The organism is Corynebacterium wankanglinii, from assembly GCF_013601005.1.
GTDB lineage: Bacteria > Actinomycetota > Actinomycetes > Mycobacteriales > Mycobacteriaceae > Corynebacterium > Corynebacterium wankanglinii.
The window spans coordinates 453939-500453 of the sequence record NZ_JABFED010000002.1; the positions used below are offsets into that span (position 1 = coordinate 453939).

At 66.7% G+C, this 46515-nt stretch carries 45 protein-coding genes, 1 tRNA gene, 1 other RNA gene and 1 pseudogene (1 of these 48 cut by a window edge); 23 read left to right on the forward strand and 25 right to left on the reverse strand.

All coding sequences use genetic code 11. The annotated features are described in order from the left end of the window. The 8 genes from HMA55_RS05155 to HMA55_RS05190 all read left to right on the forward strand — a co-directional run. Positions 1–1635, forward strand: the 3' portion of a protein-coding gene (locus HMA55_RS05155; RefSeq protein ID WP_181191984.1) for a dihydroxyacetone kinase family protein. The gene continues 48 nt to the left of window position 1, outside the view; 1635 of the gene's 1683 nt are visible here — the last part of the coding sequence; its start codon lies beyond the left edge, outside the window; it ends in the stop codon at positions 1633–1635. Between the two features lie 87 nt (positions 1636–1722). Beyond that, positions 1723–4587: an aminomethyl-transferring glycine dehydrogenase gene (gene gcvP, locus HMA55_RS05160; protein WP_181191985.1), complete on the forward strand. Its 2865-nt coding sequence runs from the start codon at positions 1723–1725 to the stop codon at positions 4585–4587. A 13-nt stretch (positions 4588–4600) separates the two neighbouring features. Beyond that, the gene (gcvT, locus tag HMA55_RS05165) at positions 4601–5686 is read left to right on the forward strand and encodes a glycine cleavage system aminomethyltransferase GcvT (RefSeq protein WP_181191986.1); all 1086 of its coding nucleotides are present in this window, start codon (positions 4601–4603) and stop codon (positions 5684–5686) included. A 2-nt stretch (positions 5687–5688) separates the two neighbouring features. Further along, positions 5689–6075, forward strand: coding sequence for a glycine cleavage system protein GcvH (gene gcvH / locus HMA55_RS05170; RefSeq protein WP_181191987.1), 387 nt, complete (start codon positions 5689–5691; stop codon positions 6073–6075). A 35-nt stretch (positions 6076–6110) separates the two neighbouring features. After that, positions 6111–6896: a lipoyl(octanoyl) transferase LipB gene (lipB, locus tag HMA55_RS05175; protein WP_181191988.1), complete on the forward strand. Its 786-nt coding sequence runs from the start codon at positions 6111–6113 to the stop codon at positions 6894–6896. Between the two features lie 4 nt (positions 6897–6900). Next, entirely contained in the window at positions 6901–7944 is a 1044-nt protein-coding gene (gene lipA, locus HMA55_RS05180; protein ID WP_181191989.1) for a lipoyl synthase, read from the forward strand. Between the two features lie 42 nt (positions 7945–7986). Next, positions 7987–8778 carry a DUF4191 domain-containing protein gene (locus HMA55_RS05185; protein ID WP_181191990.1) on the forward strand — a complete coding sequence of 264 codons (792 nt, stop codon included), beginning with the start codon at positions 7987–7989 and terminating at the stop codon, positions 8776–8778. Next, positions 8775–10064 carry a threonine/serine exporter family protein gene (locus HMA55_RS05190; protein WP_181191991.1) on the forward strand — a complete coding sequence of 430 codons (1290 nt, stop codon included), beginning with the start codon at positions 8775–8777 and terminating at the stop codon, positions 10062–10064. The genes HMA55_RS05185 and HMA55_RS05190 overlap by 4 nt, the downstream gene beginning before the upstream one ends. Here the strand turns inward: HMA55_RS05190 and HMA55_RS05195 are convergent. Further along, positions 10061–10537, reverse strand: a complete 477-nt coding sequence (locus HMA55_RS05195; protein ID WP_181191992.1) for an RDD family protein — start codon at positions 10535–10537, stop codon at positions 10061–10063. The two genes, HMA55_RS05190 and HMA55_RS05195, sit on opposite strands and share 4 nt — an antisense overlap. 45 nt (positions 10538–10582) lie before the next feature. Between HMA55_RS05195 and glnA the strand changes: the two genes are divergently transcribed. The 3 genes from glnA to HMA55_RS05210 all read left to right on the forward strand — a co-directional run bounded on the left by glnA (position 10583) and on the right by HMA55_RS05210 (position 13856). After that, positions 10583–12049, forward strand: coding sequence for a type I glutamate--ammonia ligase (gene glnA, locus HMA55_RS05200; RefSeq protein ID WP_219910375.1), 1467 nt, complete (start codon positions 10583–10585; stop codon positions 12047–12049). A 115-nt stretch (positions 12050–12164) separates the two neighbouring features. Continuing rightward, a complete protein-coding gene (locus HMA55_RS05205) occupies positions 12165–12764 on the forward strand; it encodes a VIT1/CCC1 transporter family protein (protein WP_181191993.1) in 600 nt (199 codons plus the stop codon). Positions 12765–12893: 129 nt separating this feature from the next. Continuing rightward, positions 12894–13856, forward strand: a complete 963-nt coding sequence (locus tag HMA55_RS05210; RefSeq protein WP_181191994.1) for a TDT family transporter — start codon at positions 12894–12896, stop codon at positions 13854–13856. Between the two features lie 53 nt (positions 13857–13909). Here the strand turns inward: HMA55_RS05210 and HMA55_RS05215 are convergent, their stop codons facing one another. The 3 genes from HMA55_RS05215 to HMA55_RS05225 all read right to left on the reverse strand — a co-directional run bounded on the left by HMA55_RS05215 (position 13910) and on the right by HMA55_RS05225 (position 16105). Beyond that, a complete protein-coding gene (locus HMA55_RS05215) occupies positions 13910–14947 on the reverse strand; it encodes an HNH endonuclease signature motif containing protein (RefSeq protein ID WP_181191995.1) in 1038 nt (345 codons plus the stop codon). An 88-nt stretch (positions 14948–15035) separates the two neighbouring features. Continuing rightward, positions 15036–15584: a glycoside hydrolase family 25 protein gene (locus HMA55_RS05220; RefSeq protein ID WP_181191996.1), complete on the reverse strand. Its 549-nt coding sequence runs from the start codon at positions 15582–15584 to the stop codon at positions 15036–15038. Beyond that, the gene (locus HMA55_RS05225) at positions 15581–16105 is read right to left on the reverse strand and encodes an NUDIX hydrolase (RefSeq protein ID WP_181191997.1); all 525 of its coding nucleotides are present in this window, start codon (positions 16103–16105) and stop codon (positions 15581–15583) included. Before HMA55_RS05225 ends, HMA55_RS05220 begins: the two co-directional genes overlap by 4 nt. 27 nt (positions 16106–16132) lie before the next feature. Here HMA55_RS05225 and HMA55_RS05230 point away from each other — a divergent pair, with 27 nt between their 5' ends. Next, positions 16133–16864 (forward strand): hypothetical protein, encoded by a 732-nt coding sequence (locus HMA55_RS05230; RefSeq protein ID WP_181191998.1) that lies wholly within the window; start codon positions 16133–16135, stop codon positions 16862–16864. On the opposite strand, the gene HMA55_RS05235 is transcribed toward HMA55_RS05230, so the two are convergent. Genes HMA55_RS05235 through HMA55_RS05260 form a run of 6 tightly spaced genes read right to left on the reverse strand, consistent with a single transcriptional unit; the run spans position 16845 to position 24195 of the window. Continuing rightward, positions 16845–17888, reverse strand: coding sequence for a S1 family peptidase (locus tag HMA55_RS05235; RefSeq protein WP_235961740.1), 1044 nt, complete (start codon positions 17886–17888; stop codon positions 16845–16847). The genes HMA55_RS05230 and HMA55_RS05235 overlap by 20 nt on opposite strands. Further along, a complete protein-coding gene (locus HMA55_RS05240; RefSeq protein ID WP_181191999.1) occupies positions 17869–18021 on the reverse strand; it encodes a hypothetical protein in 153 nt (50 codons plus the stop codon). The genes HMA55_RS05235 and HMA55_RS05240 overlap by 20 nt, the downstream gene beginning before the upstream one ends. 24 nt (positions 18022–18045) lie before the next feature. Then, on the reverse strand, positions 18046–19512 hold the full coding sequence (thrC, locus tag HMA55_RS05245) for a threonine synthase (RefSeq protein WP_181192000.1): 1467 nt from the start codon (positions 19510–19512) through the stop codon (positions 18046–18048). 25 nt (positions 19513–19537) lie between these two features. Continuing rightward, a complete protein-coding gene (locus HMA55_RS05250) occupies positions 19538–19807 on the reverse strand; it encodes a hypothetical protein (RefSeq protein WP_235961741.1) in 270 nt (89 codons plus the stop codon). A gap of 42 nt (positions 19808–19849) precedes the next feature. Next, a complete protein-coding gene (locus HMA55_RS05255; protein ID WP_181192001.1) occupies positions 19850–22864 on the reverse strand; it encodes a bifunctional [glutamine synthetase] adenylyltransferase/[glutamine synthetase]-adenylyl-L-tyrosine phosphorylase in 3015 nt (1004 codons plus the stop codon). Further along, the gene (locus tag HMA55_RS05260) at positions 22861–24195 is read right to left on the reverse strand and encodes a glutamine synthetase family protein (protein WP_181192002.1); all 1335 of its coding nucleotides are present in this window, start codon (positions 24193–24195) and stop codon (positions 22861–22863) included. The genes HMA55_RS05255 and HMA55_RS05260 overlap by 4 nt, the downstream gene beginning before the upstream one ends. An 84-nt stretch (positions 24196–24279) precedes the next feature. Between HMA55_RS05260 and HMA55_RS05265 the strand changes: the two genes are divergently transcribed. Beyond that, entirely contained in the window at positions 24280–25857 is a 1578-nt protein-coding gene (locus tag HMA55_RS05265; RefSeq protein ID WP_181192003.1) for a CYTH and CHAD domain-containing protein, read from the forward strand. A 3-nt stretch (positions 25858–25860) separates the two neighbouring features. On the opposite strand, the gene HMA55_RS05270 is transcribed toward HMA55_RS05265, so the two are convergent. Beyond that, positions 25861–26067: a hypothetical protein gene (locus HMA55_RS05270; protein WP_181192004.1), complete on the reverse strand. Its 207-nt coding sequence runs from the start codon at positions 26065–26067 to the stop codon at positions 25861–25863. A gap of 86 nt (positions 26068–26153) precedes the next feature. On the opposite strand from HMA55_RS05270, the gene HMA55_RS05275 reads away from it, so the two are divergent. Further along, positions 26154–27335 (forward strand): galactokinase family protein, encoded by a 1182-nt coding sequence (locus HMA55_RS05275; protein WP_181192005.1) that lies wholly within the window; start codon positions 26154–26156, stop codon positions 27333–27335. Between the two features lie 9 nt (positions 27336–27344). Here the strand turns inward: HMA55_RS05275 and HMA55_RS05280 are convergent, their stop codons facing one another. The 5 genes from HMA55_RS05280 to HMA55_RS05300 all read right to left on the reverse strand — a co-directional run bounded on the left by HMA55_RS05280 (position 27345) and on the right by HMA55_RS05300 (position 32336). Then, on the reverse strand, positions 27345–28736 hold the full coding sequence (locus HMA55_RS05280) for an RNB domain-containing ribonuclease (RefSeq protein WP_181192006.1): 1392 nt from the start codon (positions 28734–28736) through the stop codon (positions 27345–27347). A gap of 26 nt (positions 28737–28762) precedes the next feature. Continuing rightward, positions 28763–29153: RNase P RNA component class A (rnpB, locus tag HMA55_RS05285), an RNA gene on the reverse strand. Positions 29154–29368: 215 nt separating this feature from the next. Then, positions 29369–30508, reverse strand: a complete 1140-nt coding sequence (locus HMA55_RS05290; protein WP_181192007.1) for a bifunctional RNase H/acid phosphatase — start codon at positions 30506–30508, stop codon at positions 29369–29371. A gap of 3 nt (positions 30509–30511) precedes the next feature. Beyond that, positions 30512–31192, reverse strand: a complete 681-nt coding sequence (locus HMA55_RS05295; RefSeq protein ID WP_181192008.1) for a zinc ribbon domain-containing protein — start codon at positions 31190–31192, stop codon at positions 30512–30514. Between the two features lie 10 nt (positions 31193–31202). Beyond that, on the reverse strand, positions 31203–32336 hold the full coding sequence (locus tag HMA55_RS05300) for a Nif3-like dinuclear metal center hexameric protein (RefSeq protein WP_181192009.1): 1134 nt from the start codon (positions 32334–32336) through the stop codon (positions 31203–31205). A gap of 36 nt (positions 32337–32372) precedes the next feature. Here HMA55_RS05300 and HMA55_RS05305 point away from each other — a divergent pair, with 36 nt between their 5' ends. The 5 genes from HMA55_RS05305 (at position 32373) to HMA55_RS05325 (ending at position 35095) form a co-directional block, all read left to right on the forward strand. Then, positions 32373–33005 (forward strand): HAD-IA family hydrolase, encoded by a 633-nt coding sequence (locus HMA55_RS05305; RefSeq protein WP_181192010.1) that lies wholly within the window; start codon positions 32373–32375, stop codon positions 33003–33005. After that, positions 32995–33471 (forward strand): low molecular weight protein-tyrosine-phosphatase, encoded by a 477-nt coding sequence (locus HMA55_RS05310; RefSeq protein WP_181192011.1) that lies wholly within the window; start codon positions 32995–32997, stop codon positions 33469–33471. The genes HMA55_RS05305 and HMA55_RS05310 overlap by 11 nt, the downstream gene beginning before the upstream one ends. A 48-nt stretch (positions 33472–33519) precedes the next feature. Next, entirely contained in the window at positions 33520–34383 is an 864-nt protein-coding gene (locus HMA55_RS05315; RefSeq protein ID WP_181192066.1) for an SURF1 family cytochrome oxidase biogenesis protein, read from the forward strand. A gap of 27 nt (positions 34384–34410) precedes the next feature. Further along, complete coding sequence (locus HMA55_RS05320; protein WP_181192012.1) at positions 34411–34821, forward strand: hypothetical protein; 411 nt, start codon at positions 34411–34413, stop codon at positions 34819–34821. Positions 34822–35019: 198 nt separating this feature from the next. Beyond that, positions 35020–35095, forward strand: a tRNA-Val gene (locus HMA55_RS05325). An 82-nt stretch (positions 35096–35177) separates the two neighbouring features. On the opposite strand, the gene HMA55_RS05330 is transcribed toward HMA55_RS05325, so the two are convergent. After that, positions 35178–35582 (reverse strand): DUF3052 domain-containing protein, encoded by a 405-nt coding sequence (locus HMA55_RS05330; protein ID WP_219910377.1) that lies wholly within the window; start codon positions 35580–35582, stop codon positions 35178–35180. Between the two features lie 196 nt (positions 35583–35778). Between HMA55_RS05330 and aceE the strand changes: the two genes are divergently transcribed. Continuing rightward, complete coding sequence (aceE, locus tag HMA55_RS05335; protein WP_181192068.1) at positions 35779–38574, forward strand: pyruvate dehydrogenase (acetyl-transferring), homodimeric type; 2796 nt, start codon at positions 35779–35781, stop codon at positions 38572–38574. 237 nt (positions 38575–38811) lie between these two features. Here the strand turns inward: aceE and HMA55_RS05340 are convergent, their stop codons facing one another. Then, positions 38812–39693, reverse strand: coding sequence for a YPDG domain-containing protein (locus HMA55_RS05340; RefSeq protein ID WP_181192013.1), 882 nt, complete (start codon positions 39691–39693; stop codon positions 38812–38814). A 17-nt stretch (positions 39694–39710) separates the two neighbouring features. On the opposite strand from HMA55_RS05340, the gene HMA55_RS05345 reads away from it, so the two are divergent. Together HMA55_RS05345 and HMA55_RS05350 are read left to right on the forward strand one after the other, a co-directional pair. Further along, on the forward strand, positions 39711–39998 hold the full coding sequence (locus HMA55_RS05345) for an acyl carrier protein (RefSeq protein WP_181192014.1): 288 nt from the start codon (positions 39711–39713) through the stop codon (positions 39996–39998). Continuing rightward, positions 39950–40801: an HAD-IIA family hydrolase gene (locus HMA55_RS05350; protein WP_181192015.1), complete on the forward strand. Its 852-nt coding sequence runs from the start codon at positions 39950–39952 to the stop codon at positions 40799–40801. Before HMA55_RS05345 ends, HMA55_RS05350 begins: the two co-directional genes overlap by 49 nt. A 7-nt stretch (positions 40802–40808) precedes the next feature. On the opposite strand, the gene HMA55_RS05355 is transcribed toward HMA55_RS05350, so the two are convergent. The 4 genes from HMA55_RS05355 to HMA55_RS05370 all read right to left on the reverse strand — a co-directional run bounded on the left by HMA55_RS05355 (position 40809) and on the right by HMA55_RS05370 (position 43612). Next, on the reverse strand, positions 40809–41210 hold the full coding sequence (locus HMA55_RS05355; RefSeq protein ID WP_181192016.1) for a hypothetical protein: 402 nt from the start codon (positions 41208–41210) through the stop codon (positions 40809–40811). Then, positions 41170–41814, reverse strand: a complete 645-nt coding sequence (locus HMA55_RS05360; protein ID WP_181192017.1) for a nucleotidyltransferase domain-containing protein — start codon at positions 41812–41814, stop codon at positions 41170–41172. Before HMA55_RS05360 ends, HMA55_RS05355 begins: the two co-directional genes overlap by 41 nt. A gap of 90 nt (positions 41815–41904) precedes the next feature. Continuing rightward, positions 41905–43299 carry an NAD-dependent succinate-semialdehyde dehydrogenase gene (locus HMA55_RS05365; RefSeq protein ID WP_181192018.1) on the reverse strand — a complete coding sequence of 465 codons (1395 nt, stop codon included), beginning with the start codon at positions 43297–43299 and terminating at the stop codon, positions 41905–41907. Beyond that, entirely contained in the window at positions 43289–43612 is a 324-nt protein-coding gene (locus tag HMA55_RS05370; RefSeq protein ID WP_181192019.1) for a hypothetical protein, read from the reverse strand. The genes HMA55_RS05365 and HMA55_RS05370 overlap by 11 nt, the downstream gene beginning before the upstream one ends. A gap of 345 nt (positions 43613–43957) precedes the next feature. Between HMA55_RS05370 and HMA55_RS05375 the strand changes: the two genes are divergently transcribed. Beyond that, on the forward strand, positions 43958–44536 hold the full coding sequence (locus tag HMA55_RS05375) for a hypothetical protein (protein ID WP_181192020.1): 579 nt from the start codon (positions 43958–43960) through the stop codon (positions 44534–44536). A gap of 7 nt (positions 44537–44543) precedes the next feature. On the opposite strand, the gene HMA55_RS05380 is transcribed toward HMA55_RS05375, so the two are convergent. From HMA55_RS05380 to HMA55_RS05390, 3 genes and pseudogenes are all read right to left on the reverse strand, one after another. Continuing rightward, positions 44544–45386 carry a trimeric intracellular cation channel family protein gene (locus tag HMA55_RS05380; RefSeq protein WP_181192021.1) on the reverse strand — a complete coding sequence of 281 codons (843 nt, stop codon included), beginning with the start codon at positions 45384–45386 and terminating at the stop codon, positions 44544–44546. 21 nt (positions 45387–45407) lie between these two features. Further along, positions 45408–46223, reverse strand: a complete 816-nt coding sequence (locus tag HMA55_RS05385) for a trimeric intracellular cation channel family protein (protein ID WP_181192022.1) — start codon at positions 46221–46223, stop codon at positions 45408–45410. 122 nt (positions 46224–46345) lie between these two features. Then, positions 46346–46515 (reverse strand): annotated as a pseudogene (locus tag HMA55_RS05390) (IS30 family transposase); the annotation flags it as partial.

Here is a 46515-nt window from a genome sequence, read left to right on the forward strand (position 1 = left end):
CGCGAGGCGCTCGGCGGGCTGGTTGCCGCGCACCCGTGCGCCGAATGGCACGACGAGGGTTTTATCGGGCTGTCGCCTGACGACGCCAAAGGGTCGCACCGCGTTGCCGTCATCTCCGGCGGCGGGTCGGGCCACGAGCCGATGCACGCTGGGTTTGTCGGCGAGGGCATGCTTGACGCCGCGTGCCCGGGTCTGTTGTTCACTTCTCCGAACGCCGTGCAGATCGGTACCGCCACCGAGTGGGCCGACCGGGGTGCCGGCGTGGTCCAGGTGGTGAAGAACTACACCGGCGACGTCATGAACTTCACCGTCGCCGCAAACCACGCTGAAGTGGAGGTGGCACAGGTGCTCGTGGCCGACGACGTGGCCACGGAGATCGACACTGACGATTCACCGGGCCGCCGCGGCACTGGGGCCACCGTGATTGTGGAGAAGGTTGCCGGTGCTGCCGCAGCCCGGGGCGACGATTTGCGGGCTGTGGCGGCGGTCGCTCAGCGGTGCGCGGATCGCTCCCGCAGCATGGCCGTGGCGCTCCAGCCAGGCCACTCCCCCACCAGCGACCGGGCAACCTTCGACCTGGACGCGGGCCAGATCGAGGTGGGCGTGGGCATTCACGGCGAGCCGGGCGTGGAGCGCCGGGAGCTCGCGCAGAACACTCCCACCGCAGCTGCCCTGGTTGAGGAGTTGCTCGACGCCATCCTGGCCGCCCTCGACAACCCTGCGGGCGATGTCATGCTCTTCGTCAACGGGCTTGGCGGCACGAGCCAGCTGGAGCAGGACCTCGTGTTCGGCGAGGCCCTCACGCAGCTCACGGACCGGGGACTCAACGTGCGTCGCGGCATGCGGGGATCGCTAGTCACCTCGTTGAACATGGCCGGCATCTCGATTACGGTGACCGCCCTCGATGACGAGCTGATCGAGCTTATCGACGCCGAAACGTCCGCCCCCGCCTGGCCCGGCACCGTCGTCGACCCCGCATTCGTCGAGGCGCGCATGGTCGACGAAGTGACCCAGCCCGACGAAGGCGAGGACAACGCGTGGCTGACCGCGTTCGTGGAGCGCTTAGCCAGCAGGTTCGACGACCTGACCGCCCTGGACCGCCAGGCCGGGGACGGCGATTTTGGACAGAATATGGAGGCGGCCTTTGGTGACGTCGATAGGCCTGTGCGCGGCACGGATGCGGATGTGCTGAACTTCTTCGCCCACCGGATGCTGGTGCGTGCGGGCGGGACCTCGGGCGCGGTACTGGGCACGTTCTTCCGAGAGATGGCGGACGCGTTCGAGGGTGTCGACTCTCGCGAGGGCGACGGCGAGGCATTTGCGAAGGCGCTCGCGGAGGGCATGCAACGCGGCGTGGATGCGATTACCGAACTCGGCGGCGCGAAAGAGGGCGACAACACACTGATCGACGCGCTCGCGCCCGCAGCACAGGCCGCAAAGGACGCCAGCGGCAGCGTCGACGAGGTGCTGGAGCACGTGTTTGGGCCCGCTGTGGAGGGGGCGAAGTCCACCCGCGGCATGCAGGCGACGAAGGGCCGGGCCTCCTACCTCGGGGAAAGCGCGAAAGACGTGCCGGACCCCGGCGCGATTGCAGTGACGTGGTTGTTCGGCGACGCTGCCGTGGAGGAATTCTAGACAGCTTTGTGCAAAACGGGGTCTCCTCCCGGGCCGACCGGCTATGCTGACGCGTGGTTCTACGACCCGAATATCAAGGAGCTCCAGTTGGATTACATCTCCCGCCATATCGGCCCTGACCAGCAAGAACAGCAGAAAATGCTGGACGCGCTGGGCTACGATTCCATCGACGCGCTGATCGCCGCCGCGGTGCCCTCGGGCATCCTGGCGGACAAGCCGCTCGAGCTGCCGGAGGCACTGACGGAGTATGAGGCGCAATCGCGCCTGCGCGAGCTGGCCGACAAGAACACGGTGCTGCGCGCCTTCTACGGCCAAGGCTTTTCCTCGACGCTGACCCCGCCGGTGATCCGCCGCGGCGTGGTCGAGGACGCCGGCTGGTACACCGCGTACACGCCGTACCAGGCAGAGATCTCGCAAGGCCGCTTAGAGGCGCTGCTGAACTTCCAGACCATGGTGCAAGACCTCACCGGCCTGGACATCGCGAACGCCTCGCTTCTCGACGAAGCGTCCGCCGCCGCCGAGGCCGTCGGCCTGATGTCGCGCGTGGTGAAGAAGGGCCGCCGCGTGCTGCTGGATTCTCGCCTGCACCCGCAGGTGATCAAGGTGGCCTCCGAGCGCGCCCGCGCGATCGACCTCGAGGTCGAGGTGGCCAACCTGGCCGAGGGCGTCGTCGGCGAGGATCTGGTGGGCGCCGTGTTCGCCTACCCGGGCACCGAGGGCGACATTGTGGACCCGCGCCCGGTGATCGAGGCGATCCACGAGCGCGGCGGCCTCGTCGCCGTCGACGCAGACATCTTGGCGCTGACCCTGTTGGAAGCCCCCGGCGAGTTCGGCGCGGACATCGCCATCGGCACCACCCAGCGCTTCGGCGTGCCGCTGTTCTACGGCGGCCCGCACGCGGCCTACGTGGCCGTGCGGGAGAAGCTGCAGCGCCAGATGCCGGGCCGCCTGGTCGGCGTGTCCAAGGACGCGGAGGGCTACCCGGCCTACCGCCTGGCACTGCAGACACGAGAGCAGCACATCCGCCGCGAGCGCGCCACCTCCAACATCTGCACCGCGCAGGCGCTGCTCGCGGTGACCGCGTCGATGTACGCCGTCTACCACGGCCCCAATGGCCTGACCGAGATCGCGCGAGCCGTGCACCAGCGTGCCGCCGACTTTGCCGCGGCGCTTGAGGCAGCTGGAGTGGCGGTCAAGCACGCCGAGTTTTTCGACACGGTGGCGGTGGAGGTTGCGGGGGCACCGGAGGTCGTCGCCAAGCTGGCGCACGCCGGCTACCTGGTGCGCGCGATCGACGACACCACGGTCGGTGTCTCCTTCGGCGAGGACACCACCGACGCCGACGTCGAGGCGCTACTGGCCGGTTTCGGCGCGACCCCGGCGGAAGGTGAGGCGCGCATCCCAGAGGCTCTCACCCGCACCACCGAGTTCCTCACCCACGAGACGTTCAACCGCATTCACTCCGAGACGCAGATGATGCGCTACATCCGCGAACTCGGCGACAAGGACCTCGCGCTGGACCGCACGATGATCCCGCTGGGCTCGTGCACCATGAAGCTCAACCCCACCGCCGGGCTGGAGGCGATCACGTGGCCCGGCTTCGCCAACGTGCACCCCTACACCCCCGACGAGTACACCGCGGGCTGGCGCGAGCTTATCGACGAAATCCGCGCCTGGCTGGTGGAGATCACCGGCTACGCGGAGGTGTCGGTGCAGCCGAACTCCGGCGCGACCGGCGAGCTGGCGGGCCTTCTGGCCATCCGCGCCTACCACGTGGCAAACGGCGACGCGGGGCGCGACATCTGCCTGATCCCGGCATCGGCGCACGGCACGAACGCGGCGTCGGCCACACTTGCCAACCTGCGCGTGGTGGTGGTCAAGACCGCAGACGACGGTTCCATCGACCTGGAGGATTTGGACGCGAAGCTGGGCAAGCACGCCGACGCGGTGGCCGCGATCATGCTCACCTACCCCTCAACGCACGGCGTGTACGAGGAAGACGTGCGCCTGGTCTGCGACAAGGTGCACGCGGCCGGCGGTCAGGTCTACATCGACGGCGCGAACATGAACGCGCTGACTGGCATCGCGCGCCCCGGCGACTTCGGCGGCGACGTCAGCCACCTGAACCTGCACAAGACGTTCACCATCCCGCACGGCGGCGGCGGGCCGGGCGTGGGCCCGATTGGCGTGGGCGAGCACCTGATCCCGTTTTTGCCGGGCGACCCTGTTGACACGTCGGCGCAAGCCGACGGCGGCGTGCCCGTCGCCTCCACCCTCTACGGCTCGGCGGGCGTGCTGCCAATTTCCTGGTCCTACATCGCCATGTCCGGTGCGGCCGGCCTGCGCAGCGCCACCGAGCACGCCGTGCTGGGCGCGAACTACATCGCGCGCGCGCTGAACGATGCTTACCCGGTGCTCTACACCGGCAACGACGGCCTGGTGGGCCACGAGTGCATCCTGGACCTGCGCGAGCTCACCGACGTATCCGGCGTGACCGCCGCGGACGTGGCCAAGCGCTTGATCGACTACGGCTTCCACGCCCCCACCCTCGCCTTCCCGGTTGCCGGCACGCTCATGGTGGAGCCGACCGAGTCCGAGGACTTGGCCGAGCTCGACCGCTTCATCGAGGCGATGCGCTCCATCCGCGCCGAGATCCAGGAAATCATCGACGGCGAGATCGAGTACGAAAAGTCCGTGGTCCACAACGCACCGTTTACCGCCGTCAGCGTGATCCGCAACGAGTGGCCGTACGACTTCCCGCGCGAGAAGGCCGCCTACCCGGTGGACTCGCTGGTGCACTCGAAGTACTTCCCGCCGGTGCGGCGTATCGACGAAGCCTTCGGCGACCGCAACCTCCAGTGCGCCTGCCCGCCACCGGAGGCGTTCGACATCACGCCGGAGGTCGCCGAGGAAATCGACGCCGAAGTGTCCGAGAAGAACGCCAAGTACTAAGGAGAACACACCTATGCCACAGACCCCGCTGCACGCCACCCACGAAAACCTCGGCGCGAGCTTCACCGACTTCGGCGGCTGGGAAATGCCGTTGAAGTACGGCTCCGAGTTGGAGGAGCACCGTGCCGTGCGCACCGACGTGGGCATCTTCGACCTGTCCCACATGGGTGAAATCGATGTCAAGGGCCCGGACGCCGCCGCGTTTTTGGATTACGCGCTCATTTCCAACCTCACCGCGCTGAAGGTGGGCAAGGCGAAGTACTCCATGATCGTCGCCGACAACGGCGGCATCCTGGATGACTTGATCACCTACCGCTTCGCGGAGGACCACTTCATGGTCGTGCCCAACGCCGGTAACGCAGCCACCGTGTGGGCCGCGTTCGAGGCCCGCAAGGGCGACTTCGACGTCGAGCTGCGCAACGACTCCGAGGCGGTCGCGCTGGTTGCGGTCCAGGGCCCGCGCTCGCTTGAGGTGCTCACACCGCTTCTCGACGGCGACGCGTCCGCCCTCACCTACTACTCCGGCGCCTGGTCCTCGCTGCGCTCGAACCAGACGGAAGAACCGGTCGACGTCTTCGTCGCCCGCACCGGCTACACCGGAGAGGACGGCTTCGAGCTGTTCTGCCAGTGGGAGGACGCGCAGCAGGTGTGGGACGCCGTCATCGGCGCCGGCACCCCCTGCGGCCTGGCAGCGCGCGACTCGCTGCGCCTTGAGGCCGCCATGCCGCTCTACGGCCACGAGCTGACCGCGGATACCACCCCGGTGGAGGCCGGTATGGGCCGCGCGTTTGCCAAGAAAGAGGCGGACTTCGTGGGCAAGGCGGCGCTTGTCGGCCGCGAGCCCAGCGTGGTCATCGCGGGGCTGACCTCCGAGCAGCGCCGCGCGGCGCGCGAGGGCGCGGAGGTCTTCCTCGGCGACGACAAAATCGGCGTCGTCACCTCCGGCCAGCCGTCGCCGACGCTGGGCTACCCGGTCGCGCTCGCCCACCTGGATCCCGCCCACGCGGAAGTGGGCACGGAAGTGGAAATCGACATCCGCGGCCGCCGCTACCCGTTTACTATTGCACCGACCCCGTTTTACTCCCGAGAGGACGCATAACCATGGCACTCAAGCCTGACTTCTACTACTCCGAGGACCACGAGTGGATCAACTCCACCCCGGATGATGCCGCCGGCCAGACGGTGCGCGTTGGCATCACCCACGTCGCAGCGGACCGCCTGGGCGAGGTCGTTTTCGCGGAGCTGCCGCAGGTCGGCGACACGGTTACCGCCGGTGAGACCTGCGGCGAGATCGAGTCCACCAAGTCCGTCTCCGACCTCTACTCCCCGGTCACCGGCACCGTCACCGCGGTCAACGAGGACATCGACGGCGCCTACGAGGCCATCAACAACGACCCGTACGGCGAGGGCTGGCTCTTCGAGGTGGAGGTCGAGGAGGTCGGCCCGCTTCTGACCGCCGACGAGTACGCCTCCGCCAACGGCGTCTAGTCCCCTCCTGCCGTCGGGGACTAGGGTCTAACGGTATGACTGCGCCGCGCGACCCGTTTTTCCCCGCCGAGCAATCCATCCGAGCCTCAGCCGCACCCATCGACGTGCGCGAGCTGGGGCTCGTGGATTATCAGGAGGCATGGGACCTCCAGGCAGACATCGCTTCTCGACGAGCCACAGGCGATGCCCCCGACACAGTGCTCGTGCTCGAGCACCCCTCCACCTTCACCGCCGGCAAACGCACACAGCCGGAAGACATGCCTGATCCCTCCTACCCCGTGCCGGTCGTGCCGGTGGACCGGGGCGGGCGCATCACCTGGCACGGCGAGGGCCAGCTGGTGGTCTACCCGATTATCAAACTCGCCGAGCCAGTGGACGTGGTCGACTACGTGCGCCGGCTCGAAGAAGCGCTCATCCAGGTCGTGCGGGCCGCAGGCGTGACCACCGCGGGGCGCGTGGACGGGCGCTCCGGGGTCTGGGTGCCGGCGGAGACGAAGGCGGCGGACCCGAAGGCGTCGACAAGCGAACGCAAAATCGCCGCCCTCGGCATCCGCATCACACGCGGCGTGACCATGCACGGGCTGAGCCTGAACTGCAACAACACCCTCGACCACTACGACCACATCGTTGCCTGCGGCATCGACGACGCCGACGTAACTACCCTCTCGCTCGAGCTCGGCCGCGACGTCACCGCGAACGAGATGGCCGGCCCGGTAGTGCACGAATTGGAGCGTGCGCTTGCCGGCGAGCTGGTCGTTGCGGACCACACGTTTGCCACCCGTCCGGACCCGTCGAAGGGTTTGACACGGAAGGTACGGTAAGGGCGTGACTGTAGCACCAGAAGGCCGCAAGCTTTTGCGCGTTGAGGCGCGCAACTCCGAAACTCCGATTGAGAAAAAGCCGCGGTGGATCCGCAACTCCGTCAAAACCGGTCCCGAATACGAGGACATGAAACAGAAGGTCAAGGGCGCTGACCTCCACACGGTGTGCCAGGAAGCTGGCTGCCCGAACATCCACGAGTGCTGGGAATCGCGCGAGGCGACCTTCCTCATCGGCGGGTCCCGCTGCTCCCGCCGCTGCGACTTCTGCGACATCGCCTCCGGCCGCCCGGATCCCCTCGACCGCGACGAGCCGCGCCGCGTGGCCGAAGAGGTGCGCAACCTCAACCTGAACTACTCCACCATCACGGGCGTCACCCGCGACGACCTGGACGACGAGGGCGCGTGGCTCTACGCCGAGGTAGTGCGCAAGATCCACGAGCTCAACCCGAACACCGGCGTGGAAAACCTCACACCCGACTTCTCCGGCAAGCCCGACCTGCTGCAGGAGGTCTTCGAGGCGCGCCCGGAGGTGTTCGCGCACAATGTGGAGACCGTCCCGCGCATCTTCAAGCGCATCCGCCCCGCGTTCCGCTACGACCGCTCGCTGGACGTGATCCGGCAGGCGCGCGATTTCGGGCTGATCACTAAGTCCAACCTCATCCTGGGCATGGGCGAGACCCGCGAGGAAGTTCTCGAAGCGCTGCAGGATTTGGTGGACGCGGGCTGCGACATCATCACCATCACCCAGTACCTGCGCCCGGGCCCGACCTACCACCCGATCGACCGCTGGGTGAAGCCGGAAGAGTTCATCGAGTACCGCGACGCCGCCTACGAAATGGGCTTCGGCGCCGTCATGTCTGGCCCGCTGGTGCGCTCCTCCTACCGTGCCGGCAAGCTCTACGTCGAGGCGATGGCCCACCGCGGGCTGGAGTTGCCGGAAAATTTGCGGCACTTGGCGGAGACGTCGCAAGGCGATACCGCGCAGGAAGCATCGACGCTGCTGAAGAAGTACGGCGCGTCCGCCGACCACCCCGTAGTCACCCGCTAGGGTCTTTGGCCCGCGTTGTGGCCGTGGCATACAGTTATGGCCATGGCTACGACGCAGGACAAGGCAGCGGCAAAGGCTGCCAAGAAGGAACAGCGCGCAGCGAAGCGCGCCAAAGGCAAAGCGACGCGCTCACAGCTCAAGCAGGCGTTTGATATCCAGCGCAAGCGCGACAAAGCGCTGATCCCCATCATGCTCGCCTGCGTCCTCGGTGGCGGGCTGCTGTTCTTCCTCCTCGGCCTGTGGTGGGGCGCGAAGTGGTTCTGGCTGATCATGGGCCTGATCCTGGGTGCCGTGCTGGCGATGTTCATCTTCTCCCGCCGCCTGGAAAAGTCCATGTACGACGAGGTCGGAGACACCCCCGGCGCCGCAGGCTGGACGCTGGAGAACATGCGCAACACCATGGGCATCGTGTGGCTGACCAAAACCGGCGTGCAGGCCAACACCCACATGGACACCGTCCACCGCGTGGTGGGCAACCCCGGCGTCGTGCTGGTCGGCGAGGGCGACCCGAACCGCCTGAAGCCCCTGATGGCGAAAGAGCACAAGCGCGTCGAGCGCCTCCTGGCCGGCGTGCCGGTCTACGAGGTCTTCGCCGGCGAGGGCGAAGGCCAGGTGCGCAACCGGGACCTGCAGAAGCACCTGCTGAAGATGCCGAAGAACTACCAGAAGGACGAGGTGTACAACCTCTCCGCCAAGCTGGACGCCATGGATTCGCGCGGGCGCGGCGCCCAGGCCGCCGGCCTGCCGGGCGGGCCGCTGCCGAAGCAGGCGCAGAACATGGCCGGCATGAACCGTAAGATGCGCCGCATGCAGGCGCGCAAGGGTGGCAAGTGACCAAGCCGACCCCGCGCATGGACGCCGAAGCGAACACCTGCCTTCGCTTCGGCGTTTTGCTGTTAGCCTCCGGGGCCTCCGGCTACCGGGTGATTCGCGCTGTGAAGCGGTGTGCCCGTTCGCTCGGCTTCGACAACGCGGACGTCATCGTCGGATTCAACACGATCAGTTGCACCTTCCATCGCGGGGAGCAGTTTCGCACTGCTGTGGCCGACGTGCCGCTTCCAGGTGTGAACGCGTCGCGCATCGAGGCCCTGGAGACCGCCGCGCACTCGTTGCTGCAAAGCTACCGCACGCCCGAGGTCATCGGCGCCGCACTGGATGAGATCGAGCGCATCCCTTCCCCGCGCTGGGGCCCTCGCCTATCGACGTTAGCCGCAGGTCTTGCCTGCGCCGGATTCGCAATCTTGAACCAGTTCGGCCTGGCCACCGCGGCGGTTGTGTGCATAGCGGCGATGCTGGGGCAGCTGGTGCGGTCCGCGCTGCACAGGGCGCATTTCAACCTCATCGGGACCACGATGACGTCGGCTTTCGTCGCATCAGCGGCGTTCTTGCTGCTCGCCCGCGTGCTGCCGATCTCCGGTGTGGTATCCCCCGGCTTTGTGGCGGCCGTGCTGTTCCTCATCCCGGGGTTTCCGTTGTTCACCTCGTTTGTGGACTTCGCCCGTTTCGACTTCACCGCCGGTATCCCGCGGCTGCTGTTCGCCCTCGAAATCATAGTGGTGATCATGCTGACCGTCTCGGTGGTGGCGATGCTGTCCGGCACCCCTGAAGCGCAGCCGCAAGCCGTGCCGAAATCCGCGGAGTTCTTAGCCGCCGGCGCGGCGGCGAGCTTTGTCAGCGTGGGGTGCTTCGCCCTGCTGTTCAACTCCTCGAAACGCATGGCGCTGCTCGCCGCGACGCTGGGGATGGCGGCCAACGCCGCGCGCCTGGGGCTGCTCGCCTACGGGGTGCGCTCGTACCTTGCGGCGTTCGCCGCGGCGCTGCTCATCGGTGTCGCTGGCGGGCTTCTGGGCCGACTGGCCCGGGTGCCGCGCACCACCGTCACCATCCCGGCTGCGGTGGTCATGATCCCCGGCACAGTCATCTACGCGGCGGTGCACGACTTCGCGGTGGGCGACATCGTCAACGCGCTGTCGCGATTCACAGAAGTGTCGTTCGTGGTGCTCTTTATCGCAGGCGGCCTGTCGGTGGCCCGGATGCTCACGGATCCCAACTGGGCGTTCTTCCGCTACATCGACTTCGACCACGAGCTGGCGGGTGAAGAACGGCCGATCAACAACTAGGTGCGGATCACCGTCGTGGTGGTGGCGCGGTCGTGCATGCCGCGCCCGTCAGCGTCCACAAGCGCGGCCGGCAGTACGAAGCCCGTGAGGATGGTGCGCACGGCGGCGCGCCAGAACCCCACCGGCGCTTCCTTATCCACCCGCGCGACACCCATGCCCAGCACGGCCATGCCGGGAGTGCGCGCGAAGAGCCACCCGCACACGATGCCGAGCACGATCCACAACAGGTACGTCACCGTGTACTTGTCGCCCAACGCGCCGGTGTTCTGCGTGATCAGCGAGGCGGCGACGGCACACAACGCCCAGTCGATGAAGACCCCACCCATGCGGCGCAGGACCGACGCCTGCGAGCCCGGCCCCTCCTTCGGCATGCCGAGGAACTCACCCGGGTACCCCGGCAACGCGCCCTCGCCGGTGAATTGGTTAGGAATTTCCGGGCCGTTGCGCCAGTCATGTCGTCGATTAGCAGCCATGCCTACCGAGCGTAGCGGGGCGCGCGCGTAGACTTGAAACCGCTTATGCCCGCCAACAGAGGAGGAGTACCGTCCGTGGCCTTCGACAACATCGAAGATGTCAAGAAATTCATCGCCGACGAGGAGGTGGAATTCGTTGACGTGCGCTTCACCGACGTGCCCGGCATCGAGCACCACTTCTCTATCCCCGCGTCGATGTTCGACGAAGACGTGATGGAAGAGGGCCTCGCGTTCGACGGCTCCTCCATCCGCGGCTTCACCACCATCGAGGAATCCGACATGACCCTCATGCCGGACCTCGCCACCGCGAAACTGGATCAGTTCCGCGGCTCCAAGACCCTGAACGTGAAGTTCTTCGTCAACGACCCGTTCACCCACGAGCCGTTCTCCCGCGACCCGCGCAACGTGGCCAAGAAGGCGGAGGAGTACCTGCGCTCCACCGGCATCGCGGACACCTGCTCCATCGGCGCGGAAGCGGAGTTCTACCTGTTCGACTCCATCCGCTACGAAGTGGAGGGCCACTCCGCGTTCTACGAGATCGACGCTGAAGAGGGCTGGTGGAACCGCGGCAACGAGGTCGAGGCCGACGGCTCGCCGAACCTGGGCTACAAAAACCGCTGGAAGGGCGGCTACTTCCCCGTCCCGCCGCACGACAAGACCGTCGAGGTGCGCGACGCGATGGTGCGCAACCTCGCCGCCGCCGGCTTCGACATCGAGCGCTTCCACCGCGAGGTGGGCAACGGCGGCCAGCAGGAGATCAACTACCGCTTCAACACCCTGCTCCACGCGGCAGACGACCTGCAGGACTTCAAGTACATCGTGAAGAACACCGCGACGCTCTACGACAAGACGGTGACCTTCATGCCCAAGCCTCTGGCTGGCGACAACGGCTCCGGCATGCACGCCCACCAGTCACTGTGGAAGGACGGCGAGCCGCTGTTCTACGACGAGTCCGGCTACGGCGGCCTGTCCGACATCGCCCGCTGGTACATCGGCGGCCTGCTCGAGCACGCGGGCGCGGTGCTGGCGTTCACCAACCCCACGTTGAACTCCTACCACCGCCTCGTGCCGGGCTTCGAGGCGCCGATCAACCTGGTGTACTCGCAGCGCAACCGCTCCGCGGCGATCCGCATCCCGATCACGGGCGCGAACCCGAAGGCCAAGCGCATCGAGTTCCGCGCGCCGGACCCGTCGGGCAACCCCTACCTCGGCTTCGCGGCGATGCTCCTGGCGGGCATCGACGGCATCAAGAACCGCATCGAGCCGCACGCGCCGGTGGACAAGGACCTCTACGAGCTGCCGCCGGAGGAGGCCAAGGACATCCCGCAGGCTCCGACCTCGCTCGAGGCTGCGCTGCAGGCGCTCGAGGCGGACCACGACTTCCTCACCGAGGGCGACGTGTTCACCGATGACCTCATCGAGACCTACATCAAGCTCAAGTACGACAACGAAATCACCCCGGTTCGCCTGCGCCCGACCCCGCAGGAGTTCGAGATGTACTTCGACTGCTAGTTGCTTAGCGACGCCAGCTTCGCCCTGCCACCGCCAAGGTTTGCATAGCCTGACCTGCGGTAAGGCAGGGCGAACTTCCTTGCGGGGGTGCGCAGAACCCGCCAGGATGGGCCGCATGACTGATGTGATGAGCCGCCCCAACGCCGAGTGCCCCGACGATTGTCCGGGGCTGGCGGATGCTGGCGTCGATAGGCAGGACCCCGGCACCGGCGAGCGGCTCAACCGCCTGCGCGCTGCGGTGCTGGGCGCGAACGACGGCATCGTTTCCACCGCCGCGGTGGTCGTCGGCGTGGCAGGCGCGACGTCGGACCAGACGACGATCGCGATGTCGGGTCTGGCGGCCGTCATCGGCGGCGCGGTGTCGATGGCACTGGGCGAGTACGTCTCGGTGTCCTCTCAGCGCGACTCGGAGCGCGCCATGGGACTGCCCGCGCACGCGCAGGTCAACCCGTGGTCGGCGGGCATCGCGTCGTTTTTCTCCTTCCTGCTGGGCGCGGCGCTGCCGTTCGCCACAGCACTGCTCGCCCCGGCCGCGTGGCGCATTGCCGCGATCTTCGGCATCACATTGGTAGCGCTGGCGCTGACAGGTGCGTTGTCCGCGAAACTGGGTGGGGCACCCGTTGGACGGTCGGTGGCACGCATCGTCGTCGGCGGATCGCTGGCTCTAGCGGCCACGTTCGCCATTGGCTCGCTGTTTGGCGCGAACGTGGGCTAAATTTGGCCGACGAGGCGCAGCGACCGAGGGCACGGAGTGGCAGCTCGGGCGTCGGCGGTATCGCTCCCTCTGGCGCTAGCGAAGGGGGTGGTCGGGCACCGGAAGGGAACAGGGATTACCATGCGCTGAGTGACCGACAAGTTTCGCCAACTACCTCCGCCCGGCCCCGCGTGGGGCGGCAGCCTCATGGGCACCTCGATCGTCTCGCGCCTGCTCGTGGAGATGGATCTGAAGTTCGCCTCCGGTGTGTTCGCGGCAATCTCGTGTGTGATCCTGGTTGCGCTCGTCGTGGGATTTGCCCGCTACCGGCACCCCAGCTTCGAACGCACCACAATGGCCGAGTGGTCGATGTTCTTCATCGGTATCCTCGCGCTCGGCGCCGCACTGTCCGGGCTGACAGACCAGGGCGTGTTCCGTCTCATCGGATTTTGGATCGGCGCACCAGTCACCGCCGTCACCTGGGCGATTCAGCTCTCGCGCTTTGACGGCGACCCAAAGTTCACGTGGGGACTGCCGTTGGTCGGCCCAATGATCTCCGCCTCCGTAGCCGGGTGGGCCGCCCGCGACTACGGGCAGCTCTACCACGTCTTGGGCACCGTGTTCTTCGTCATGTCGCTGCTGACCGCCGTTCCGACTTTCATCCGCGTGTACTGGGCGGCGTGGCACGGCAAGGTCGACCTCTCGGGGCCGAAATCTGCGACGGCGTGGGTGCCGCTTGGCGTGATCGGCCAATCCACCACCGCGATGCAGATCCTCTACCCCGGCCGGGTGTCCATCTACTACGGCTACGTCGCCCTTGTGCTGGCCATCCCGTTGGCAATTTGGGCGATGATCACCTTTTATCCCAACGTGCTGCGCTGGGTGGACTACTCCCCGGCGTGGTGGTCGTGCACCTTCCCGCCAGGCACGGTGAGCATGGGCGGACACCAGGTGGCGCTGGTGAACGGGTCCCACTGGCTCGACGTGGTAGCGCTTTCCATCCCCGTGTTGCTCCTCGTGCACTGGTCCTTGTGCTCCAGCCGCTTTGTCAGTTGGGTGCTGGAGGGCCGCCGCGAAACCGCCCGTAACCAGCCGCTCCCCTCCGCCCGTTAAAACGGCACGCCGATTTGCCCGCCTTGTGGGGCGGGTTTGTGGGCGTGGTGGGGTTAGTCGAAGAGGAGTTCCATGGCCCCGGGTGTGGTCATGGGGATGTCGGTGCCGTTGGGGGCGATCCATGTGATGCGCCCGTTGGGGTTGTCGATGTAGCCGAAGCGGCCGCTACGGTCATCGGCGTTGACACCGTTGTGAAACGGGCACAACTCGGCGAGGTTGTCCATGTTGGTCATACCCCCATGCGCCCACGCGGTGATGTGGTGCGTCTGCGTGGTCTCTGCGCTTGTTTTGCAGTCCGGGAACGCGCAGCCCGGGCACAGCAGCTTCGACATGGTTTTCTGCTTGGTGTTGGCGAAGCGTTGCCCCCGGTAGAGGTTGACCGCGCCGTGGTGGGGGTGGAACGCGGCGACGTCTAGCACGTCGCCGAACTGGTGGTGCAGGTACTGCGCGCCGGTCATGGTGGTGCCGTCGGTGCAGGTAAGTTCCACCTCGTCGCCGGTGCCGGCGTGGATGCGCATCCAGTCGGCAATCGGCACGATCACGATCGGGCGGAATGCTGCTTTCGGTACGGTCTCGCCGTCGCGCAGCAGGGCGGCGAGTGCGTCGGCGAGTTGGGCGGCCGCGGGTGTGTTGGGGTCGATGCCGGTGCGCAGGAGGTGCTCTAGATCTGCCAGCTCGCGTTCGGTGTAGGTCCATGTCATGGTGCGCATACCATCGCGTGAGCGGCTGAACCGGCAGGCGGGTGTCGGGGCCGGGGTGGGCAGGTCGATGAGCCGGTCTGCGCGTTTGGTCAGCCCGCGAAACGACCCGCGGTGGCGCACCAGGTCGAGGCGGATGCGCCAGCGGTCGGCGGCGGTGGCAACGCGTGTGAGTTTCTTTTCGATGTGGATGAGTTGATCAATCGGCATGCCCTCCGCCAGCGCGAGTGCGTCGCGTTGTTGACGGGTGAACCGTGTCGGCCCGTAGTAGGCGTGGTGCACCCGTGCCAGGTCGCGCATCCGGGTGGTGGACAGGCCCGCGGCCAGCGCGGTGTCGCGGGAGAAGTCGGCGAGTACACCCACACCCGCCGCAGCAAACTCGGAGAAATTCATGCCCGAAACGCTAAGCCGCCGCAACCGCCAAAACTAGACCCCCGGCAAATTGTGGATAACTCAACCTGAGAAACTCACAACCCGCAGGTCACAGGGCCAAATTCAGATCTACGTCGACGCCACCAACACGCCCGCGGGAGGTGAACTGCCACATAACGGGGGTTGGCATGCCGAGCGGGTGAGGCCAGTCATCCGGTCCTGGGGGCGCGGCAGAAGGGTCGTTCGAGCCCCACTGGGCGAGCCACAGGCCACCGAACTCGGACACATCCGCCCACATCATGTGTCGCCGCCAGTACCACGCGTTCGTATACACGCCCGCAACCTGCACGCCGGCGGTGGTGAAGGCGTGGTGGGCGGAACGGACGTCGTGAAGCGAAAGGCCCGCGGGGCTTTCAACGTCGAGCCACATGGGCACCCGGCACCCTCCGAGCACCTCGAGAGAGGCCGACACCTGGGCGGCTACGGACGTACCCTCCGACGGCGCCCGCAGGAAGTGGTACGCGGCCGTGGCGTAGGGCGCGAACGACGCAAAGGCCGAATCCTGGTACGTGCCGTCGGTGGTTCGCGCGATGACGAAGTCGAAGCCGGAAACGTCGAGCCCGCGCTGGTGCTCCGAGACGTCGACGCCGAGTTTCACCGCTTCGACAACCCCATGCGCGGCACGAAGCTACCCGGGTGGCGGCGCTGCGCGGCGGCGTCGGCGATGGCCAGGCGCCACTTCGGGTCCGTCACCGGCATCTGGGAGATGGGGAACCAGCCGACCTCGGAGGACTCGTCATCGCCGACCACCGGTTCCGCAGCCGGGTCGAGCGGCTCACAGCGGATCTGCACCGACATGTAGCTTGCCTGGTCCCCGTTGGCGTGCGTGACCGGCCCGTGCGCCCCCACGCCCAGAAGCGCAGCGGCGGTGACCGACACACCGGTTTCCTCCAGCACCTCGCGCACGGCGGCGGCGTGCGGGTCCTCCCCCGGGTCCGCAATACCGGTCACCGGCGTCCACTGCCCGTTGTCGGCCCGGCGCACCAGCAGTACGTCGGGCACCGCCCACGGCGACTCCACGCGCGAGTCGCGCAGCACCACGGCGCACACGGCCGGCACCCACATCAGGTCGGTGCCGATCTTCTTTCGGGTCTCCACGATGAACTCCGGGATTGGCATGGCCGCAAGTGTACAATCCCCAGAATTATGAGCACCGCCGTCAGTGAACCCGAGGAGAAACAGCCCCTTCTGCGGCGCATCCCCGCTCCCCTGTTCATCGCGGTCTACGGCACGTTGGTCATTTTGGTGGTTGTCGGCGCTGCGATGGCGGCCGGTTACACAGCGGACACCACCCGCGAGGAGGCGCAGTTGCCGCAGCCGGAGCGCCCGTTCAATCCGGCGCCAGCGGACTCTTCCAATGTGGCGGCGAGCATCCGGCCGAACCTGATCGACAACGTTCGCGTCGGCGAGACCAACACGGGCGCAATGCTGCGGGGCGACATCGTAGACGGCGCGTTGGACGACACCACGGCAATCGCGGGCCACCTCTCCCGGCTGCTGGAGCAGAATTGTGTGGATACGGTGACGTTGACGTCGAAAAGCGGGATGCGTGTGAACTTCTGGGGCTTCTGCTTTGCGACGCTACCTCCGGCCACCATCGCCCAGTTCATCGACATCGCCGTGGATGAGGGCGCCGACTCGGTTGCGTTTTCGGATTACGCCTCCCACGACCACTTCCACCTGGTTACGTTGAACTGGATGGACGTCGAGGATGCCGACGAGCTTTCGCAGCGCTGGCTGGAGGTGGAGCGCCCCGACGAGATCAACCGGATCACCTTCAACGGCTACACCGACGACGAGGTCGTGGTGGTGGACAACGACAAAGAAACCGGCGAGGAATTGAAGCGCTGGCCGCGTCTCACCAACGCTGCGGAATAAGGTCCGCGTCCGGCACCACGTGGCGGATGACGGCCATGACCTGGTCGACGTTGGAGTAGCTCATCAGGTGGGGGTTGTCCATGCCTTCGTGGCACTCCTCGCCAGAGCGGCCGGCCTCGGTGCCGGAGACGACACCGATGACGGTGGCGCGGCCGTTCACTTCTGCGAACACCGGCCCGCCTGAGTCGCCCGAGGCGGCGCACACGGCGGCAATGTCGCCGAGTGTCTCGTCCTCTACCCCTGGGTCGAGGTTGACTATCTGCACGCGCTCGGTGGCCTCGAAGGTGCCGCACGTGTACCCGGTGGTGGCGCCCGTTTTGCACACCCTCTCGACGGGCCCCAGGTTGTCCCCGATCCCGGTCGGAATCGGCGCACCGACCACATCCATGTAGCGCTCCGGGTCCGTGATCTCGATGATCCCCACGTCCGCCCCCTCAGTCTCCGGCGTGTGAGGGCTATACAGGCCGGAGAAGATGACGTGGCCGACCTCTGAGGCGTAGTCGAACGCCGTAGACGCGTTCGTGGGCCACACCAGGTCGCCTTCGTGGCCGCAGTGGCCGGCGGTGACCGCGTAGGCGCGCCCGTCCTTGCCGGTGAAGGAGAACGCGGCCGTGCAGGACTGGGCCGTGAAGTGCTCGCCCGGCGCGGGTTGGTGGTCCGTGGTCTGGATCTTCGTCCCAGGCGCCCACGGCGCGAACGCCGGGACGAGGACGTTATTGTCGGCCACGGGCGCCGCGTCGCCGGGTGTTTGCACCTCGGATAGCGCCTGGCGCTCCTCCACCGTCGCGGTCGGGACCTTCGACGCGTTGAGCCCCAGCCACACCACCATGGCGACGAGTGCGAGGGTGGCGACAATGACGGTGATCCAGCCGCCGGTGCGCAGGCCGCCGCGGCGCCGTGGCGCGGTTGCGGCGGGCTGGTTGGTTTCGCCCGGCAGGGGCGGGAACTGCCACTGCTGCCCTTGTGCCGGTTGGTAGCGCTTGGCCAGGTTGGGCCGCTCAGGCCTACTGTTCAGGTTGGTCAACCGCCGGATCCTGGTCGGTGGATTCCTCGCCCTCTTGGTTCTCCTGCTGGGCCATGATCTTCATGTCCCGGATGAACTTCTCCGGGTCGAAGTCGGTGTAGTGCTCCGGCCCCGCAAACTGCTCTTGCGCCATTGCGCGCTCCTTTCGTGGGTGGCCTTAGACGTTAGTGCGTTCGATGGCGTCGGCGATAAACGTCTTCACTGCCTCGGCGTCGTTGGGCAGGTCGGTGACGTGACGTTCGGCGTCCAGGATCTCCGCGAACCGCTCCGGCACCTCCGGTGCCTCGCCGATGGCCTCGGCGATGGTGTCGGCGAATTTCACCGGCAGCGCGGTCTCGAGGACCACGATTGGGGTCTCCACCTCGGCGGCGAGGTGTTCCGCCACGTGGATGCCGTCCGCGGTGTGGGGGTCCACCAAGACCCCGTAAGTGTCGTGGATCCGCTTGATGGTGGCCACGCGGTCGGCGTGCGTGGACGTGCCGGACAGAAAACCGAACTCGCCGCGGATGCGCTCCATCACTTCGTCCCCGCCGAGGTCTTCTGCCGCGAAACCGCCGTCTTTCACCTTGTTGCCAAACAGGTCGGCGGTGAGGTTGGAGTTGCGGAGCGTGGCGTCGAAAATCATGCGCTCGAAGTTGGAGGCTTTGGAGATATCCATGGACGGCGAGGACGTCGCGTGCGTCTCGGCGGCGGTGCGGGGGCGGTACTCGCCGGACGTGAAGAACTCGTGGAGCACGTCGTTTTCGTTCGTGGCCACGATGAGGCGGTCGATGGGCAGGCCCATCTGCTTCGCAATGTGGCCGGCGCACACGTTGCCGAAGTTGCCGGTAGGCACGCAGAAAGACACGCGCTGCGGCGCTTCGCTCGCCGCAGGGGCTTCGGTGACTTTCAGGTACGTGGCGATGTAGTACACCACCTGCGCGAGCAGCCGCGCGAAGTTGATGGAGTTCACCGCGCCAATGGAGTACTTGGACTTGAACGCGGCGTCGGCGCTGACGGCCTTGACCACGTCCTGGCAGTCGTCGAAGACACCGTCGAGGGCGATGTTGAAGATGTTCGGGTCGTCGAGCCCGAACATCTGCGCCTGCTGGAACGGGGTCATGCGCCCGGCCGGGGTGAGCATGAACACCCGGATGTTGTCGCGCCCGCGCATGGCGTACTCGGCCGAAGATCCGGTGTCGCCGGAGGTGGCGCCGAGGATGTTGATCTCCTCGCCGCGGCGGGCCAGCTCGTACTCGAACAGCTCGCCGAGCAGCTGCATCGCCATGTCCTTGAACGCGGCGGTCGGGCCTTCGGAGAGGTGGCCGATGTGCAGGTTGTCGCTCAACCGGGTCACCGGCACGATCTCCTCGTCGGCGAAGACGGGGGTGCGGTAGGCCCGCGCTGCGATCGCTTCGAGGTCTCGCTCAGGGATGTCATCCACGTAAAGCTTGAGCACCTCTGCTGCCAGCGCGGCGTAGCCGTCGGTGGCGAGGAGGGTGCGCCAGCCGTCGAGAAGCTCGGGCGTAATCGTCGGGTACACCGCCGGCATGAACAGGCCGCCGTCCGGGCTTAGGCCGGTGAGCAGGATGTCGGTGAAGGAGCGGACCTTCGCCGTTGCGTCGCGAGTCGAGATGTAATCCACCCCGCGAATACTACGGCATGGGCGCCTAGCGGCGGGGCGGTTCCTGTCGGCCGGTCAAAATATCCACCACGGAGCGGATCGCGGCGTCGCCGAGCGGGGCGATCGTGCGTTCCTTCTCGGGTGCCGCCTCGCAAACAGGCGTGCGAGTGCCGGGTTCGACGGTGATGCTCAGCGTCTCGCCGTCCAGCTCAAGCGCGGTTTTCGGGTCCACGCCGGCCACGCGCGCGGCGTCCACCAGCGCGACCAAGTCGGCGAAGGTGGCGTCATTCAGGTCGATCGTCATATTCACTGCCATGGGCACGAGCATATTGCCTGTCGACGCCGTCCCGCCCGCCACCTAATCAAACTCCAGCGACGGCACCTCGCCCCAGAACACCTCCTCCACCACCTGGTGGGCGCGGCGGGTGATGCGCAGGTAGTCCTCTAAGAACTCCTGCTGGTCGTCCGGGTCGTAGCCGGCGGATCCAGCCACCTGGGCGAGTTGGGGGCCCGGCGCGGGCAGCTGGTCGGCGCGTTTGCCGGTGACCAGCACGATCGCGTTGCGGGCGCGGGTGGCCGTGAGCCAGGCGGTGCGCAGCACATCGGCGTCAGCGCCGCGGATGACGGACGGGTCGTCCAACTCAGCCAGGAAGTCCAGCGCGTCCAGGGTGGAGGGGGTGCGCAGCTCCTCGTGGGTGTGGGCGTGCTGCATGGTGAGCAGCTGCACGGTCCATTCCACGTCCGCCAAAGCGCCGCGGCCGAGCTTGGTGTGGGTGGCGCGGTCCGCGTTCCGGGGCAGGCGCTCGTTGTCCACCCGGGCTTTGATGCGGCGGATCTCTCGGATGTCGGCGGGTTTGGCGCCGCCGTCGGGGTAGCGGAACGCGTCGATAGCCTGAAGGAACGCGTCGCCCACCCCCCGGTCGCCGGCGACCACGGCCGCGCGCAGCAGGGCCTGGCGCTCCCACACCTCGCCCCACTCGCGGTAGTAGCGCCCGTAGCTGGCGATGGTGCGCACCACCGCACCAGAGCGACCCTCGGGGCGCAGGCCCAGATCCACCTCCAGCGGCGGGTCCCCGGAGGGCTTGGACAGGCGCGCGCGCATCTGGTCCACGATCTTCGCCGCCCACGCGATCGCGTCCGCCTCGGCGACGGCCCCGGTCGGTTCGGCCACCACGATCACGTCCGCGTCGGAGCCGTAGCCGAGTTCGGCGCCGCCGAGGCGGCCCATGCCGATGACGGCGAGGCGGGCCGGAGGCTCGTCGTGAGGCGAGGACGCGAGATCGGCGAACACTTCGGCGCGCAGCGCGGCCTCGAGCACTGCCTCCCAGACGTACGTCAGCTCGAGGCAGACCTGGCGCACATCCATGAGCCCCAGCAGGTCGGCCGACGCGATCCGGGCAAGCTCGGCGCGGCGCAGCGAGCGCGCCACCGCCACAGCCTTGTCGGGGTCCGCCTGGTGGCGCTTCGCGGAGGCGACAACCGCCTTATGCACCTGGTCGGGCGCGGGCTCCAGCAGCCGCGGGCCGTTCGAGCCGTCGCCGAGCAGCTTGACCACGTCGGGCGCGGAGATGATCAAATCGGCGGCGTACGGCGAGGTGCCGAGGATGTGCATGAGGCGCTGGGAAGCCACGCCCTCGTCGCGCAGCATGCGCAGGAACCAGCTGCGATCCACCGCGGCCTCGGACAGCTTGCGGTAGTTGAGCAGCCCTTGGCCCGGGTCTGCCGTGTCCGCGAGCCAGTGCATCAGCGACGGCAGGAGGATCGCCTGCAGCTTCGCCTTCCGCGAACTGCCCTTCACCAGGGCGGACAGGTGGTCGAAGGCGCGCGCCGGGTGGCGGTAGCCCAGCGCCGCCAGCTGCGCCTTGACCGCGTCTGCGGACAGCGTGGCCTCGCCGACGGACATATCCGCCACCGCCCCGAGCAGCGGCCGGTAGAACAGGCGCTCGTGCAAGTCGGCGACGTCGCGCCGCACGCGTTTGAGCTCGCGGTACAGCCCCTCGACGGCGGTGCCGCGCTGGTCGGCGGAAAAACCGGCGGCGCGCGCGAGCCACCGGTTACGCTTCTCGTCGTCGGGTTCGGGCAGCTGGTGGGTGCGCTTGAAGCGCTGCAGCTGCAGGCGGTGCTCGAGCAGGCGGAGGAATTCGTACGCCTCCATGAGCACCTTCGCGTCCTCGCGCCCGACGTAGCCGGCCGCAGCAAGCGCGGCAAGGGCGTCCAACGTGTTACGCGCGCGGAGTGTGTCGTCGATGCGCCCGTGCACGAGCTGCAGCAGCTGCACGGCGAACTCCACGTCGCGCAGGCCCCCGGGGCCCAGTTTCAGCTCCCGGCGGCGCACGTCCGCCGGGACGTTTTCCAGCACGCGCCGGCGCATGGCCTGGACGTCCTCGACGAAGCTGTCGCGCTGGGAGGCCTCCCACACCAGCGGCGCGGTCGCCTCCGAGTACGCGCGGCCCAGCTCCATGGTGCCCGTCATCGGCCGCGCCTTGAGCAGCGCCTGGAACTCCCAGGTCTCGGCCCACTTGCGGTAGTACGCCCGGTGCGAGTCCAGTGTCCGCACCAGTGCCCCGGAGGCGCCTTCGGGGCGCAGGTTCGCGTCCACGTCGAAAAAGCAGGCAGATCCGATGCGCATCATCTCCGCAGCCGCACGGGTGATCTTGGGCGACGCCGGCTCCGCCACGAACACCACGTCCACGTCAGAGATGTAGTTCAGCTCGCCGGCGCCGCACTTGCCCATGGCTATCACCGCAAGCTCGGCGTCCACGTCGTCGTCGCCGTACACCGAGCGCACCGCCACCGCGAGCGCCGCCGTAAGCGCCGCGTCCGCCAGCCACGTCAGCCGCTCTGTGGTGTAGCTGTAGCTCATCGGCTCGCCCTCGCCGTGGCCTTTCACCGCGGCGAACGTGCCCGCCAGGTCGGCTGCGGCGATGCGCATGACCAGGCTGCGGTGGGCGTTTTTAAGCCGAAGCTTCGCGACGCCAACTTCGCCCTCCCCCGCCCTGTACAGTCCCGGCCCGTCCGCGTCCACCCCCACCGCGGCGAGCATGGTGCGGTAGAGCTCCTCGCGGCCGGGGACGTCTTCCAGCAGCAGCCGCCACTGATCCGGGTGTGCAATGAGGTGGTCCGCCAGCGCGGTAGAACCGCCAAGCAGGGCGAACAGGCGGGTGCGGAAGACGGGGTTGCCGGTCACAGCCTCGAGCAGTTCACCCCAGCCGTCGCCGAGCGCGTCGTGCAACCGGTGGGCGTTGTTCAGCGCCAGGTCTGGGTCGCCCGCGCCGGCGAGGGTGTAGAGCGAAGCGTCGTCGCCAAGCGAAAGCCCCTCGATGTCCTCGGCGGCGCGGGGACTGGTCAGGCCGAGTTTGGCGGGCGAAATCACAGGTCAATCCCGGTGTCGATCTCCCACGGGGTGATCTGGGCGGTGTAGTCGTGCCACTCGTCCCACTTGGCGCGCAGGAAGAACTCGAAGACCTGCTCGCCCAGCACCTCCGCCATGAACTCGGAGCGCTCCAGGTGGCGCAGCGCCTGGTCGAGGGAGTTGGGCAGGTCGCGGTAGCCCATCGCGCGGCGCTCGCGGCGGGTGAGCGCGAAGACGTCATCGCGCGCCGGCTCGTCCAGGTCGTAGCCCTCCTCAATGCCCTTCAGGCCCGCGGCGAGCACGGCCGCGAACGCCAGGTAGGGGTTGCACGCCGAATCCAGGGAACGCACCTCCGCCCGGCGCGACTCCGCCTTGCGCAGGCGGTAGGTGGGCACGCGCACCATCGCGGAGCGGTTGGAGATGCCCCAGGTTGCGGCGGTTGGCGCCTCCGAGCCGAACTGGAGGCGCTTGTACGAGTTCACCCACTGGTTGGTCACCGCGGAGATCTCGGCTGCGTGCTCGATGATGCCGGCGATGAACTGCCGGCCCGTGGTGGACAGGCTGATCTCATCGTCCGGGTCGTGGAACGCGTTGGTGTCGCCCTCGAACAGGGAGAAGTGCGTGTGCATCGCCGAGCCCTCGAGGTTGGCAAACGGCTTGGGCATGAAGGTTGCGTGCACGCCGTTGATCTCCGCGACCGTTTTCACGATGTAGCGGAAGGTGACAATGTTGTCCGCCATGGTCAGGGCATCGGTGTGGCGCAGGTCGATCTCCTGCTGGCCCGGCGAGCCCTCGTGGTGGGAGAACTCGGTGACAATGCCCATGTACTCCAGCGCGGAGACTGCCTGCCGGCGCAGCCTGGGCGCCTCGTTGCGCTTGGCTTGGTCGAAGTAGCCGCCTTTGTCTGCCGGGGTGGGCGGCTGGTCCGCGTGTCCGGGTTTGACCACGTAGAACTCGATTTCCGGGCTAGCCAGAAACTCGAACCCCATGTCGCGCGCGGCGCCTATCTGGCGGCGCAGCACCTGGCGCGGGTCGGCGTAGAGCGGATCGCCGTCGGGCATGGTGATGTCGCAGAACATGCGCGCGGTTTGCAGGCCCGAGTCTTCGTCGAACGGCAGCGGCTGGTACGTCGACGGGTCGGGCCGCAGCAGCGTGTCCGACTCCGAGATGCGGGAAAAGCCCTCGATGGACGAGCCGTCGAAGCCGACGCCCTCCTCGAAGGCGCTTTCCAGCTCGGCCGGCGACATCATCACCGTTTTCAGGGAACCGAAGATGTCGGTGAACCAGAGGCGGATGAATGCGATGTCCTGCTGCTCCACCAGGCGCAGCACGTTGTCTGTTTGGGCGCTCATACCCGTTTACTGTAGCGGCCCTGCGGGTGCGGCCACGCAGGCTAAGCTTGGGGGTTAACAAACTATTGAAGGAGGACAACGATCATGGCTGCACACGCACCCGAGCAGTTCCTCGAGGTGGAAATCAAGCTCGCCGTCGACGAGGGCACCGGCTTGCCGGACCTGACCCAACTTCCCGGCGTGGACGAAATTAGGACCATGCGCGAGCACAACCTCTCCGCCGTCTACTACGACACGGAAGACCTGCGCCTGACGCGCTCGAAGATCACGCTGCGCCGCCGCACCGGCGGGGCGGACGACGGCTGGCACCTCAAGTTGCCCAAGGAGGGCGGGCGCAACGAGGTGCGGGTGCCTCTCGATGACCCTTCGGTCGTGCCCGAAACGTTGCTGGCGTGCGTGCGCTCGATCGTGCGCAACGCGGAACTCGCCCCAGTGGCGCAGGTGGACAACCGCCGAGTGGAGATCACCTTGGCGGGCGCTCAAGGCGAGGTCGCGGAGTTTTGCGACGACCACGTCACCGCCTGGTCGCTTTTGCCCGGCGGTGAGCGCACCAGCTGGCGCGAGTGGGAGCTGGAACTGTCGGAAGCTCTCGCCGGCACCGACGAGGGCAACACCCTGATCAACCAGGGCACCTCGTTCCTGATCTCGGCGGGAGCGCGGAAGTCCTCCTCGCCGTCGAAGCTTTCCACCGCGCTGGGCGATTCGGTAAAGACCGCGCCCCTGCCCCCGCACATGCGCGCCGAGCTTGACAGCGACTCGCCTGCCGCCGCCGTGGTGGAATCCCTGCGCAAGCAGCGCGATGCCATTGTCGCGTGGGAGCCGCGCGTGCGCGCCGACGAGTTCGACTCGGTGCACCAGCTGCGGGTGGCTACCCGCGAGATGCGCTCGCTGCTGGAAACGTTCGAGGGCATCTTGGAGGGCGAGCAGCTTGCCTCACTGGAAGACGAGCTCAAGCACGCCGCCGGCGTCCTCGGTGTCGCCCGCGACGCCGAGGTGGTGGAAGAGCGGTTCTTGGAGCTGCTGGATTCCGACGAGTCGGGGCTCGTCGACGAGGCAGCCCGCGCCCACATCGCAGGCGACATGCGCCGGGACTACAACCAGGCCCACGCCGAGATCGTGGACATGCTCAATTCACAGCGGTTCATGGACTTGCTGGACGCGATTGACGGGTTGCTGGCGCAACCGCCCGTCGCGAAGCAAGAGGCTTCCGGAAAGAAGGAGAAGAAGCAGTCGAAGGAGGTCCTCTACGACCACCTGAAGCGCGGCTACAAGAAGCTGAAAAAGCGCCACAACAAGGTCGACGAGCACTACCACGACACCGACCTGCCGCTGCACGAGCGCGAGGACTACGTCCACGACGTGCGCAAGGCCGCCAAGAAGCTGCGCTACTCCGCAAACGCCGCGGCGGATGCGGGGCTTAAGGCTGAGCGTCTGGCGAAGGCGTGCAAGGCGCTGCAGTCCAAGTTGGGCGACTTCCAGGACGCCGTCACCTCGCGCGACCGCATCCAGCGGCTCGCTGGCGAGGCCCGCGAGCGCGGCGAGGACACCTTCGCCTACGGCATGCTTTACCAGCGCGAGCTCGACCGCGGGGAGCAGGCGCTCGCCGGCTACGACGACGCCGTGCGCGAGGTGCGCAAGGCGTTTAAGAAGATCAAGCCGTAGGGTTTACTTTTCCCAGGACGGGGCCTCGCCCCAGTTGTCGTCCGCCTCGTCCTGGTTGTCCGCGCGCTTGTTGCGCTGCGCCGCGATCTGCAGGGCGGACTCCGCCTCCTCACGGGTAGGGTACGGGCCCATGCGGTTGTCCCACGCGGCCTCCTTGCCCTGGGTGACCTCGCCGGTGGTGGGGTTGTAGTAGTACTGCTCGTCTGCCATGTTCGCGCTCCTATCGTTCAGGGTTCTTTGCCCGTCCGACTGTACCGGGGCGGTTGGTAGTGTGGTTGCGGTTGAAGGAGCGTGACATGGCAGTGTGTAAAACCCCGTTTGTGGCCCCCTCGCAGTCCCCTGTGGAGCGCGTTCGCGCAGCGCACCCCGGTGAAGGCCGCGTGGCCTCCGCGCCGGGCACGTGGGTACTCATCGGTGAAAACGTGGACCATTTCGGCGGCGTGACCTTGGCCGGCACCGTCGCCTTGCGCGCGGCCGCCGCGGTGAGCCCGCGCTCGGACGGCGTGGTGGCCATCGCCGCACGCGGCCCGCTGGGCCAGGAGTTTTCTGCGCAGTGGCGTCATGACGAAGAACCCGCCGACGGGCTTGCCCGCCGCTGGTGGGGCCTGGTGCACACCCTCGTGCAGCGCCAAGTGCTCTCCCGCGATACCGCCGGGTTAGACATCACCGTCGAGTCAGACGTTGCGGTCGGCGCGGGCCTTGGTGCGCTGTACGCGGCCGACGCCGCCATCGCACTCGCCCTCGCGGCCGACCACGACGACGTGGATACCGCCCCGTTCCGCGCCCGACTGGCCGACATCTGCTCCCATGCGGTCGGGGCCTATTCCTCCCTGCCCGTGCTGCGGGCGCGCCATGCCGTAGCCCTGCGCGGCGGCGACGGTGTCTCGGTGGTGGACTACGCGGACGGTTCGCTCACGCAAGCGCCGCACCCGGCACGGCACGGTGTCCGCGTGTTCTCGCTGGCTGCGAACCTCGGCGAGCCGTTCGTCGAGTCCCGGGACGCTATCGTCGACCACCGCGCGTTCATCGACGCGGCGTGCGCCAACTTTGGTGTCGCCTCGTTGCGCCAGCTTCCCGACGCCTCCGGCCGCACCGTCCAATGGGTCGAGGCCCGCCGCGCCGCGGGCGACGAGCAGGCGCCTGCGCCGGAGACCGCGCGGCGTTGGGTGCAGTTCTGCGAATCCGAGACGCTGCGCTCCCTGTCCGCCGCGAAAGCCCTGCGCTCGCGGCGCGCCAACGAACTCTTCACGCTGCTGAACTCCCCGACGGAGTCCCACGACTTGGCCACACCCGATGCCCTGGTCGCACTCGCCCGTAAGCGCGGCGCCGTCGCCTCCCGCCCCGCTGCCGCTGGCACCTCCAACGCCGTGATCGCGTTTGTGCCGGTGCAAAACGCCGATGCGTTCGCTGCAACCATGGCCCGCGAGTTCGAAGTTATCGAGGTCACCGCCGGCGAGCCCGCCCGCGTGGAGGGGTAGGGCCCCCACCTAGTCTGCGGGCCAGGCGAAATTGACCTCGCGGGCCGCCGGATCCGCCCGCACGAGGGAGAACTTTGTCTCCGCGCCTTCCTCGGGTGCACCGGAGGACGGTGCCAGCACTGGCGGGTCCACGATGAACACCCGCGCGGCGTTCTCGCCCGTTTTCAGGGTCACGCCGTCGAAGTTATGACCCACCCACGGTGCAAGCACCGTGGCTTCGGTCAGGTGCAGGCACGCTTTTTCCACGGTGTTGGCCAGCTGGGAGGACCGGCCCATGGTCTTGATCACCCGGGACGCGTCGCGCATCACCCACTCCGGCACCTCCGTGCCGGCGCAGATGGCCAGGCACACTTCGGTGGCGTAGCGGTCGATCAACCGCCGAAGCGGTGCGGTGACGTGGGAGTAGTACCCGCCGATGCCGGCGTGGACCTCGGGCTCACCCGCCGACAAGTCCACGTACCCGGACCCGCGCAGGAGTTTCTGCGCCTCGCGCATGACGGCCATGCCACGCGGGGTGTCGGCGTCCACGCCGGCGAGAAACTCTCCGATGTCCCCGGCGACCTCTTCGGCAGGGTAGCCGAGATTACCGGCTTCTCTGCGGAAGTCCGTCTCCCCGCCAGCATCCGCCGGGCCCAGGGTACGCAGGAAACCCACGCCCGCGTCCACCATCATCCGGCCCGCCACCATGCCGGTGAGCAGGGAGATTTCGGAGTTGTAGTCCATCACCGGGTGACGGGGCTCGATTACCAGCTCAAATGTGTCGCCGTCGCCGACCACCCGCACTGACGGCAGGCGCAGGTTGATCGCGTGCCTGCGAAGCGAGGACTGCTGGCGCAACTTGCCCACCTCCTCCAGCAAAGCCACAGAGGGGTGCACCGTGCCCGCCTGCATGTCCGCGTGCACGCCCTCGTAATCCAAGCGAGCTACCGAGCGCACCAGCGCGCGCTCCACGTGCGCGGACTCCACCTCGCCGCCGTCGTCTAACTCGAACGTCCACAGCACCGCGGGCCTGTCCACGTCCGGCAGCAGCGAGGCCGAACCCTCCGACAGTTCTTCCGGGTGGAGGCGCGCCGGCTCGTCGGGAAGGTAGATCGTCTGGCCCCGCTCCAGGGACTCTTCCGCCACTGCCGAGTCCGGGTCCACGAACGCGGCCACATCGGCGATGGCGTAGCGCACCACAAACCCGCCCCCGCGCCGTTCGATGTGCACGGCTTGGTCCAGGTCCATCGATCCGGCGGGGTCGATGGTGACGAGGGGGACGGAACGGGCGTCGATACGCACGCGCGCAAAGCGGTCTTCAAGCTGCGACGCCTCGGCATGCAACGACGGCGCGAACCCGGTGCGCACGTCGAATTCCCGCGCGATCGGCCGGAAGTTGAGGGGCGCGGCGTAGAGCTTCATAAGCAGCCATCGTGCCACGAAAAGGGCGAATGAGTCGGCCTGTGAGCCGGATTCTGTTCCCCTTGCGGGGCGGCGACCATCCATCTGGGCCACCCATTGCTGGGCGCCTCAAGCAGCTACCTTCGGACTGGGCGGGCAGCCTGCGTCCGACGACCCCTGCGCGTGCGCAGAGATTCTTGCCTTGCTCCCGGTGGGGTTTACCTGGCCACCTGCGTCACCGCAGATGCCGGTGCGCTCTTACCGCACCCTTTCACCCTGACCTCGTTGCCGAGGCGGTCTACTTTCTGTTGCACTTTCCCGCGGATCGCTCCGGGTTGCTGTTAGCAACCACCGTGCCCTGTGGAGTCCGGACTTTCCTCGACCTGCGCCTTCCCGCTTCGCGGTGGTTCGCAGCGCCGCGGCCGCCCGGCCGGCTCATTCGCGTGTGTGAGCTTACGCTTCTTGCTTCTCGACGTTCAACCTCCGGCCCACCTCCCCGCGCTGCGCTTCCGCCTCCCCGCGCCGCCGTCACGTTCCTTTTCGCGCCCCAATCGCCGGATTCAGCTACCAGGATCCAGCTAACAGCCGATTTTAGGCCTGATAGCTGGGTCTTAGTAGCTGGATCCTCGTGCTCGCGGCAGGCCCGCGACGCCCTACCTGTGATGGGCGACGTCGTTGACGCAGCGGACCACGCCGTAGTCACCGTAAAAATCCACCACGGAGATGCTGGCCAGGTCCAGAAACAGGTGCTTGAACATGTCCGCGTTTGCCCCGAGGCCCTGTCGGATAAACGACTTCACCGGCGTCATGTGCGTGACCACCAGCACCGTCTGGCCCTCGTAGCGTTCCTGCAGCTTCAGGCGGGTCCGAGACACGCGGCGGTGCAGCGCGGTCAGTGACTCCCCGCCGGGGGGCGCGTTGTTCGGCGAGGCCTGCCACTCCTCAAACGCCGCCGCATCCTCGGTTACCGCCTCGTCGCGGGTAAGCCCCTCAAAGTCGCCGAACGCCATCTCGCGCAGGCCTTCCTCGGTCGCGATGTCCAGGCCGAGGGCACCAGCCGCGATGCGGGCGGTGCCCTGCGCGCGGGCCTGCGGGGAGGCGACGATAGCGTCGATCCGCCCGAATTTGCGCAGCGCCTCGGTGGCCCGGCGCGCCTGGTCGCGGCCGGTGTCGGTCAGCTCCGGCTCGGACGTGCCGGAGAAGCGCTGCTCCGCCGAGTGCTGTGTCTGCCCGTGGCGCAGCAGGATGAACCTGGTGCGCGGCGCGTCGGTGCCGGACCAGTGCGCGGGGCTCGCGGTTTCGTGCTTGGGCTTCTGGGCGCCCTCCGGTTCCCCCTGCTTCTCCCCCACCCACACGCCGGTGCCTTTGACTATGCCGGGTTTGTCGCCGCGGGCTGCGGCGTCCATGGCCACGTTGGACAGCTCGTCGGCCTTTTTGTTCTTCGCGCGCGGGACCCAGGTGTAGGTGACCTTCTCAAACGACGAGGCGAGGTCGCGGGCCTCGCGGGCCAGCTTCTGCATGTCGGGGTGCTTGATTTTCCAGCGGCCGGTCATCTGCTCGACCACCAGCTTGGAGTCCATGAACACGTCCACGCGGGTCGCGCCAACCTGCTGGCAGGCCTCCAGGCCGCGGACCAGTCCGTAGTACTCGGCGACGTTATTGGTGGACTTTTTGCCCACCACGTAGGCGATTTCGGCCAGGGTTTCGCCGTCCGCGTCGTAGACCACGGAGCCGGATCCGGCAACGCCCGGGTTGCCACGGGAGCCGCCGTCGCAATACATGGAAACGTGCATGCGCTACTCCGCCGGTTTCACCCGCACGAGCAGGGTGCCGCAGTTCGGGCAGGCGGGCAGCTCGTCTTCCGGTTCCCCCAGCACCTCGGCGCGCTCGGCCGGCGGCAGCTGGATGAAGCAGCCGCCGCAGGCGCGGCCGTTGAATTTGGCGGCGCCGATGTCGTCGTAGGCGCGCAGCACGTCGGCGGGCAGCTTGGCGCGCAGCGACTCCGTGTCAACGGTTTCTTCCTCCGGCAGTGCGTCCACGGCGCGCCGGGCGGTTTCGACCTTGCGGTTGGCCTCGTCGACGCGGGCGGCGTGCACGTCGCGGTTGTTGCGCAGCGCCGCGATCTCGTTGTGGGCCTCTTTTAGCTCGCTGAGCAGGTCAGCGATGCGGGACTTCGCGGCGTAGCGGTCGTGCTCCAAGTCCTTGCGGCGCTCGGGGTCGGTTTCGGCGGTGAGCTGGCGCTTGTCGTCCAGCTCGCGCTTCTTCAGCTTCCGCTCGTCTTCCTGGATGCGCAGGATCTCCAGCTCCATGTCGTCCACCGCGAGCTGGGCTGCGGCGGAGGCGTCGGTGAGGCGCTGGCGTTCGTCGATAAGCTTCTGAAGCTCCTGCTCCTCGGGGCGCACGCGCGGCTTCGAAGACGCGGCGTCTGCCTGCGCGAGCTGCAGGAGGACGGGCTGCAGGTCTTTGGAAAGGTGCATCGGTACTCCTTTACTGCGGGTGCGCGGAGATGGTCCACGGATCCGTGCGGATGCACAGGATCTCGGTGTCCACGCCTAACGGAGCCACGATACTCTCCGCCTGCTCGGTCCACGGAAACTCGCTGGCCCAGTGCGCGGTGTCGATCACGGCCGGCCCCCCGGCGCGCAGGTGCTCGTCCACCGGGTGGTGGCGCAGGTCGGAGGTGACGTAGACGTCCACGCCGAGCTTTGCCACGTCGGCAAGGAAGCTGTCGCCAGCGCCGGAGGAGACCGCAACCTTGCGCACGACCTGCTCCGGGTCGCCGGCGGCGCGCACGCCCCACGCGGTTGCCGGCAGCGCGTTGGCCACCTGCTGGGTGAATTCGCGCAGCGTCATCGGCTCTTCCAGTTCGCCGATGCGGCCCAAGCCGGTCGCTGTTTCGAGGTCACGGGTGTCAGCCACCTGCACCACGTCGAACGCGGGCTCTTCGTAGGGGTGGGCTTCCCGCAGCTTCTCGCCGATCCTCCGGCGGTCCCGCGCCTTCGCCACAAACTCGATCCGGATCTCGTCGCCCGTGTAGTGCGTGCCCACGGCCCCGTCGGTGGGGTTCGCGCCCTCGACGGGGGTGAACTCACCGGCACCTTCGAAGGAGAAGGCGCACTCGCGGTAGTCCCCGATCTCCCCGGCACCGGCCCCAAACAGCGCCTTTTTCAGGTCCGCGGCGGCGCTCGGCGGCACGTGCACGCCCCAGCGCTCCAGAGCGTCTATGTGCACCGGCTTGATGGGGCGACCGGGTGTGATGCCGACGAGCTCCGCGAGCTTGTCCGAAACGCCCGGGCGGGCGGAGTCCGCGTTGGTGTGCGCGGCGAACAGCGCGCAGCCGCCGGCCAGCAGGGTGTGGATGACCTTGCCCTTCGGGGTGTTTGCGGCCACCGAGTGCACGCCGCGCAGCAGGAGCGGGTGGTGCACCACCAACAGTTGGGCCCCGGCGGCGACGGCGCGCTCAGCCACCTCCTGAGCGCAATCGAGCGCGAAGGCCACCTTGGTCACCTTCGCGTCCGGGTCGCCACAGATGAGCCCCACCTGGTCCCAGCTTTCCGCCAGCGCGGGCGGGTAGGCCGCCTCGAGCGCGTCCACAACTGTCTGCACTGTTACGTCTGTCATGGCAGCAAGCCTACAAATTTGGAACAGTGGGCAGGTGTGAACGCCACTTTGCTTTTCGACGTCGACGGCACCCTCATCGACTCCTACCCCGGCATCCGGCACGGATTCCTCATCGGCTTGGAAGCCATTCGGTGGGACAAACCCGACGAGGAATTCATCCGCCGCATCCCCGGCCCGCCCATGCCGGAGACGATGCGCTCGCTCGGCATGTCTGCCGCGCAGGTCGAAACCGCCATGCGCGCCTACTCGGACTACATGTCCGGGGAGGGCTGGCAGCGCTTCGAGGTCTACCCGGGAATGGCTGCCCTGGTGGAGCGGTTGGCCGGGGAGGGCTACCGCGTGTGCACGGCGACGTCGAAAAGCGAACGCTTCGCACGCGCGGCCTTAGAGCGTGCGGGGCTTTTGGAACACATCGATTTTCTGGGCGCGGCTTCCAACGACGGAAAGCGCGCGAAGAAGGTCGACGTGATCCGGCACGTGCTCGATCAAGCGAACCCCGAGCGCCCGCTGATGGTCGGCGACCGGCTGCACGACTTCGAGGGTGCGAAAGAATTCGGCATCCCGAGCGTGGCCATGACCTGGGGCTACGGCGCTGCCGAGGAGTGGGATTTGGCCGACTGGGTGGCGCGCGACGCCGACGAGCTGGAAAGGATCATCCGTGAGTTCTAAATTGCACATCGACTTTGTCTGCACCGGCAACATCTGCCGCTCCCCCATGGCGGAGGTGATCGTGCGCGAGAAATTGGCGCAGGCCGGTTTGGGGGATGCGGTGACGGTGACGTCGTCAGGCATTGGCGGCTGGCACGTCGGCCAAAAAGCGGACGAGCGGGCGCGCGCCGAACTGGCAGCCCACGGCTACGACGGCGAGGCGCACCGCGCCCAACAATTCGGCTTCGAGCAGGAGCAAGCCGACCTGATTGTCGCGCTGGACACCAACCACGTCTCCGAGCTGGTCGCCCGCGGCGTGGACGAGGACAAGGTGCGCCTCATCCGTTCGTTCGACCCCGCCTCCCCGGACGGCGCCGGCGTGGCGGACCCCTACTACGGCGGGCCGGAGGGCTTTGCGGTGGTGCGCGAACAGATCGAGTCTGCAGTTGACGGCATTATTACCTGGTTGCGCGAGCGACTAGACTGACCCGGCGTGAGCGCCAACAGTCAATCGTCGAAACCGTGGTGGCGGCAGATGCTTACCCCCGGCTGGGTCATCGCGGCGCTTTTAATCGGGGTGTTCTCCTACTACGCATTCACGTTCCTGGCTCCGTGGCAGCTGGGCAAAAACGAGGCGCTAGTAGAGCGCAACGAGCACATCTCCGCCGCCTTCGAGCACGACCCAGAGCCGCTGTCGTCGCGCTTGGGTCCGGACGGGTCCTTGGGCGACGGCGCCGAGTGGTCCCGCGTTGTCGCTACCGGGCGGTATACGGGCCCGGACGTGCTGCTGCGCCTGCGCCCCGTCGACGGCACCCCGGCCTTCCAAGTGCTCACCCCGTTCACGCTCGACGACGGCCACGCGATCCTCGTCCACCGCGGCTGGGTCAAGGCGCAGGACTCCACCCAGGTACCAGACATCGCGCCCGCACCCACCGGCGACGTCACCATCACCGGCATGCTTCGCGCCGACGAAGGAGTGCACCCCAACGCCCCCATGCACGAGCAGGGCTACGACATGGTCTACTCCATCAGCCCCACCCAAGTTGGCGACCTCGTGGGGCAGAGCCTGGCCTCGCCGTACCTCCAGCTGCTCAGCGACCAACCCGGCGTGCTCAACCCCATCCCGCTGCCGCAGCTGGAAACCGGCAACCACCTCTCCTACGGGCTGCAGTGGATCCTCTTCGGCATCGCCGCGCCCGCCGGCCTGATCTACTTCCTGTACTCCGACTCGCGGGAGCGCCGCCGCTTCGAGGCCGAGCAGGAGCAACTGCTTGACGACGCCACCTCCGGCGCCCCCGGACCCGACCCCAACCCGGCCCCCTCCCGGGCCCGCCAACGCTACGGATCTTCCCGGGCCAACCCGTGGGCCAAGGCCTACGATAAGGAAGAAGAACGTTAGCTTTTCCTTGCCCGAAGGGGACTGATCATGCCCATTGACCTCGAGCAGCTCCACTCCGCCCTTCATGTGTTGCGGGCCGCGGGCGTGGAGCTCGCGGACGGCATCGAAGCCGAGGACGTGGAAGACGCCGCCGCCGACCACGCCGTGCTGTTCACCGACCGGCCATTTGCGGTGCTAGCCCAGGTAGCCGAGGCGGACGAGAACGCCCTGTTTTCCCCAGCCCGCCCCAGTGCTTTGGCCACTCGCGCTGCCCGCGCTTGCGACGCCGCCGGTGTGGAGCTCTGGGACCTCGCTGTCGTCCCAGATTCCAAAGGGTCGGCGGCCGGGTCGGCCAGGGTGCGGTTCTCGCAGTGGGATGTCGCCGACGTGGAGTTCAACGGGCCCTCCCCCTGTTTCGAGCTGGGCATCCTCGCCGCCATCGAGGCCCGGGCGCTGTAGGCCCGCCACACAGCCCCGCCACAGGCTAGATGCTTACCCCTAAACGCTTACTTCTCGACGAACCTCCGGTCGCGCCCGCCACCGCACTCGAGAAGTAAGCATCCTGGGGTAAGCATCTTCGGCCGGGATGGGCTGACCTACCCGGCCCAACAGCAGTTTTCGTTTCCCGTAAGGGCTCTGCTACTCTGCTTGCTACGCGCGCCGTTAGCTCAGCTGGAAGAGCAACTGGTTTACACCCAGTAGGTCGGCGGTTCGAGCCCGTCATGGCGCACCACATCAATGGTCCCGATCCGGCAACTCCGGAACGGGACCATTCGCGTTGCTGCCTGGCCCAGCGGCGGGAGCGAAATCCCTGGTCATCGGTTACGGGGGGTGAGGCAGGATCCCTGCCAGGAGCCGAACCGGTCGGCCTTGGTCTGGGTAAAGCCAGCCAGCTGGGCGGATTCGGCGATCTCGCTGGGCGGGACCACCCCAGCGGACCCGGCCCCGGGCGTCATCAGCCAGATTCGACCGCCGGGGCCGAGACCACGGGCGACGTCTACCAGGTCGTCCACGAGATCCCCGTCGCCGTCGCGGAACCAGAGGAGGATGGTGTCGCAGGGATCCTCGGCGTCTTCGTCGAGAAGTTCGGCACCAATGGCATCCTCGATGGCTTCTGAGATGGCGGAATCCGCGTCATCGTCCCAGCCGATCTCTTGCACCACATCGCCTGGGTTTACCCCGAGGCGTGAGGCGAAGGTGTCCACTCCTGTGGCACTCAAGTTTCCGTGTCCTCCATGAATCTAGGTTGGTTCTGGGCGACAGCTTAACGTCGAGAAGCAAAGAATGCGCGAAAACTCGTGATTAGTCTCACCAAAGCGCACCCGCTGTAAGAAGTACCGCGCGCAACGACGTATCCTTGAGGGCGTATTGCCCGAATGAACCCAGGAGGTTGAAGTGGCCCAGAAAGAAACCGAGATGGAAGACGCCCGCGCCAAGACCGCGGCCGAGGTTGACACCAACATTCTCTCGCTGCGCGAAGGCGTGGCGTCCTACCTGCACGACGCAGACCCAGAAGAAACCCAGGAGTGGATGGACTCCCTCGACGGGCTGCTCGAGGATTCCGACCCGGAGCGCGCCCGCTACCTCATGCTGCGCCTGATCGAGCGCGCCAACGCCAAGCGCGTGCCGCTGCCGGCGCTGTCCTCCACCGACCTGGTCAACACGATTCCGACCAACCTCGAACCGGAGTTCCCCGGCGACGAGCAGATTGAGAAGCGCTACCGCCGCTGGATGCGCTGGAACGCTGCAGTGATGGTGCACCGCGCACAGCGCCCCGGCATCAAGGTCGGCGGCCACATCTCCACCTACGCGTCCGCCGCGGCCCTCTACGAAGTCGGCTTCAACCACTTCTTCAAGGGCAAGGACGCCCCGCAGGGCGGCGACCAGATCTTCTTCCAGGGCCACGCCTCCCCGGGCATGTACGCCCGCGCCTTCATGGAAGGCCGCCTGAGCGAGGACGACCTGGACGGCTTCCGCCAGGAGCACTCCCGCGAACAGGGTGGCCTGCCGTCCTACCCGCACCCGCACGGTTTGCCGGGCTTCTGGGAGTTCCCCACCGTGTCCATGGGCCTGGGCCCGATGAACGCGATCTACCAGGCGCGCTTTAACAAGTACCTGCAAAACCGCGGCATCAAGGACACCGACCAGCAGCACGTCTGGGCGTTCCTGGGCGACGGCGAGATGGACGAGCCGGAATCCCGCGGCCTGATCCAGATGGCCTCCCTCTACGGTCTGGACAACCTCACCTTCGTGATCAACTGCAACCTGCAGCGTCTCGATGGCCCGGTGCGCGGCAACGGCCAGATCGTCCAGGAGCTGGAGAGCTTCTTCGTCGGCGCTGGCTGGAACGTGATCAAGGTGGTCTGGGGCCGCGAGTGGGACGAGCTTTTGGAAAAGGATGAGGACGGCGCGCTCGTCCACATCATGAACACCACCAAGGACGGCGACTACCAGACCTTCAAGGCCAACGACGGCGCCTACGTCCGCGAGCACTTCTTCGGCCGCGACGAGCGCACCAAGAAACTCGTCGAGAACATGACCGACGAGGAGATCTGGAACCTGCGCCGCGGCGGCCACGACTACCGCAAGGTCTACGCCGCCTACAAGCGCGCGCTGGAGACCAAGGGCAAGCCGACCGTCATCCTCGCCCACACGGTGAAGGGCTACGGCTTGGGCCACAACTTCGAAGGCCGCAACGCCACCCACCAGATGAAGAAGCTGACGCTGGAGGATCTCAAGCTCTTCCGCGACAAGCAGCAGATCCCCATCTCCGACGAGGAGCTGGAGAAGGACCCGTACCTGCCGCCGTACTACCACCCGGGCGAGGACGCCGAGGAGATCAAGTACCTCAAGGCCCGCCGCGAGGAGCTCGGCGGCTACCTGCCGGAGCGCCGCGAGACCTACACCCCGCTGGGGCAGCCGGACTTTGAGAAGACCTTCAAGGCGCTGTTCAAGGACTCCGGCAAGCAGGAAGTCGCCTCCACCATGGCGCTGGTGCGCACCTTCAAGGCGCTCATGCGCGACAAGGAGCTGGGCAAGCGCGTCGTACCGATCATCCCGGATGAGGCCCGCACCTTCGGCCTGGACTCCTGGTTCCCGACGTTGAAGATTTACAACCCCAACGGCCAGAACTACGTGCCGGTGGACCACGACCTGCAGCTGTCCTACCGGGAGGCCGCCGACGGCCAGATCCTGCACGAGGGCATCAACGAGGACGGCTCGTCGGCCTCCTTCATCGCCGCGGCGACCTCGTATGCCACCCACGGCGAGCCGATGATCCCGATGTACATCTTCTACTCGATGTTCGGCTTCCAGCGCACCGGCGACAACTTCTGGGCCGCCGGCGACCAGATGGGCCGCGGCTTCATCATCGGCGCCACCGCCGGCCGCACCACCCTGTTCGGTGAGGGCCTGCAGCACATGGACGGCCACTCCCCGATCCTGGCCTCCACCAACCCGGCCGTGGTCCCGTACGACCCGGCGTTCGCGTACGAGATGCCGTACATCATCTCCAAGGGCATCGAGCGCATGTACGGCAATGGCGAGGGCAAGGACGAGAACGTGATGTACTACATCACCGTCTACAACCAGCCCCACCACCAGCCGGCACGCCCGGAGAACCTGGACGTGGAAGGCCTGCACAAGGGCATCTACCTCTACGACGAGGGCAAGGACCTGGACAACAAGGTCTCCCTCCTGGCCTCCGGCGTGGGCATGCAGCAGGCGCTGCGCGCGCAGGAGATCCTGCAGGAGCAGTACAACGTCGGCGCTGCCATCTACTCTGTGACCTCGTGGACCGAACTGGCCCGCGACGGCCAGCGCAAGGCCACGGAGCAGCTGCACAACCCGGAGGCTGAAGTCGAGGAGGCCTTTGCCACCAAGCAGCTGAAGCAGACCTCGGGCCCGTACATCGCGACGTCCGACTTCGCTTCCGATCTGCAAGAGCAGATCCGCGCCTACGTGCCGGGCCAGTACATCGTGCTGGGTGCAGACGGCTTCGGCTTCGCCGACACGCGCGAGGCCGCCCGCCGCTTCTTCAACATCGACGCGGAGTCCATGGCCGTCGCCGCCCTGCTGGGCCTGGCCAACGAGGGCAAGATCGACCGTTCCGTGGCCGCCCAGGCAGCCAAAGACCTGAAGATCGACGACCCGACCGCCGCCACCCCCGACCAGGACGGCGAGGACGAGGGCCCGGAGAACGCCGCCGAGTAGCGGGCCTTTGCCTAACGACGAAGGGGCGTTCCGTTTTCGGGCGCCCCTTTCGTTATGCCCGGGGGCGGGTTCGGCCATGGGCTTGGCTGGCCGCGGTTTTGTTTTTGACAGATTCCACATGGGGCTCGCCGCGACCTGGGGCGTTCGGGTCGGCTGCCGGAATTCATGCGGAATGTGTCAGGCCGACGGGTCTGCGGTGCCCCATGCGGGTGGTCTACCCCCGCCGTCGACGCGCCGTTACAACTTTGGCAAGAACTGCTGCAGCTGCGGCCACGCAAGCGCTGCCACGCCGACCAGCACCGCCAGCACTCCAAAGACCAGGGCCAACTTCTGCGCGGAGGATGAACCGGCCTCGGGCGCCGGGCCGGGAGCGGGAGTAGGTTCCGGCGCCGGCTGCGGTTCTGGCGCGGGCGGCAGTTCCACGCCGACGCCAGTGTTTGTCACGCCAGTCCAGTCTCTCCGTTGAGAACCGTCCGCGAACGTTGTCACCACCTCGAAGCTCGCGCTGCTGTAGGAGTCGGTCGGCACCGTCGCGGTGATGGCACCAGTTTTCTGGTCGACGCTCCAATCCCACCCCTCCCCACCGGTGACAGCCCACTGTGCATTCGTGGGGAGATCCAGCGCAAATTTATTGGCAGGTTCCAACGTCACGGTCTGGCCCGGGTCTGCGGTGATACGTTCCACGTACGTCGGGTTGTAATAAAAGGCGTCATCCGAGGTCAGCTTCACTTGCTGCGGAAATAACTCACTAGAGCCATCCGGGAACTTCACACGCACCATGAAATCGATAACGTTCTCACCCGGCTGTGGAGGCGTTTCCTTGGTGTGGTTGTTCAGACGGACGCCAAGCGGCTTGTCTACGTACTCGAGCTCGCCGTTAAAGAGTTGCGCCTTGTTCCGCAGCGTGTCTTCGCCGGTCTGCTTCCATACCGTCCCTTCCGGCACACCGAGGAGCTCGTACTCGGTGGTCTCGGTGTAGCCGTCGCTCGGAATGAAGGCCACGTGCCGCGGGGTCGGGTCGAAGTGCGGCGTGTACTCGTCCGCCATCGACGCTGACGCAGCGGGCGCGAGGAGGCCGGCGGCGACGACGGCCACGACTGGAAGTGCGAAGCGTTGCATGGGCATATCATAACGGCATGGAACTTTCGCAGCGGTTGGACCTCGGCGCGCTCGACCTCCCCGAAGACACCGACACCACTGAGGCTAGGGACACGTTCACGCGCCTCGCGGAGCTCGTGGAGGAGGTCTCCGGCGTGGATATCGCACCGGAAACGGAGCTGGCCGGGAGCGGGATTTCGTCGTTAGACCGCATAGAGCTCGCGGTGCGCATCGAGGACGCATTTGGAGTGCCTATCGACGAGCACGTCTACGCCCAATGCACCACCGCCCAAGACCTCGCCGACTATGTGGAGGAGCACCAGTGATTTCGTATCTGACCGACATGGATGGCGTGCTGCATCGCGAGGGCGAGATCATCCCCGGCGCCAAGGAGTTCATCGGCGCGCTGCGCAGCGAAAACATCGATTTTATGGTGCTGACCAACAATTCGATCCAGACCCCGCGCGACCTGTCGGCGAGGCTGATGCGCATGGGCCTGGACATTGAGCCGGAGCGAATCTGGACCTCCGCCACGGCGACCGCGAAGTTTTTGTCGCAGCAGGCGGGCGAGGCCTCCGCGTACGTCATCGGTGAAGCTGGCTTAACGACGGCACTGCACGAAATCGGCTGGATCCTCACCGACGCCGATCCCGACTTTGTCGTGCTGGGCGAGACTCGCACCTACTCGTTTGAGGCGCTGACCACGGCGTCGAACCTGATCCGCAACGGCTCGCGGTTCATCGCCACCAACCCGGATCTGACCGGCCCGGGGCCCGCAGGCGTGGTGCCGGCCACCGGGTCTGTGGCCACTATGATCACCGCCGTGACCGGCATGGAACCGTACTACGTGGGCAAACCGAACCCGGTGATGATGCGCTCGGCGCTGAACAACATCGGCGCGCACTCGGAGAACACGGTGATGATCGGCGACCGCATGGACACCGACGTCAAGGCCGGCCTCGAGGCGGGCATGCGCACCGTGCTTGTGCGCTCGGGCATTGCCGACGACTCCGAGATAGCCAAATACCCCTTCCGCCCCACCGCGGTGCTGGATTCCGTGGCAGGCCTGGTGGAGCGGATCTGGGATCCGTTCGGCGACGGCTTCTACACCGAAAACGACAGCATGTAATCGCAGCCTATGGCGCGAGTTGGCGCGCCCTTTCGACGAGCTTGACTGACAGCCGCGACGTCTGTTTTACCTGAACCTCGCTAAGACCGACATCGCTGTAGTTGGCCATCGTCTTGTTTTGTAGCACCGTGTTCAAAGCCTTTGCGGCGTCTTTTTCCCCAACCAGCTCCAGCATCCGCACGGCCTCAAAATGGTCCGCTGAGCGGTTATAGGAGCCACTGAGTGCGCCACAGATCACGTCGCCGGCGCCTATCGCAGCGTTAATGTAGTTGGAAATCACTGCGTTTGCGCCGAACTCCCCCTCGGCGAACTGCGCCAGTTCCAAATGCTCTTCGACCCGAAGCATCCGCTTGCGAAGAACTGCATCGTTAGCCTGTGCGGTCTTTCCTTTGCCCGCTCGCGGTGCCACGAATCCCCCTCAGAATCCCCCGTACACGTTGCGGATCACCGTATATGGTTTTGCCCTCGCCCACAATGTTGTCGAGGATTGCGCCTGGATAATCTTGGTCTGCGGTCCAAACTACAACGTTGGCGGGCGCCCCCGTCCAGGCCTCTACCTGGCGTGACAGCTCATACACTCCACTTTCCGCCTTCAGAGCCGCCGACTCATTGTCCATTAAAATGAGCAGGTCGATGTCACTGGAATCCTCCATTTCACCCCGGGCTGCCGAGCCAAAGAGCACGCATCCCGCCACGACCACTGGCCAAGATTCCACGCACTGCGCAATGCGGGAGTGAAGCTCCGCTGTTGCGTGAGCGATGTCCTGGATTGGGCCAGCGAGCAGGTGCTGTTGGTTCAAGGAGTAGCCCCTGACCTGCCCCAACACCCGCTCGTGGATGACCCCACCCTGAGCGAGCCGTTCCAAACTACGGCGAACGCTGGACAACGACGGGCCCGCCGCTAGACCGTGAACCTGCTGGGCAGTGAGCTCCACCGGTGCCCGACCGAGTGCGAGCAGCACTGCTGAATTCGCGTCGGAGCAGATGGCGGTGAACGGGTTTTGAAGCTTCATAGTGTCAATTTTGACATGCGTGTGTCATTTTCGAAACACCAGCGTCAAAACTGACACGGCCAAGCGAGCTCCGGGCCACCAGGCCCCGAGCTACACCGCCGAGTCGGAGCCTGCGACGTAGAAGCGCTGCAGGTTGACAAACTCGTCCATGCCCAGCGGGCCGAGCTCGCGGCCCAGGCCGGACGCCTTCACGCCGCCGAACGGCAGCTCGGCACCGCGCGCCTGCGGGATGTTCACGTGGATCATGCCGGTGTCGATCTTGGCGGCAACACGCTTGCCGCGCTCCTCGTCCTCGGACATCACGGCGCCGCCGAGGCCGTAACGGGAGTCGTTGGCAAGCTCGATCGCCTCCTCCTCGGAGGAGACCTTGTACACCTCCGCCACCGGGCCGAAGAACTCCTCGTAGTAGGAATCGGTGCCCACGGGGATGTCGGTGATCACGGCCGGGGTGATGTAGGCGCCCTTGCCGGTGACCTCGCCACCGACGCGCAGGTTCGCGCCCTCGTCAACGGCCAAGCGCAGCTGCTGCGCCAGAAGCTCCGCTGCGTCGCGGGAGGACAGCGGGTAGAACTCGTTGCCCTCGCCCGGGTTGAGCGGATCGCCCTCGCTGTAGGAGGAGGCGATGTCCACCAACGCCTGCACAAACTCGTCGTAAATGTCCTCCATGACGATCATGCGCTTGTTGGACGTGCAGGCCTGGCCCACGTTGCCGATGCGCTTGTTCCACGCGGTCTCGGCCGCCGCCTTCACGTCGGAGGAGTCCAGCACCACGTACGCGTCGGTGCCACCGAGCTCGAGCACGCACTTCTTCAGTGCCTCGCCGGCCTGGGAAGCAATGGCGCGACCTGCGCGCTCGGAACCGGTCAGCGACACGCCCTGCACGCGGTTGTCTTTGATCATCGTGGAGATCTGCGAGTGCTGGGCGTACACGTTGGTGTACAGGCCCTTCGGCGCGCCGGCCTGGTCGAAGATCTTCTCAATCGCGGCGGCCGAACGCGGGCAGATCTCCGCGTGCTTGACCACCACGACGTTGCCCGCCATGATCGCCGGGGCCGCGAAGCGTGCGACCTGGTAGTACGGGAAGTTCCACGGCATGATGCCCACGATCACGCCGAGGGGAACCTTGCGAAGGATGGAGGTGCCGCCGCGCTTGTTCGGGATCTCCTCGTCTGCGCCGAACTCCGCGCCGTTGTCGGCGTAGTAGTTAAAGATCTCAACGACGTCGTCGACCTCGCCGTCGCCTTCCTCAACCGACTTGCCCATCTCCTCGGCGATGATGCGTGCGAGTTCGTCACGCTGCTCGTCGAAAAGCGAGGCGACCTTATGCAGCACCTCGGCGCGCTCCTCGAAGCTCTTCTCGCGCCACTGCTTAAACGTGTCGTTCGCGGTATCCAGCACGTTTTCGAGCTCGTCGTCGGTAATGAAGTCGAAGCTTTCGACAATCTCGTTGGTCTTGGGGTTTTGCACTCGGTATTTAGTAGACATGTCCCCCATGGTACGAGCGTGGCGTGATGCTTGCCAGAAAATTTTCCTCACGCGCGAGGCGGTCGATGGCGTGGGCGAAGACCTTGAGTTCCGCGCGCGAAGCCACGATGGTCTCGCGGCACGAATACGTCCGGTCCGGGCGGCGCTGCCAGCGCGTGAACCAGACCTCGCCCGGCTCGCCCTCAGGAAGCAGGAGCATATGCTTCTCGACGCTCCGCCGTACCCGCCCCGGCATCCCCTCGATCTCGAGCGTCCAAGCGAGTCGGTTGCGCGTGGCACGGCAGGTGCGGGGCGCGGCCAGTGTTGTCGTCATTGATGGGGACCCTTCTTGCGGGCTGCGTTTCGCCCGCATCGATGGCGGCACACTCCACCCCCGGTGACTAAGCGGGATTGCCGCGGCGGGTGACTAGTCCGCGCGGCGAAGTGCGAGACGAGAGGTTCGTCTTCCCCAACGGCCTCTGATTTCTCTTGGCCGATATTGCTTCACACCAGTTCACTCGGGCAACCCTAAACCGCAGCTTGATCCCCCTATTTGCTCGAGCTTCGGTTGAGGTTGAGGCACGCAGCGACACAGCCTCGGCCCTCCCCGTAACGAGCGCACGTCCTCCCCTCGGACTACACTTCTCCACGACACTGGGGGATCAAAATGGGGGAAATTATGCACTCAGACGCGCTCGGCGCCGTAGGCATGTTGACGGCGTTCGCCGGGATGATTTTGGCCATGAACTCCGGAACTCGGCTGCTCGGTTTTGCGCTGCTCGCCGCAGCGGTGGTCATGGGGGTGGCGGGGCTCGTCCGGCGCCGCGAGCCGGTCGATTCGCTGCTCCAGCCGCACCAACCCAAGCCCGACCGCATTCCGCTGCTGGCGGTGGTTTTCGCGCTAGTCGGCGTCGGGTTCAACTCGCTTGCCCCGGTCCAAGAGAAGCTCAAGGCCATCGAGGAGACCGAGTACACCGAGGAACAGCTCCGCGAGATGGAAGACGCGTTGCGTTACGGCAGCCGCAATGGGCGTCGGTTGAGGAGGGCGGAGAGGGCCGAAGGGGCGTCGATAGGCAATCCGCTCCCCCTCGGCTCAACCGTGCGGATTGATGGATGGGCGATCACGGTCCACGCGCCCGACGCGCACACCGCCACCTACACCGGCGCGACGACGGCGAAGCCGTACACGGTGTTAGTAAAAGATGAGGTCATCGAGGTTGCGGTGGGCAACGCCACCCGATACGTGGCCGTTCACTAGGCACCCGCTACTTCAGCCCGTAGGCCCGGTACAGCGCCGCGACGAACTCGTCGTGGGTGACCTCGCCGTCGACGGAGGCCAGCTCGTCGCGCACGTCCTTGCGGGTGGGGGCGGAGATCATGGTGGGGGTGGCGGGACGGCGTCGAGAGGCGACGGGCGGAAGCTTCTCCCCCACGCGGTGCTTGACGCTAGTGAAGTACCGGTCCACGGGCGCGAGCGCCTCCACGCCCGGCACCGACCAGTTGAACCAGTACGCGGCCACGCCCAGCCCGACGCCCACCAGCGCGGAGACCGCCAGGCCCACCGACTGCCAACCGAGGTCGTAGAAGAGCTGCACGCTTATCGACGCCACTATCGCCGGCACCACGTACCACTGGCGGTCCACGAGAATGGATGGGATCTGGCCGATCATCATCTCGCGGATGACCATCCCACCTGTGGCGGTGAGCACGCCCATGAGGATGCAGCCGAACCAGGTCACGTCCGCGCGGAGGGCGGTGACGGTGCCGGTGACCGCCCACACGCCGACGATGACCATGTCGCCGTGGAAGCGGAACAGCTCCCAGGCGCGGCCCTCGATGGGCAGGGCGAACGCCACAAGCGAGCCGACGAGCGCGGTACCGATGTACCACGGATTCTGCAGCGCGGAGGCCGGGGTGGAGCCGATCAGCGCGTCGCGGATCATGCCGCCCGCCATGCCGGAGATGATGGAGATGAGCATGAACCCGACGGCGTCGAAACGCATGCGTCTGGCTACCAGGCCGCCCATCAGCGCGTTAAGGAACACGCCGATGAGATCCATCACGGCAAAGGAGAAACCGACGGCGGTGAGCACGTTGTCGAAGTACATGCACGCCATCGTAGGGGGCTGCTAGGTAATCGACTCGGTGCGCTCACGAACCTCGTTTTGCAGCAGGATGCGCAGGGCTCTGAGCAGTTCTTCGTCGGAGGAATTCTCGAGTGCGCGCGTGACATCCTCGCCGTTGTCTCGCGGTTCGGCCTCGTCCGTGTGCGTCCCCAGGGCGTCGCCGATCTTCTGCTCCAGCGGGCGCTCGATGTGCTTGGTCTGGAGAAAGGAGAACCGATCCCCGCCGTAGTAGACCGCGATGGCGAAGATCGGCGCGGCGATGGCGGCGGCGAGCATGCCCTCGCGGACGAGGTCGAAGTGGTTCATCACCAGCATGATCACCGAAGAAATGATGGCCGGGAAGACAGTCATCTTCTGGGCGGTGAACAAAGACGGGACGCGCCGTAGCGCAATGTCGCGCATCATCGTGCCGCCGGTGGCGGTGATGACCGCCAGCAGCAGGCAAGGCACCCAGCTCAGCTCCGCGACCAGGCCTTTAAGCGTGCCAGCGACCGCCCAGACGCCGATGGTGATGATGTCCGCGTAGAAGCGGAAGTTCTCCCAGAGCTTGCCGCGCAGCGTCACGGTGTACGCGATGGCCGCGCCCAACGTGGCGGTGATGAGGTATCCGGGGTTGGTCAGGGCGGCGGCGGGGCCGTCGTTAAGGATGGCGTCGCGGATCAGGCCGCCGGCCAGCGACGATATGTACGCGATGAAGGCGAACCCCACGATGTCGAAGTTCATCCGTTTCGCCACGGTGCCGCCGACGGTTGCGGCGAGTAGCACGCCTGTGTATTCGAGGACGAAGTAGAGGTTGCTTACGGTGTCCGAAATCTCCATGGCCGCCAAGGCTAGCCCGCGGCGCTGCGCCCACGCCCTCGCAAGTGGGGCGGGTCTGGGCGAGCATCTCTCGAGCGCGTGGACAAATGGTGAAAAAAGGATGGTGAATCTCCGGGGCGGGATCAAGCGGTTAATGCGCCACGTTTGAATATTTGCTGGAGTATCTCACGTGGGGTTGCTCCGCCGAGGACTTGTCGGGGTGTGTCGTTGAGTTCGTCTTGCACCCAGGCGACGTGCTCGGGGGTGACTTCGGCGAAGTCGGTGCCTTTCTTGTAGAAGCGGCGGCGGATCT

Excerpts from the sequence above, each read along its gene's own strand:
- lipB (WP_181191988.1), top strand. The coding sequence starts at position 6,111 with ATGACTGCGCCGCGCGACCCGTTTTTCCCCGCCGAGCAATCCATCCGA.
- HMA55_RS05260 (WP_181192002.1), bottom strand. The coding sequence starts at position 24,195 with ATGAGCGCCCAAACAGACAACGTGCTGCGCCTGGTGGAGCAGCAGGAC.
- gcvH (WP_181191987.1), top strand. The coding sequence starts at position 5,689 with ATGGCACTCAAGCCTGACTTCTACTACTCCGAGGACCACGAGTGGATC.
- HMA55_RS05320 (WP_181192012.1), top strand. The coding sequence starts at position 34,411 with ATGCCCATTGACCTCGAGCAGCTCCACTCCGCCCTTCATGTGTTGCGG.
- HMA55_RS05240 (WP_181191999.1), bottom strand. The coding sequence starts at position 18,021 with ATGGCGCAAGAGCAGTTTGCGGGGCCGGAGCACTACACCGACTTCGAC.
- HMA55_RS05225 (WP_181191997.1), bottom strand. The coding sequence starts at position 16,105 with ATGCCAATCCCGGAGTTCATCGTGGAGACCCGAAAGAAGATCGGCACC.
- HMA55_RS05275 (WP_181192005.1), top strand. The coding sequence starts at position 26,154 with ATGGCAGTGTGTAAAACCCCGTTTGTGGCCCCCTCGCAGTCCCCTGTG.
- HMA55_RS05205 (WP_181191993.1), top strand. The coding sequence starts at position 12,165 with ATGACTGATGTGATGAGCCGCCCCAACGCCGAGTGCCCCGACGATTGT.
- HMA55_RS05360 (WP_181192017.1), bottom strand. The coding sequence starts at position 41,814 with ATGAAGCTTCAAAACCCGTTCACCGCCATCTGCTCCGACGCGAATTCA.
- HMA55_RS05195 (WP_181191992.1), bottom strand. The coding sequence starts at position 10,537 with ATGGCTGCTAATCGACGACATGACTGGCGCAACGGCCCGGAAATTCCT.
- HMA55_RS05230 (WP_181191998.1), top strand. The coding sequence starts at position 16,133 with ATGAGCACCGCCGTCAGTGAACCCGAGGAGAAACAGCCCCTTCTGCGG.
- HMA55_RS05295 (WP_181192008.1), bottom strand. The coding sequence starts at position 31,192 with ATGCACCTTTCCAAAGACCTGCAGCCCGTCCTCCTGCAGCTCGCGCAG.
- HMA55_RS05385 (WP_181192022.1), bottom strand. The coding sequence starts at position 46,223 with ATGGAGATTTCGGACACCGTAAGCAACCTCTACTTCGTCCTCGAATAC.
- HMA55_RS05365 (WP_181192018.1), bottom strand. The coding sequence starts at position 43,299 with ATGTCTACTAAATACCGAGTGCAAAACCCCAAGACCAACGAGATTGTC.
- HMA55_RS05370 (WP_181192019.1), bottom strand. The coding sequence starts at position 43,612 with ATGACGACAACACTGGCCGCGCCCCGCACCTGCCGTGCCACGCGCAAC.
- HMA55_RS05290 (WP_181192007.1), bottom strand. The coding sequence starts at position 30,508 with ATGCACGTTTCCATGTATTGCGACGGCGGCTCCCGTGGCAACCCGGGC.
- HMA55_RS05375 (WP_181192020.1), top strand. The coding sequence starts at position 43,958 with ATGCACTCAGACGCGCTCGGCGCCGTAGGCATGTTGACGGCGTTCGCC.
- HMA55_RS05270 (WP_181192004.1), bottom strand. The coding sequence starts at position 26,067 with ATGGCAGACGAGCAGTACTACTACAACCCCACCACCGGCGAGGTCACC.
- HMA55_RS05215 (WP_181191995.1), bottom strand. The coding sequence starts at position 14,947 with ATGAATTTCTCCGAGTTTGCTGCGGCGGGTGTGGGTGTACTCGCCGAC.
- HMA55_RS05340 (WP_181192013.1), bottom strand. The coding sequence starts at position 39,693 with ATGCAACGCTTCGCACTTCCAGTCGTGGCCGTCGTCGCCGCCGGCCTC.
- HMA55_RS05185 (WP_181191990.1), top strand. The coding sequence starts at position 7,987 with ATGGCTACGACGCAGGACAAGGCAGCGGCAAAGGCTGCCAAGAAGGAA.
- HMA55_RS05250 (WP_235961741.1), bottom strand. The coding sequence starts at position 19,807 with ATGGCAGTGAATATGACGATCGACCTGAATGACGCCACCTTCGCCGAC.
- HMA55_RS05380 (WP_181192021.1), bottom strand. The coding sequence starts at position 45,386 with ATGTACTTCGACAACGTGCTCACCGCCGTCGGTTTCTCCTTTGCCGTG.
- HMA55_RS05315 (WP_181192066.1), top strand. The coding sequence starts at position 33,520 with ATGCTTACCCCCGGCTGGGTCATCGCGGCGCTTTTAATCGGGGTGTTC.
- gcvT (WP_181191986.1), top strand. The coding sequence starts at position 4,601 with ATGCCACAGACCCCGCTGCACGCCACCCACGAAAACCTCGGCGCGAGC.
- HMA55_RS05350 (WP_181192015.1), top strand. The coding sequence starts at position 39,950 with ATGCACCACCGCCCAAGACCTCGCCGACTATGTGGAGGAGCACCAGTG.
- HMA55_RS05300 (WP_181192009.1), bottom strand. The coding sequence starts at position 32,336 with ATGACAGACGTAACAGTGCAGACAGTTGTGGACGCGCTCGAGGCGGCC.
- HMA55_RS05265 (WP_181192003.1), top strand. The coding sequence starts at position 24,280 with ATGGCTGCACACGCACCCGAGCAGTTCCTCGAGGTGGAAATCAAGCTC.
- HMA55_RS05280 (WP_181192006.1), bottom strand. The coding sequence starts at position 28,736 with ATGAAGCTCTACGCCGCGCCCCTCAACTTCCGGCCGATCGCGCGGGAA.
- aceE (WP_181192068.1), top strand. The coding sequence starts at position 35,779 with ATGGAAGACGCCCGCGCCAAGACCGCGGCCGAGGTTGACACCAACATT.
- glnA (WP_219910375.1), top strand. The coding sequence starts at position 10,583 with ATGCCCGCCAACAGAGGAGGAGTACCGTCCGTGGCCTTCGACAACATC.
- HMA55_RS05345 (WP_181192014.1), top strand. The coding sequence starts at position 39,711 with ATGGAACTTTCGCAGCGGTTGGACCTCGGCGCGCTCGACCTCCCCGAA.